Source organism: Pseudomonas marincola (genome assembly GCF_900116605.1).
Taxonomy (GTDB): Bacteria; Pseudomonadota; Gammaproteobacteria; order Pseudomonadales; family Pseudomonadaceae; genus Aquipseudomonas; species Aquipseudomonas marincola.
This window is the reverse complement of sequence record NZ_FPBC01000005.1, coordinates 16,450-74,120: the sequence shown is the minus strand read 5'-3', so window position 1 is coordinate 74,120 and position 57,671 is coordinate 16,450. Positions and strand designations below refer to the sequence as shown.

Genomic DNA, 57,671 nt, shown 5'->3' with positions numbered 1-57,671 from the left:
GCAATCGCTGAATTTCTTCCTGATACTTGCCCGCAATGATCCAGCCGATCCGCACACCGGGCGACAGGGTTTTCGAGAAGCTTGAGCAATACACTACGCGCCCCTCTTTATCGCTGGCTTTAAGCGCCTTGCTCGGGCCTTGCTCGAACATCAACTCGCCGTAGATATCGTCTTCAACAATCTGAATATCGAAGTTCTCGGCCATGCGCAGCAATTGCTTCTGGCGGTCTTCGGGAATGGTTCCGCCGAGCGGATTGCTCAGGCGCGCGGTCAGTACCAAGGCCTTGATCGACCACTGGCTGGCTGCCAGTTGCAGCGCTTCAAGGCTGATGCCGGTGGTTGGGTCGCTGGGAATCTCGATTACCTTGAGGCCCAGCAAGTCCGCCAATTGCAGCAGGCCGTAATACGTTGGCGACTCAGTGGCGATCAGGTCGCCGGGTTTGGTCAGCACGCGCAGCGACATTTGCAGCGCATCGACGCAGCCATGGGTGATAACCACCTCAGCCGGGCCGACCACCACACCCGCATCACGCATGCGGATCGCAACCTGACGGCGCAACGGCTCAAAGCCCGGGCTGAACATATAGCTAAAGGCGCGGGCACTTTGGAAACGGGTGACCTTGGACAACTGCTGATGCAGCGCTCGCGCCGGTAAATAATCAACATGGGGCACAGCCGCCCCCAGCGGGAAAACACCTTCGCGGCGCGACTCGGTGAGCACTTGATTGATAATGCTGCTGCGGGTAACCAGGCTGGGCCGCTCGACCCTCGCCAGATCAGGCGTTTGCGCAGTCAGAGCCGGGGTTTGGTGCACATAGAAGCCGGATTGCGGCCGCGCACGAATCAGCCCCTGATCCTCAAGATTGGCGTAGGCTTGCAGTACAGTTGCGTGGCTGACATTGAGCTGCGAGCTCATCTTGCGCACCGACGGCACCCGCTCACCCGGCTGATACACCCCGCGACGGATGTCCTCTGCCAGCTGTTGGGCAATACGTTGATAGAGCAAAAGATTGGTCATGGCCACTTCTCACCGAACTGAACCGTTACAGTAACCGGTCACACAGAAATTGCACCGGTACAGATTCAATAATTGTGGACGATACAGTGGCAAATTCAAGGGACTGTTACGGTTTAGTTTGCCTATAGAGCAACTGTTCCAGAGGACGAATAACGTACGGTGGATGGATTGGTGCATAGCGTGCGGAGGATGGATAGCGTGCGCAGCATCGCAATCCGTCAAGGCGATGCAATCGCCCAATCAACAGACCAATGCACAACCGCGCACCGCAAAAAACCCAAAGCCAAACCGCGCAACGCAGCCTCACCGTCATGACGGAAGCCGCGATGCGGATTCCATCCTCCACATTCAAACCGGAAGCCAAATCCGGAGAACCGGAGGATGGATAGCGTGCGCAGCATCGCAATCCGTCAAGGCGATGCAATAGCCCAATCATCAGACCAACGCAAAACCGCGCACCGCAAAAACCCAAAACCAAACCGCGCAACACAGTCCCGCCGCCATGACGGAAGCCGCGACGCGGATTCCATCCTCCACATTCAAATCGGAACCAAAAATCGGAAAACCGAAATACCGGAGGATGGATAGCGTGCGCAGCACCGCAATCCGTCAAGGCGATGCAATCGCCCAATCATCAGACCAGCGCAAAATCCCGCACAGACCAAAACCCAAAGCCAATCCGTGCAACACAGCCCCACCGACATGACAGAAGCCGCGATGCGGATTCCATCCTCCGCATTCAACAGAAAAACCGGAGGATCGGAGGATCGGAGGATCGGAGGATCGGAGGATCGGAGGATGGATAGCGTGCGCAGCACCGCAATCCGTCAAGGCGATGCAGTCGCCCAATCAACAGACCAACGCATATCCCGCATCGCAAAAACCCAAAAGCCAAACCGCGCAACATCGCCCCATCGCCATGACGGAAGCCGCGGTGCGGATTCCATCCTCCAGCGGGTTTATCGTGCGGCGCCCATGCGGCCTTGTTCGTCGGAGAAGACCACTTCGACGCGACGGTTTTGCGCCCGGCCTTTGGCCGATGCGTTTTCTGCCACCGGGAAGCTCTCTCCGAGGCCTTGTACGGAAATACGCTTGCTGTCGATACCAAGGTCAACCAACGCATCCGCCACGGTCTGTGCGCGTGCCTGCGACAATTCGATGTTCTGCTGGGTATCGCCGCTGCTGTCGGTATAGCCTTCGATACGTACAACCCGCAACGGATGCAATTGGAGGAACTGCACGAGCTTGAGCACGGTGCGATTGGCAGAGGCTTTGAGGTCCGCATGGCCGGCATCAAACAGCACATCGCCGATGGTAATGACCAGGCCGCGCTCGGTGTCGGTGGTGACCAGATTGACCATCTGCTCACCGAGCAAGCCGTTCTGCTCCTGCAACGTCAGCAGCTTGGCCTCGCGCAGGGTCAGCTGCAGGCGCTGACGCTCCAATTCGAGCTTGGCGGCACGTTCGTTATTGGCGGTGAGCAGGCTCTTCTGTTTGGCGATGTCGCTGTAGCGCTGGCTCAGGTAGGCGTAATGCATTACATCTTCGCTGCTGCCCAGATAACTGGAAAAACGTTCGGCACGGACCAACGTTTCGCCCGAGCGGATTACGTCTTTGGGTGCGCTGCGCAACACCTCGGTGTTGTCGCGAATACCTTCAAAGCTCGCCTGCGCATTCTGCAATTGCTGCGCGGCGTCCTGCGAGGTCGCACAACCACTCAACGCAGCCACCAGCAAGGCTCCACACATTCCCTGCAAACTGTTCATTGCTGCGCCCTCAACTGCGTACGCAGACGATTGATCTGCTTGTTCAACTCTTGCAGACGTACCTCGCTCTGGCCCACAAGATAGTCGGCCTCAGCTTCACGGGCATCCAGTTCAGCCTGTTCTGCAAGCATGCGCGCCTCTTTGAATTGCTGCTGCGCGACAGCCTGATCGGCACGCTGCAACTTGGCTTCGGCTTGCTTGAGCGATTCTATGTCGGTTGTGGCGCCGACAGCTTTCGCTTGCGCAATGCTCTGCGCGGTCAACTGCAACTGCTCGGTCGGTTGCGGGTCGCTGGCACAGCCGGCCATCGCCAATAGCAGCACTGCGCTGCATGACAGTTTATTGATCACAAAGGGTTCCTACTGATTCGAAGGGCTATCCGTGGTGCTGGCGGCTTGCAACACATGCTGCTGCCAGAGGATGTAGTTCTGTTCAAGCCAGGCTTGCGGAAGCTCGGTTGCTGCCAATTCTGTCATTTTTTTGGCCAGCTGTCCGCGCAGCCATGGCGTGTTGCACGCCGAGTTGTGCGAAATCGCCAAATGCAGGCCAGTGCTTTCAATCGGTGGCGACAGTGCCAGCAAATCCTTGGCCAAGCCTTTACTGTTCGCCAGCAACTGGCCCGGCTCGCGCTCAGCCAATACATAGTCCAACTCACCAGCCATGAGCTTGTCGAACAGCTGGGCCAGGTTGGCGCCCTGCTCAAGCGATAGATTTTCGCTGGCGTAGGCTTTGAACGCCGGGCTGAAATCCATGCCGACACTGGCGCCACGGCGCTCGCGTAAATCAGCCCACTCGATATAGGGGAAACTCAGGATGTTGCGCACCCACACCACGTCCGCTTGCTGGAACAAAGCCGGATAAACAATATCCAGATGCTCAAGATCCTGCGGGGTAATGCTCGCGCCCGCCAACAGATCAACCCGGCCACTGCTCACCTCGGACTCGGCCTTGGCTTTGGAGCTGCTGTAGACCACATCAATGCGAATGCCCAACTCCTTGCCCAGATGCGCAAGTAGATCGGCTTGCGCGCCAATCAAGCGCTTGGGGTTTTGCGGGTCGCGCCAGAGAAACGGCGGATAATCCGGCTGGCCCGTTGCAACCATGCGCTCGCACGCCATCTCGGCCATGGCCGCCGGCATGCTCAACACACAGATCAACGCGACGAGGGGTCTTGCGAGCAATCGATAAAGCATTAAAAAAATCAACCTTGGGTCAGGAGACTGGCAAGCAAATGAGGCCGCTTAAGCCTGCGCGCCACACACCGCTTGTGCTGCGCGAGGTGTTGCTAGGCTAAAGGCATTGCACTGGGGAAAACACTTAATAACGTCCCTAATCGCAACTTTTTGCCTACTTGCAGAACAGTGTCAGGATTTTTAACAGATCGCAAAGATGGCTTCATGCTAGCGTATGAGCCGCTAAAAAACCCAGCGACAAGGATTCGCAATGAAAAAACTAGTGGCCGCCCTCCTCCTTTTGGTCGCCGCAACGGCCGGTGTTCTCTACGCATTCCCCGCCACAATGCTGTGGAGTGTGCAGTGGGTCGGTGAACGCGTAGCCGGTGTTTCGAGCCGGCAAATCGAGGTCGCCGATCTTAGCATTCATTATTACGAAGGCGGGCCTGCGGGCGCTGAAACCTTGCTTCTGGTGCATGGTTTTGGCGGCGACAAGAGCAACTGGTTGAAATTCGTCGGCCACTTCACCGGCAAATACCACGTAATCGCCCTCGACCTGCCCGGTTTTGGTGACAGCAGCAAGCCGCAGCTCAGTTTCGATGTTGGCACACAAGCCGAACGCTTACTGACCTTTACCGACGCCCTGAACCTGCCGCCAGTCAATCTGGTTGGCAACTCGATGGGCGGCCACATCAGCGCACTCTATGCCGCACGCTATCCGCAGCGGGTCAAAAGCCTGGCATTGTTTGATAACGCCGGGATCACCGCGCCAGTCGACAGTGTGTTGTTCAAACGCCTGAAAAGCGGCCAGTCCAACCCTCTGCTGATTCAAAGCCGCAGCGACTTCAAGCAGATGCTCGATCTGGTGTTCGTCAACGTGCCGCCCATGCCTGAGCGTCTGAAGAACTATCTGGCAGATAAGGCAATCGCCAGTTATCCGCGCAACAGCAAAATCTTCGAGCAACTGCAAACCCGCTACATCGCCCTCGAACCCGAGCTTGGCAAGATCAAGGTGCCTACCTTGCTGCTCTGGGGCGATCAGGATCAGATACTCGACATTTCCAGCATGGCGGTCATGCAGCCGTTACTGGCAAAGCCCAGCACGGCCGTGATCAACAACTGCGGCCACGTGCCAATGCTTGAATGCCCGGACGAGACAGCCCAGCAATACCAGCAATTTCTCACCACCAACAGCAAAGGCTGAGCAAATCGCAGGCAACAAAAAACCCGCACAAGGCGGGTTTTTTTGTTGCCTGAAAAGACTGGAAGTTAAACCAGTTTTTCCAGCTCAGGTACCGCTTCAAACAGGTCAGCAACCAGACCGTAGTCTGCAACCTGGAAGATTGGCGCCTCTTCGTCTTTGTTGATCGCAACAATGACTTTCGAGTCTTTCATACCAGCCAGGTGCTGAATGGCACCCGAGATACCAACAGCGATGTACAGCTGCGGTGCAACGATCTTACCGGTCTGGCCGACCTGCATGTCGTTCGGTACGAAACCTGCGTCAACTGCAGCGCGCGAAGCGCCAACAGCAGCGCCCAGCTTGTCAGCCAGTGCGTACAGGTGCTTGAAGTTGTCACCGTTCTGCATGCCACGACCGCCAGATACGACAATTTTGGCAGCGGTCAGTTCAGGACGATCAGACTTCGCCAGCTCTTCGCCAACGAATGCCGAAGTGCCTGCGTCTGCACCAGCAGAAACTGCTTCAACAGCAGCGGAACCGCCTTCAGCAGCAACCGGATCGAAACCGGTAGCACGCACGGTGATCACTTTCACGGCAGCCGAAGACTGCACGGTCGCGATAGCGTTACCGGCATAGATTGGGCGTTTGAAGGTGTCTGCGCTTTCAACCGCAACGATCTCGGAGATCTGGTCAACGTCCAGCTGAGCGGCAACGCGCGGCAGGATGTTCTTACCATTGCTGGTGGCAGCAGCCAGGATGTGGCTGTAGCCAGCACCCAGTTCTGCGATCAGCGGAGCAACGTTTTCTGGCAGCTGATGAGCAAAGGCTGCGTTATCAGCAACCAGTACCTTGCTGACGCCAGCGATTTTGCCAGCCGCTTCAGCAGCAGCGCCGCAAGCAGCACCTGCAACCAGAACGTGGATATCGCCACCAATTGCCTGCGCAGCAGCAACGGTGTTCAGCGTGGCAGGAGCCAGAGCAGCGTTCGTGTGTTCTGCAACTACTAAGATAGCCATTTAGATTACCTTCGCTTCGTTCTTCAGTTTCTCGACCAGTTCAGCAACCGACTTGACCTTGATACCCGCGCTGCGTGCAGCAGGCGCTTCGACTTTCAGGGTCTTGACGGTGGAAGCAGTGGAGACACCGAGTGCGTCAGGAGTTACCACTTCAAGCGGCTTCTTCTTGGCTTTCATGATGTTCGGCAGCGACGCGTAACGCGGCTCATTGAGGCGCAGGTCGGTGGTCACGATAGCTGGCAGGTTCAATGCAACAGTCTGCAGGCCGCCATCGATTTCACGGGTTACGTTTACTTTGTCGCCAGCCACTTCAACCTTGGAGGCGAAGGTGCCTTGAGCGAAACCAGTCAGAGCGCCCAGCATTTGGCCAGTCTGATTGTTGTCGCTGTCGATCGCCTGCTTACCCAGGATAACCAGCTGTGGCTGCTCTTTCTCTACAACCGCTTTCAGCAGTTTGGCCACAGCCAGAGAATTCAGTTCGTCGCCGGACTCAACCAGAATCGCGCGATCAGCACCCAGTGCCAGTGCGGTACGCAGTTGTTCCTGCGCAGCAGTTGGGCCGATGGCAACGACGACGATTTCGCTCGCAACGCCTTTTTCTTTCAGGCGAACTGCTTCTTCAACAGCGATTTCGCAGAAAGGGTTCATCGACATCTTGACGTTGGCAAGATCAACGCCGCTGTTGTCCGCTTTGACACGAACCTTGACGTTGTAGTCAACCACTCGTTTGACAGCTACAAGAACCTTCATGGATTCCTCGTTACTCTCTTGTGAATAGGATTATCGCCGACACTCGATGGGCATGTGTGCAGATCGGCAGTACTAACCTGCGCCCCTGACGACGAATGTAAAACCGACCGTATCTTGACCGCACAGACCCGATGGGTCAATACAGCGAACTGCCCAGTCATCCGTGATGTAGTAAGATTCTACCAGTCCTACAGAAAATTCAAACAAACGTTTGTATTGGACCCAAGCGCGCCTGACGATATAATGCGCGCGCACTGTTCACGGACTGAACCTGCCTTTCCAATAAAATATCAAGTAAGAGCCTGACTAGGAGATAGCCTGTGGAACGCGAATTTATGGAGTTCGACGTCGTCATCGTCGGAGCTGGCCCTGCTGGCTTGTCCGCCGCCTGCCGCCTGAAGCAGAAAGCTGCTGACGCGGGTAAAGAATTGAGCGTCTGCGTGGTCGAAAAAGGCTCCGAAGTCGGCGCACATATTTTATCGGGCGCTGTATTTGAGCCACGCGCACTGAACGAGTTGTTCCCTAACTGGAAAGAACTCGAAGCACCGCTGAACACGCCGGTGAAGCGCGACGACATCTACATGCTGAAGAACGCACAAAGCGCCAGCAAGATTCCAGACTTCTTTGTGCCTAAAACCATGCACAACGAAGGCAACTACATTATTTCACTGGGCAACCTGTGCCGCTGGCTGGCTCAGCAAGCCGAGAATCTGGGTGTTGAGGTCTATCCGGGCTTTGCTGCTCAGGAAGCACTTATCGACGAGAACGGCGTAGTTACCGGCATTTTGACCGGCGATCTCGGCGTAGACCGCGAAGGCAATCCGAAAGAAGGCGTGTTCACGCCCGGTATCGAACTGCGCGCCAAGTACACCCTGTTTGCTGAAGGCTGCCGTGGCCACATCGGCAAGCAGCTGATCAAAAAGTACAACCTCGACTCCGAAGCCGATGCTCAGCATTACGGCATCGGCATCAAGGAAATCTGGGACGTCGATCCATCCAAGCACGAGCAAGGTCTGGTGGTTCACACTGCCGGCTGGCCGCTGGATGACGAAAACATGGGCGGCTCGTTCCTTTATCACCTGGAAAACAATCAGGTAGTCGTTGGCCTGATCGTTGATCTGTCCTACAGCAACCCGTACCTGTCTCCGTTCGATGAATTCCAGCGTTACAAGCATCACCCGGTGATTGCTCAGTACCTGGAAGGCGGCAAGCGCGTTGCTTACGGCGCACGTGCCATCTGCAAAGGCGGCTTGAACTCGCTGCCGAAAATGGTCTTCAAGGGCGGTGCGCTGATCGGTTGCGATCTCGGCACCCTCAACTTCGCCAAGATCAAGGGCAGCCACACGGCCATGAAGTCCGGCATGCTCGCAGCCGAAGCTGTAGCCGATGCACTGCTGGCTGGCGGCGAAGGTGGCGATGAACTGACCAGCTACGTGGATGGTTTCAAAGCCAGCTGGCTGTACGACGAACTGTTCCGCAGCCGTAACTTCGGCCCGGCCATGCACAAGTTCGGCGCTCTGGGCGGCGGTGCGTTCAACTTCATCGACCAGAACATTTTTGGCGGCAAGATTCCGTTCACCCTGCACGACACCAAGCCGGATTACGCCTGCTTGAAGCCGGCCGCAGAGTCGAAAAAAATCAGCTATCCGAAGCCGGACGGCAAGCTCAGCTTCGACAAGTTGTCGTCGGTGTTCCTGTCGAGCACCAACCACGAAGAAGAGCAGCCCTGCCACCTGAAACTGGCTGACGCGAGCATCCCACTGGACAAAAACCTGCCTATGTATGACGAGCCTGCGCAGCGTTATTGCCCGGCTGGCGTGTACGAGATCGTCACCCAGGAAAGCGGTGAGCAGAAGTTCCAGATCAACGCCCAGAACTGTGTTCACTGTAAGACCTGTGACATCAAGGACCCTGCACAGAACATCACCTGGGTTGCCCCAGAAGGCGCTGGCGGCCCGAATTACCCGAACATGTAATTTGGCTGCACACAAACAAAAGGCTCCCTCGGGAGCCTTTTGTTTTTTAGAGATTAATATCCGGCGACTTATTCTGGCTGCGGCGCTATCGGGAAAAACTCACCACTGCTCCAGACACCCAGCCATGCTTTGCCCTCGATCACCCGCTCTACGGCTAACTCAACCAACTGATAAAACACGTTGCGATGAATCAGCGCTTCGAGGTTGCTGCGCACCAGCACATAAGGCGCAGGCTCCTGGGTTTGCTCATCGAACGTCACCCGAATCGGGTGCTCTTTATCGGCAATAAACTGATCTTCAACGTTATTGGTAAAGCGCAGCACCTGCGCCTCACCTTCGCCTTCCACTGTCAGCAATGTCGCCACGAAAGGCGCATCATCAACGGTGATGCCGACCTTTTCGACTGGTGTAATCAGGAAGTAATCATCGCCATCGCGACGGATAATCGTCGAAAACAGCTTAACCATCGGCTTGCGTCCAATCGGCGTGCCCATATAAAACCAGGTGCCGTCGCGCGCGATGCGCATGTCGATATCGCCGCAGAAATCAGGATTCCACAGATGCACCGGCGGCAGTCCTTTTGCGCTGCTGGGGATCTGCGCAAGCAAATCACTGACATTGGCTGTATCCGTCATCTTGACCTCCGGTCCATTCAGTCGAGCTGTAAAAATAGCTGAGAACAGGCAACAAAAATAATCGCCAGCCTATTTCTCAGGGCAGTCTAGTCGCTCAAGCCTATCAAGCTGCGCGCATACTGTTCCAGGGGCGGGCCAATCAAATCCTCGGGTTTCGTGTCGTATGTTGTCAGCAAACCGCCGCGCAAGCGTATGCGTGCGGTATCAACCAAATAGCGGGTACTGGTTTCGATCACCATCAACTGGATCACCCCGCTGTCTGGCCCCAAGCGATCAAGCGCCTCCTGATCTTCCCACTCCTCAACCGTACCGATTCGGTCGTCCGCCGTGGCGAAACGGCAATACAGCAAGTAATGCGCGCCATCCGCCCGCGCCTGGCTCATCGCCTGCTCAAGCCCAAGCGGGGTGCGGGACTTGCGCACCAGCGGGAAGTATTCGATGAAACCTTTAAACGCCTCTTCGGCAACCACATTGGCGGTTGGATTAGCCTCGCCTCGCGGCTTGAAATAGCCTTGCGCGATATAAATGAAAGAATCTTGCTGTATGCGCCGCGAATTGGCGCGCTGCGTCTGCGCGTGATCCAGCACGCCAACGTCACGCAATTGGTACTCGGCGCCATCCGCCAAGTCACTGACCTTCATGCATCCGCTCGTCATCGAAAGCGCCAGCAAGGCCAGCAGTGAAATCAGGCTACGCATTTGAAATCTCCAATACCGGCGACAAAAATCCGGCGAATTTCCCTGCAATGCAGAATCCACGCCAGCCTGTGCGAAATTGCAGCCAACATGCAAGCCATCGCCCCAGAATTGCCGGTTGACGAGCTAAAACGGCCCACTGCTGCAGGCTTGAATATACGGCTCTCTATACCCCGAACGTCACTCTGCGCAGTCCTGCTCGGAGGAAATCGGGATGAACTTTCTGATCCGCCCTGCCCTCACATCTTCAGACGTCAGATGAATCATAAGCTGCATGCTTTCCTTTTTTATTTAGATCAGAGGACTAAATGACCGCCATGAGTAATCTACTAGCAGGCAAGAAAGTATTGTTCATCACCTCGAATACGGGGATCGAACGCGATGAGTTGGTTAAACCGCTGGAGTCGCTCAAGGCGCAGGGAGCTTTGGTCACTCATGCCTCAAGTGACGGCGGTACGACCCAGACATTCGTTAATGACACAGACAAAGACCGCACTGTTGAGTCGCAAACCTCGCTGGCCGGGCTCAAAGCCTCGGACTTCGATGCGCTGGTGATTCCGGGCGGTACAGTCAACGCGGATACGTTACGACTGGATGAAAACGCCCAGCGTTTGGCCAAGGAGTTTGCCGATGCCGGCAAAGTAATCGCAGCGATTTGCCACGGGCCATGGCTGCTGATTAACGCTGGCATTGTCGCTGGCAAAACCCTCACCTCATACACCAGCGTCAAGCTCGACCTGGAAAATGCCGGCGCTGCCGGTTGGGTCGACACAGAGGTTAAACAGTGCCCAGCCAATGGCTGGACGTTGATTACTTCGCGCACCCCCAAAGACATCCCTGCGTTCACCGAAACGATCATCGCCGCGCTTAAAGCGGAGTGATGTGTTGCTAGCTCAAGGGCGCAGCCGTTGGCGGCACTGCACCGATAGACGTCAGGGCTACGTTCATTGAGCTTGTTCTGGATGTTTTCACCGCAGCTCGCTCGGTATAAGCATCAGCGGCATGGCAGTAGATAACCTGCCGTGCTTGCTGCGCGAAGACACCCTTGGCCATCATGGCTACGCCTCTATGCTAGGAACTATTCCATAGGTACTTTGGTGATGGCGAATCCAGCTAAAACAGTGACGGAATAGACAGCTAGACCTGATTTTCGGCCAATGATGATGTCATTCCCAGCGAACCTGACCGGGTACTTTCGACCAAGCCCAGAATGAGTATTCTGGCCAGAAAGTACTGTTTCATTGCTTTTTGAATCTCGGTATCAGACGCAACTCTTTAACGACTTCCACCTTCAGCCTTAGTTTACGTTGCCTTTAAAATTCTAAAGTTCTTATGTGATATTCATGTTTAATTTAAGGTTTTAATTGTGTAATTGTCTATGAGCGAAATATATAAACCAGTAATCACATTGTGAACGGGATGTAATTATCTACTGAACCCCCAGGAGGTTATGACGCCTAAAAAACCGCTAGGAAAGTTGGGATTATTTTTGCAACAAAAAAGATCAAAACTGCACCAAGTCCGAATTATTATACTTTTTACATAGTTACACGGACAACTGTTTGATTAACAATTCTCCAGCTTATTATTTTCTTCCATGCTAACTAATTATTAGAGAAATTGTACTTACAGCGAGCTTGCATTAAAAACTGGCATTCATTTCATAAATATAGCCAAGCTGATAAGTATGAATAGTTAAATCTTCATTCACATTGGCAGAGTTATCTTTGGCTATTCGTTTTGGGCCATCAAACAGATGGCCAGTCGAAATACCAATGAATTGACTCACACAGACGTTGCCAACAAACATTTTGATAGAATTAAACTGACTCTAGATATAACACAGCTCTTTGATTCGTTGACCACATGGACAATTACTCCAATCTTCTTGAACCTCAAAACCAAAATTCTTCCATTCATCCTGCGCAGCATGGAAATCCTATGCTTTTGAAAGAGGTAATATATGATCTTTCAATTTTCATAATTATGCTCCATTGCTTCTCCTTTCCACGACATTACACGTAACGCCTTCAAGAACGGCTGCGCATAGTGACGTCCGAGTGTTTTGACCTGTTAAACTGCATGTACTTGCATATCCATTTTAATTGACTTGGCCAACCCACCTAAGTCTCCGTATATAGTTTTTGCACTTATGTTCATTTTTCTAAGAAGAGCATAAGTATTCTCGTAAATTTCATATGGAACAATGTATTTAACTGAAAATACGTTTTTATACATATCACTAGCGAGTAGCTCCTCTATTCGTTTCTCCTTATCCCCGGAAATTAAAAATGTCCCAGACTGCCTATCTATTCTTGCATTCAATTCTAATGGCTCTGTAATCCAAACAACCTCATAGGAAAAACGATCAACAACGTCATCAAATAATTCATCTTGCTTGCCAACAATTTCATGCCTTGTTCTCGAGAAGGTGGAGTCACGCCTCGAAATATATGCTAATGACTCGTCCATGATTGAACTGTAGTTTAGAGCATAAATAGCAAAATCATTTTTAAGAAGAGGATTGTATGCTTCCAGTGCGAAATACAAGGCAACATAAGGACTTTCGGTAAAGTCTATTAATCGCGTAGGTGCTCCGTAGTGTTGCATCATTGATAGCCAAGCCAGTTTGCTTTTTGGCTCATGCTCATCACCGTTATAAATATGATATTTTGATTTAAATAAATTAAGGTAGTGATCTTCAAACTTACTGGCTAGTGCACTAGTCCACTTATCTCCTACAGTACGCTCTAGTGTCGACTCAAGTTTCCAATTGGAATCTGCGTGCCCTCTATAGATAAAACTATTTGGAAGTTCATTCAGGGAGCGGATCAGATCTTCAGAATCTTTAATTTTTATTTCTGAAATCACCCCTTAACCCTCATATACTCTTCATGCATTTGTTCTAAAACCTGACTGTTTGTTGCTTCTTGGTCAACAGTCACTACAACAGCATCGCCTTTCATTTTTATATTTTTAGTTTTATTTCCTCTCGAAATGACAATTCTTGCAGAAGCCGTATTTCCAGTGGCTGCGGTAGATTTAGCTACAGATTCAGCAACTTCTTCATTTAATGCTTCTCCAATAACCTCAAGGATTCCTGATGATGCCCCTATACTTTGCGCATAAACTGATAAGGGCTTTTGAAAAATCTCATCAGCATCAACAGGATTTGGTCCTGTAAATGTTGCTCGAAACTTTCGTATTGAATAAGCTCCTCGAAGTTTATCCAGAAAATCCTCAGGATCGGGTATAACATCGACTCTGACATCAACCCCAGTATCTATTGCTGTTTTGGCTTTAGAAAGAAGGTCCCTTAATCTTCTTGCGATGGTGGCGGCATCGGGTGCCAACTTAGACTTCTTTGCTATTCCAATAAGCCCAACCATTGCATCAAAAATGACAACTGTATACGGTCCAGAATCATCTAACTCATCAACAAAATCACCTGACTCTTTGTCGAATTTCTCAACCGTTGTTTTTGTAGTTCTACCGACCGCAAACGAGCCGGAAGAATCATCAAATAGTTCTACATTACCAATATGCCACTCACTTCCACTTGACAAAGTATATTCCGGCTTATCTTGTATAGACTTGAGAAAAATACACATTGAGGATTGGTTCTCAGCTAGCAATGGTAGCTGAGAGGGCTTAATAAACTTCGCCCTGTATAAGTGATATTCACGAGTCCCCAATGCTCAATCTCCTTTTGATGTATGTTTGCAATTTAACGCCAAAAGCAGCGGCCGAGCGGAGCGAGGTCCTATCCCGCAGGGCGATGCTGCCTTTTCTTGTCAGGTTATTACCACTTCTTGGAGAAGCTAGACTTGACAGTCGTAGATATATACGAATTTAGGCCATGACCCTGCTGTGCTAGGGCCTGCATTCGTGCAACGACAGATGCGCCAGGTCGAACCGAGTCATACAGATAGTTACGATGCCTGCCAGACATAAAACGTACCGTAATTGATCCCTCGCCCAATTCGTATGCTTCTACATTCGAGTTTCCATTCATATTTTTATACGGCGTCATTTTGAACTCCCTTTCTAAATTTATAGTTGTGACTTTTTTCAAACCTTACAGTTGATTGGACAGACGGCTTTATAATTACTTACTAATGATTTCTTAATGACAACACCTCGCTCGGTCGACTAAATCTTTAAAATTTCTCTACAAAACATTTGTTATCTTCTTATTGCTGGGTGCGTTATGAATACCATACCCACCAAGCCACGCACGTCGACATGTGGCTGCTGCCACGCAGAACCAAGCACTCAACGCTCAGGGGTTTTTCTACGGCAACATACTTGATAGGTCGCTGGGCGATATCGGTAACACTGTGCGGGCGAAGCGCCCTGCCCGTATCCCGACAGTACTGACGCACAGTGAAGAAACCGAGATCATTGTGTTGCTGCCTGAGCCTCACAAACTGATTGCGTTGCTGATGTACATCACGGGGCTGCGCGCTGTCGAAGTCTGCCGGCTGCGAATCAATGACATCGACTTCGACACGGTGCGTAGCGGAAAGGGAGGTAGGGACGGTAGTGGCATTCGCAAAGCGCAGACCCTGTTTGGGCATGCCGATGTGCCTGGTACGCAGATTTATAACCATATCCTTGGTAATGCCTTTGCCGGTGTAGAAAGTCCGTTCGGCTGAGCTTCGGCTGCGCTGAGCTGTCCCTGTCGTGCTTCAAGACTATTCCAGGGCGCAATGCGCTGTCTATGCCCCTACATATAATAAGGCCATGCGAGATCGTTGTTTATGTCACTCTCGTTTGATCGATAGCGCCGCGGGTTAGCGTTATATCCTCATCCAAGTTAATGATCAGACCTGTGCACTTGCCCAGCACACACCTACCCGCTCAAACATCGCCTTTAAAACACGACGGCGGCACGCCTTCCCACCGTTTGAAGGCGCGTCTGAAATTGGCGACGTCGTTATAGCCGAGGGAATAGGCAATCTGTTCAACGCTAAGGCGCCCTGCCTTGAGTTGTTCCAGAGCCAGCGTGTGGCGTACTTCCTGAAGGATTTGCTTGTACGAGGTGCCTTCCTCGCGTAAATGCCGATGTAATGTGCGCGGGGTGAGCAAGAGCAATCGAGCGATGGCATTGAGGCTGGGAAAGTTCTGCTGCCGTTCGAGCAAGAGCCGACGGACACGTGAACTCACTGCCGCAGTTTCGCGGTGCTTGCTCAACTCACGCTGGCAAATCAGCTCTGCTTGCTTGAGCGCTTCGGGATCGGCCATGCGCAAGGGCTGATCCAGCTGAGCAGAGCTGAAGGTAAACCCGGCCCAAGGCTGAGCATAAGCCACAGGGCAGCCGAATATTTCAGCAGCCAGTGGCGCGTAGCGCGGTGCAGCGCAGGGAAAGCTGACTCGCTCTGCACGGACAGCGCCTTGAGTCGCCGCATCGAGCACGTTTTTGATCGACAGCATCACCGCCTCAAACACACTGGTCTGGATCGACCCCAACGGGTAACAAGGAACCAGCTGTATCTGCTCTTGCTGCAACGCCACATCGGTTATGTGCTCAAGCCGAACAAGGCTGGTGCGCAATCCAAGATAGCGCTCCAGCAACTCAATGGCCTGGCGCAACGTGGCGCTTTGCAGGGCGGCGAAACCGAGGATGCCATGACTGTTAACCAGCAGACGCTCGCCGAGCAGCAAGCCCAAGGCTGGTTCTGCAGACACCTGCAGGGCCTCTTCAACCAACCGGCAGAACAACTCATAACTCGGGTGAAAATCAGCCGCATCAAGCTGCTGCGCGTCTACTCCACAGCGCTGCAGCCAGACATCTGAGGGCTTGCCCATCGCGTCGAGTATTTCGCCGATCTGACGCAGGTAAAGCGCAGGAAGCATGAAGTCGGACATAGCATTTCACTGGCTGGCACGAAGCCACAATGTCAATTAATGACCCCATGAATGTCAATCCTTAACCTCACGCCAGTCACGCACACGGCCTAGCCTATCGACCATGGGCCTGCCTCTCGCGCTCGTGCGCGAACGCTACAAACGCCCATAAACAATACGTGCCCATAATGATAAAGAGACGACCATGAACGCTCTGCACTACCTCAAGTTCTTCCTGTTCCATTTGGTTGGTTTATTCGCCATTGTCGCTATCTTCGCGGGCGGCGCGTGGATAACGCTGGCGTTGATCACGATTGTCAGCGTTTATCTGGTTGGCGACGCCGTGGGCGGTGACGACACCAGCACACCAACGCTCAACCATCCGTGGATACTCACCACGCATTTATGGCTGGCATTACCGTTATTGGTGCTGTTGGTGTTTGCTGCGGTGTGGAGCGTCAGCACGACTGACTTTGCAGGCTTCGGCGCCGCCCTCAGCCAACTCAGCGGAGTTGACCTGTTGGCCGCCCGCGAAAGGACGTCCATTGGCCATCACTTTTCCGCCTGGATACTGACCGGCCTGATGATTGGCATGCTCGGCACCATCACCGCACATGAGCTGATTCACCGGACATGGGACCCGATCTCTCTGTTTATCGGTCGCTGCCTATTGGCCTTCAGTTTTGACACGGTGTTCTCAATCGAGCATGTCTACGGTCATCACCGTTACGTGGCCACGCCGAAGGACCCGGCCACTGCCCCGCGCGGGCGCAACGTGTACACGCACATCGTTAAATCAACGATTGATGGCAACCTCAGCGCTTGGGAAATTGAGAAGAAGCAACTCGCTCGAAAAGGAAAGCCTGTATTCAGCTGGCACAACCGGGTTATCCGCGGGCACCTGATGAGCGTGTTGCTGGTGATTCTGGCTTTTGCCATCGGCGGCATTGCGGGCATGTTGTTCTTCATCGCCTGCGCTTTGTGGGGTAAAGCGCTGTTGGAGATTGTGAACTACATGGAGCATTACGGCATCGTTCGTAACCCCGCCACGCAGGTGCAGCCGCGTCACTCATGGAACACCAATAAACGGCTCAGTTCCTGGACCATGTTTAACCTGACCCGCCACTCGCACCATCACGCCAAAGCCATCACCCCGTATCAGGATCTGCGGCCATTTCCGGATGCGCCGATGATGCTCGGTGGCTACCTGACCACCATTGTCATCGCCATGTGCCCACCGTTGTGGCACAAGCTGATGGCGCCAAAATTACTGGCCTGGGACCGCGACTATGCTAACGCCGAGGAGCGTGAATTGGCCCGTCAGGCGAACGCCAGCAGCTCACAGCCCGCGCTGCAGAAGGCGACGGCTTAAGCCCAAACTGCTTGGGTTGGCGTCCATGCCAACCCAAGCCACAAGTCGCTCTAACCATTGCAGCTTGCCTCTGCAACAATCAGATGCTCAAGCCTTCGCCTGCGCTTGGGCGCACCAGCGTTTGCTCTTCTCACGGCCAGAAATCACCTGAACTTTCAATTATCAAGGCCCTCAGAAACTTAAGGGAGGTTGGCATCTGGCCATTAATGGCACGCCGGTTCGGCCTCGTCATACAGCAATCGATTTTTTTCGATAAGCCATCTGACAGCGTGAGGAGATAACGTGAGTGACATTAAAAAACAGGCACGAATTTATCGCATGGTCATGCCCGAACACATCTGCCCGTTTGGTTTAAAAGCGCTCGATCTACTCAAGCGCGAAGGCTACAACGTGGTTGATAAGTGGCTGCGTACGCGCGAAGAAACCGATGAGTTCAAGCAACAACATGCGGTCGAAACAACCCCGCAAATCTTCATTGGCGGTGAACGGATCGGCGGGCTGGATGAGCTGAAAAGCTACTTGGGTAAACCGGCCAAAGACCCGGATGCAGTGACCTACCAGCCGGTTATCGCGGTATTTGCAACGGCAGCACTGATCGCGATGGCTTCAACGTGGGCGACCTTGGGCAGTATTTGGACGGTGCGCACAATTGAATGGTTTATCGCAATCAGCATGTGCATGTTGGCATCGCTGAAATTGCGCGATTTAGAGAGCTTCACCAACATGTTTTTAGGCTACGACTTGCTCGCGCAAAAAGTCGTGCGCTATGCCTATGCGTATCCTTTTGCCGAGTTGATTGCCGGGGTGCTGATGATTTCCGGAGCGCTGATCTGGTTTGCCGCGCCACTGGCCCTGTTCATCGGCAGCATAGGCGCCTACTCGGTTTACAAGGCTGTTTACATAGAAAAGCGTGACCTCAAGTGTGCCTGCGTAGGTGGCGACAGTAACGTGCCGCTAGGATTTATTTCCTTGACCGAGAACCTGATGATGGTCGGCATGGCAATTTGGATGTTGGTCGCATACTGAGCAATGATGGCCGATGCCTGATGATCGGCCGCTCAATGCAAACGGCTTAAACGCAGCGCGATGCAACAACGCTGCGCTTGGCTCATTCAAGCGATGAGCGTCAGTTCATCAAGCGTCCACGACTCGACAGCCCCTGCAACCGCATCGCCATAGGCAATCATGTGCGGTGCACTCATGTGGTTCTGCCACAACTCACGGGTTTGCCACGTTTCATGGAAAACGAAGTGGTTGGGGTTTTCATTATTCACGTGCAAGTCGTAATTAATGCAGCCCTCTTCCGCTCGGGTACTGTCAATCAGCTTCAACAGTTCGGCTTTAACCAGGTCTGCGTGGCCAGGGATGGCTTTGATGTTGGCAACAAGAGTGAGTACAGTCATTTTCAAATCCCTTTGAACATTGAGTGATGCGCTGCGGTTAAACAGCGCGTGTGATACAGCGACCCAGTCGGGGCGCTAGAAACCTTCCAATACAATCTTGCCAATCGAGCGGCCCGCTTCCAGTTCGGCATGGGCGGCGCGCAAGTTCGCGGCATTGATTGGCCCTAAATGCTTGCCGACCGTGGTGGCAATGCGTTCTTGATCAATCAAATCAGCCACCAGATCAAGCAGCCGACCCTGCTCGTGCATATCGTTGGCGTTATGCATGGAGCGGGCGAACATGAACTCGAAGTGCAGAGACAGGCTTTTCGGCTTAATTTTGGTTGCGTCCAATTCTTCAGGATCATCAATCAAAGCGATCCGGCCAAAAGGCTTGAGCATTTCGATGTAGCTGTCCAAGTACGCCGCCGAATCATTCAGGCTGGCAACATGGGTTACCTGACCAATACCCAGCGCCTCAACTTGCGGAGCCAGCGGCTGCGTGTGATTGACCACATGATGCGCGCCGAGCTTTTTAACCCAGGCTTGCGAGCTTTCCCGCGAGGCTGTGGCGATGATCGTTGCGCCGGTTAAGGTGCGTGCCAATTGCAGCAGGATTGAACCGACCCCGCCGGCTGCGCCGACCACCAGAATCACCTCATCCGACGGCGCGGCTACATTGTCAGATATTTGTTTGATTTGCAGGTGTTCGAACAACAACTCCCACGCGGTGATCGTCGTCAGCGGCAATGCCGCCGCCTCACTGTCACTCAGACGCTTGGGCTTATGGCCGACGATGCGCTCATCCACCAATTGATATTCAGCATTGCTGCCCGAACGCGTCAGGTCGCCGGCGTAGTACACCGCATCACCCGGCTTGAACAACGTGACCGCTTCGCCGACCGCCACGACTTCACCGACCGCATCCCAGCCCAACACTTTGTATTCGCCGTCCTTGGGCGCAGCTCGCAAGCGCACTTTAGTGTCCACCGGGTTTACCGCTATCGCCTTGATCTTCACCAGCAGATCGCGGCCGCTGGCCACAGGTTGCGGCAGTTCAATATCGATCAGTGCAGCAGAATCGGTAATAGGCAGTGACTTGCTGTAACCAATAGCTTTCATGGGTGACTCCAGTCATTCAGTTGATGGCACCTAGAATAGGCCTTGATTTACCTGAGATATACGGAGTAATAATTGATTAATTATCAATAGATTTTTGACTATATGCTCATTGAAGACCTGCACGTCATCCTCAAAGTCGCCGAGTTTCGCAATATCACCGCGGCCGCTGCACACTTGGATATGAGCACGGCCACCGCCAGTGTCGCGATAAAACGCGTTGAGGCCGCGCTGGGCACCGAGTTGTTTATCCGCACGACACGCAAGCTGAGGTTATCGAGCGCGGGGGAACGTTATATCCCGCAATGCGAACAAGCGCTGCTCATGCTTGAGCACGCCAAGCAGAACATGAAGAGCGATCTGGATGTGGTCGACGGTGAGTTGCGCATCGCTCTGCCTTCCGATCTGGGCCGTAATATTGTGGTGCCCTGGCTGGATGAGTTTATGCAGGCGCACCCCAACGTCAGTCTCAGCCTGAATATCAGTGATCGAAATCTGGATTTCTATCGCGACCCGATAGATCTGGCCCTGCGTTATGGCTCGCCTAAAGACGCCAATGTTTATGGCTTTAAGATCTGTAATGTGCCGCGCGTTGTCTGTGCCGCGCCTAGCTATCTGGAGCAACACGGCACACCCGAGCACCCGCATGATCTAGCGTCGCATCAAGGCCTGTTTTACCAACTGCAGGACACCCTGCATAACGTCTGGAATTTTTCCCAGGGCGCCGGCAGCTTCAAGGTCAAGATGAGCGGGCGCCATGCCTCGAATGACACCGACTTGGTCAGGCGCTGGTGCGTCGCGGGGAAAGGCATCGCCGCCAAATCAAGTCTGGACATGTCACGCGACTTGCTCGCCGGCAATGTCGTCAGTGTGCTGGATGAGTACCAATGCGCGCCCACTGAGCTGTGGCTGATTTTCCCCAGCCGTCAGTCCATAACGCCGGCCGCACGCCTGTTGCGCGACCTGCTCAAGGAGAAAACGGCTGAGGTATTGGGCCAGTTAGTCAACCGCGGCATCCTCGCGCCCAGCGCCCTCGACTGAGGTGGCAGCGGTCGATTAACTGGGCGCTGCGGACGATTGTCTGCACAAGCGCCCACCCGGCCAGCGCTTTGCGACAGCGGCAATTGCAATGTGGATTACAGTTGGTCGCGGCTGACGCCGCTGCGAACCCGAACAATATCGGCGAGTACCGCCAAGGCTATTTCAGCCGGCGTTCGGCTGCCGATATTCAGCCCGATCGGCGCATGAATACGGGCAAGCTCGGCGTCAGTCAAACCGCCCACACGGCTCAATCGTTCAAGGCGCTTTTGCGAGGTCTGCAGTGAGCCCATCACGCCGATATAAAATGCGTCGGTGCGTACGGCTTCGATCATCGCTAAATCATCAATGCGCGGATCATGAGTTAACGCCACAACGGCGGTATCACAATGACACCCTCCCTCGGCGATAAACTGCGAAGGCAGTTGCCGGCGTATCTCTACGTTTTCCAACACCACGTCCGCGATCACTTCCTCACGTGGGTCACACAAGATCACCTCGAATCCAAGGCCCACCGCAAACTCGGCGCACACCTGAGAAACACTGGAGTAACCCGCCAACAGCAAGCGTTGCGCCGCTCCCACCCGCACACGTACCCGGTCGATTTCACGCTCAATGCGCAAACCTTGTTCGCGGTCGGCAAACAGACTGCGCGCACCACTGCTCAGATCAACCTCACGAATGAGCCGCTGTTGCCCGCGCAAAGCAGACACCATCTGCTGCAAATGCGCCTGCACCTCGCAACCGGGTTGCATATGCTCGACCAGCACATCAAGCACGCCGCCACACGGCAGGCTTACCCGCGCCTGTGCATCGTCGCCTTCGCCATAACGGACGATGGTCACTGGCCGGGCAAACTCGCCCTGCGCCACTTGTTCAAGAAATGCCTCTTCAACACAGCCGCCCGACAAAGATCCCAACCATTGGCCTTGCGCGTTCACCACCAACAACGAGCCCGGCGCACGGGGCGCCGAACCGTATGTGGCGAGTACCGTACACAACCAGATTGGCTGGCCGGCCTGTGACCATTCCAGCGCTCGGCGTACAACTTGTAAGTCAAGATGCTGCACGTCAGTCAGCCTTGCTATGCGTATCAGACTTATCGGCTTGCAGCTTTTGCACATCGCTGACCGCAAGCTCGCCGGTCTGCCCGCCCCAGCGTTGGCGCAGGTAATTGAGCAGGTCGGTCAGCTGCGTCTGGTCGAGCTTATCGGCGAAGCCCGGCATCGGCTGCATACGCTCAAACCCGGAGAACTGCTGCTCATCAATACCGTCTTCAATCACCCGCAGTAAGTTGCGCGGATCATCCAGGCGCACGGTGGTGTTGCCGCGCATGGCGACCGCGATGTGCGGTTTGCCTTCACCCTCAGGCGCGTGACAACCGGCGCATACATTGAGGTATTGCTGATGGCCGCGTTTGGCACTGTCATTCAAATCATCCAGAGTCCGTGTTTCGACGACTTTAGCCGCTGGCGGTGTGTCGCCCAGCAGATAAGTCGCCATTGCCGCCAGGTCTTTATCGTCAAGGAACTGAGTGCTGTTGTGAAACACCGGATACATCTCATTGAACATCGTGCCCTGGGAGCTCATGCCGTGCTTGAGGAACGTGCTCAGATCCTGATGATTCCAGCCACGGTTCGCCAGATCATCAGCCAGCAAGCTGGGTGACAGATAACCATTGAGCAGGCCGCCGCTTAAGTGCTTATCGACTTCCATTGCGCCGGTTGCACTGCGCGGGGTATGGCATTCGCCGCAATGCCCCATCACCTCAACCATGTATTGCCCACGCTGCCAGGCCTCGCTTTTATCCTCGGCGGGCTTTAGCTGAAGATCGTCGGCGTACATCAGGTTCCAGGCGGTTAACCCCAAGCGCACATTAAACGGAAAGCTCAGGCTGGTTTCGGGAGCGTCACGCTCGATCGGCGCGACGGTTTTAAGGTAGGCGTGAATCGCGTCGGAGTCTTCACGCGGCATCAGGTGATACGAGGTGTACGGCATTGCCGGATAAAGATTGGCGCCGTCACGCCGCTTGCCTTCGGTGAGCGCGGCAAAGAACTCATCATCGGTATACAGCCCGATTCCATGTTCTTTGCTTTGGGTGATGTTGGTGCCATAAATAATGCCGAATGGCGACTCAATCGCCAGCCCACCCGCGAATGGTGCACCGCCCGGCGCGGTGTGACACGCCATGCAGTCAGCCGCCCGGGTCAGGTACTCACCGCGCTCGACCTGATCATCCGCCTGCGCCTGCAACAACGGCGCAGCCAAGCCAACCGCCAAGGTGATGCGGGTCAGTAAATGCTTCATGCTTAACCCTCCTTGACCAGGCCGAGATCGGACAACACATTGCGGGTGGCGCTGTAATAGCGCACGTAGCCGGTGCAACGGCAAATGTGATGGCCCAGGCTGTCTTCAATGACCTGTTCCAACTGACTTTTGGCAACGGGTTGGCGTTGAAGTTTTTCGACCAATACGGTTGCCGCGTTAACAAAGCCCGGCGCGCAGTAACTGCACTGGAACGCAAACTCATCAACAAAGCGTAGCTGGATGGGATTCAACTCGGTGACCACACCTTGTTCATCGCGCTTGGCGTGGCCCTCAATCGTGCGAATTTTTTTACCCGCGAAATAATGCGCGCCGGTAATACAGGTGCGCACTTCTTCGCTGGTACCGTCCGGATTATCAACGATCACCACGCAGGCATGGCAGATGCCCTGACCACAGCCGAGGCGTGAGCCGGTAAGGTTGTTGTATTCGTGAAGGTAATCAATCATCGGCAGGTCATCAGGGATGTCCACCGCGTCGACGGGCTTGCCGTTGATTGTCATTTGCAGCGGATGCTTAGCCATTGAGGGCCTCCTTGATGCGAGCTGGCGAGATTGGCAAATCGCGTACGCGCTTGCCGATTGCATGGGCAACAGCGTTACCGATTGCGCCGACCACCGGGATCATCACCACTTCGGCAATGCCCTTGGACGGATCGCTCGCCGACAACGGCGGCAGAATTTCGGCCGTCTGCTTCCACACCGCCACATGCTTGGCCAGCGGCAGGCGGTAACGGTTGAAATTCCAGTCGCCCTCACCCGGCCCGCCTTCATACAAGGGCATTTCCTCCAACAACGCATGGCCGATGCCCATGGCGATGCCGCCTTCAAGCTGCCCTCGGACCAACTCTTCTACCAATACCCGGCCGCACTCAACCCATGAGTGATGATTGAGCACCTGCACCTCGGCAGAGCCTTTGTTGACCTTCAATTCAACCAGCGTCGCGACCGGGCTGTAGTAAGTCACCGCCGCGTTGTTTAGCTGAACATCGGGGTAATGCACGTTCTGCCGGTCCAGCAAGTGGAAGCCAGCGCTGTTCATTTGGGCTTTTTTAACGCTGACAGCGCCATCACCGTATTTGACAGCCAGGCTATCGAGCGGCAAGCGTTCGCGCACGCCGTCGATGCTGAACTCAGCCTCAGCCCAACTCCAGCGGTTGAAGCCATGTACGGTGGCGCCCGTCACCAAACCCTGCTCGTGGGCACGCTTGGCCAGCGTCTCAAAACTCAACGGCTGCATGCCGTTGGCCGTCAGCTTACCGTCGACCCAATGCGCATCTTCGCGACGCACCACGTAGGGATTGGCCTGACCGCCATACGGGCCTTGTCGCCAAATCTGTAACGCCGCAGGCCAAAGACCGTGATTGAACAGGACCCGCGCGGCTTCGCGGGTGGCGTGGCTGAAGTAATACGCTGAGTTGGTCGCCGAGGATGCAGAAGCCAGCTTGCCGACCCAACGCGGGTTACGCAAAAACTCATTCTGCTCAGCTTGGCTCATGGTGTAAGGGTTACCGCCGGAGGTGAGCTGCAGCTCGTCCCATTCGGTTTCACCGGTTTTCACATGCGCTGCCGGAACGCCAAGGAAATCCGCGACCACCAGCGCTTGCGAAGTGGCCATGCCCGTACCAATTTCGATGCCGATGTGACGCAGGCTGACTTCGCCGTCTGCGGTGAACTCGATACTCGCCATGGGCGCTTCCGCACCGGTGCCGAAGTCCTTCTGGCAGATTGCAAAGCCGACTCCGTACCAGTTGTCCGGGTCGGCGGCCTCACGCTCCTGCTTGATCACATCACGGTTTTTCCAGACCGGATGGACTGCCGCCTTGTCGAGTATTTCATGCAAGCGCAACGCCCCGGCCGGCACAGCGCCCTGGGTATTCTTCATACCGGAAACCATGGCATTTTTCTGGCGCAACTTGATGGCATCAATATTCAGCCGGCCGGCAATTTCATCGACCATCATTTCAGTCGCCGCCATGCTCTGCAGCGTGCCGTAGCCACGCATCGAGCCGGCCTCAACGCCCCGCGAATGGAAGGCAGTGACCTGCAAATCGTTCTGCGGCATGTAATAAATCGACTGCGCTGCCGTGGCGCCAACCGCCGCCACCGACGAGCTGTAGTTCGCACGCCCGCCGCCATCGACGGTCATCTCGGAACGGAAAATCTTGAAACTGTGATCGTTCTTGTCCACGGCCAGTTGGTAATGGATATCGAACGGATGACGCTTGATTCCGCTTTGGAACTGCTCGTAACGGTCATTCGCCAGCCGCACCGGCACACCGTTGCCGTACAACGCCGCGAGCGCCGCGTAATAAACGAAAATATTGTGGTCTTTAGAGCCATAACCCACGGTGTAACCGGGGTGAACATTGAGTTGCGCCAGACTAAATCGCGACGGCGCGATCATCTTCGCGGTTTCGGTAGCCGCTTCATGCGGGCATTGCGTCGCCACCACAAAGTGCAAGGTTTTGCTGGCGGGGTCGTACCAGCCATTGCCGTTGTCTGGCTCCAGCGCCGCTGGTTCTATCGAGGGTGTCTTGTAGCGCTCATCAAAAACCAGCCAGTTATCCGGCGGGCTATCAATCTGCTGCTTCATGCGCTCGGCATAAAACAGCCCGCGCTCAGTCAGGTTGCCGTGCAGATCAGGTTGCGAGTTCCACACCGGACGCCGGTTGCGCAGCATTGGAAACAGAATCGAATCCTTGAGGCTGGCAAACTCATCTTCATCAGCAGACGTCTTACCACCTACGCGAACATAGCGAAAGCTGCCGTAGGGATCGGTGGTGTAAAGCGCTGCTTTTTCGCCATAGCGAATAGCCTTGTCATTGAACTTGAGCTTGGCTTTGGCCTGGCGGAATCGCTCGAAGTCATGCCAGATCAGAATCGCTACCGGATGACCAATAAACATCGGCACCTGGCCAACGGGAAGCAGCGGATCGGGCGCATGGTCTTCAGGAAAGACGATGCCATCCTTGCTCAAGTCTTCGGCGGTAACGGTGCGGTCAGGCTGCAATTCAGCGCCGAGGAATGTCAGGTCGATGCCCGCAAACAGATGGTCGGCTTTGGTGGTTTTCAGCAACATGGCATGACCCTGCTGTTCGGGCCAGCCGGGCATATCTTTGGCGCGAATGTCGCGCGCGAAAACTTTGCTGCCACAGACCTTCGACATCGCATCACTGCGCGCGCGGGCTTTGCCATTGTTGCCGAGCCATTGTTCGGGCGGCACGGTGACACTGTTTTCTCTCAAGGCAGCAAGGGCCGGATTGCTTAGCGGCATAAGCGTAACGCTCACGCCAGCCACCAACCCGCCCTGCAAAAACGAGCGTCGGGATATATCACGGTTGGACATTGATTATCCTCTGGGCGGTTATCTTTCCGCCGTTTTGAGTATGTACTTTTCAGCCTCGCAGTTTGCCTGGGCATGTGCGAGCAGGCCGGCAAGCCTATCGACTCAACAAAGCTGACTTAGGGGTTAAGTTATAGATTTCTGCATTAATCGCAAACATTTTGTTACATGTAGTCCCGCCTGAGCGGCAACAGACAGCCCGGTTTTGAGGGCTCACGGCGCGTGAAAACCGCGGCAGACGGGAGAGTGACGGGCGTGATGCGAGCGTTAGCCCTGAGGCAAATCGATATCTGCAAGAATTCCGTGATCATCCACCTCAACCCGTTGTACCGCCTGTGAATTCGTCTGGATTACCGCTTTGGCGCCGGTGTCTCCCGTTAGCCCCTGCATCTCTGCCCAGAATTTGCGGCCGAATAAAACCGGATGGCCGGGCTGGCCTCGGTAGGTCGGCACCACAATCTGATCTGCCGATGCCCGCTCAATCAGCGTGTGCAACGTCTCTGGATTAATCCACGGCATATCGCCAAGAAAAATTGCCACAGCAGCTGCGCTCGACTGTTCTTCGACTGTGCGCATCCCGCTGGCAATGCTGTGCCCCATCCCGTCACGAGTTCTTTCGCTGCGCACAACATGACTGGACTGAGGTATTTGCAACGGTTCAAGATCATCGTCCGGACGCACAACCACCCATACGTCCTGCAGCAGTGAACACGGCAGGCGCAAACTTGCTGACAGTAGCTTTTGGCCATTTTTCAATTCAGCGATGCGTTTATCCGCGCCAAAACGGCGCGAAAAACCAGCCGCGAGAACCAGCCCTGCTAACGTTCGGCTTTTTCCAACGTGTGAGTGCTGCACGTTGCTCACGCCTCCTATAGCGACACTTGATTTGCGTGAAATGGATGCTCAGGCTTGCAAGCAAACACCCGATATTTGCAGGCACAATTAAAGCTGCATGCGACTCTATACTAACGATGCGCCACGCCGCAGGCGTTAAAAAAGTATTAACACCGCCCGACCAACCTGTATTTGAGGAGCTTCGCTTTCGTGACCACAGCAGCAGAAAGCCCAACTAACACGCCGCGCATCATCGGCTTTCATGCCCACGTCTACTTCAATGCAGAGACACTGGAATTGGCCCAAAAGCTCTGCGAGCAGGCCGCGTCCCTGTTCCCCTTAAAGATGGGCCGCATTCATCAAAAACCAGTAGGGCCGCATCCCGACTGGAGCTGTCAGCTGGCATTCAAACCCGAGTTATTCGGTCAGGTCATTCCCTGGCTTGCCCTTAATCGTCAGGGTCTGGTGGTGTTCATTCACCCGATTACCGGCAACGACCTTGTCGATCACCGCGATCGCGCCATGTGGATGGGCGCTGTCCGCCCGCTCGATCTTTCGGTGCTGCCAGAAGAAACGTCGCATTACAGCTTCTGATGCAGGGTTCGCTCAGAGTCAGTCCTGCCGGGGTTTGTGAACGTCGAACAACTTCGACTGGGCGACCTCCAACGCGCGGGTGACGCCGCCACTCACACTGCGTTCAAAGCCATCAGCCAGCATTCCCTCGATGCCAGCGGCGCTGACACCACGATAATTCTTCAGTGTCTCCAGCAACTCTTCGAAGCTGCGCCCCTGATTGATCAGCTGGCTGGCATGCACTACGACGCCGTTAACCGCGCGCCGTGCAACGTGTTCAGGCACGCCATGGGCCAGCGCATCGTGATACAGCGCCTGGCCGAGTAGCGCCGGATACGCTGGCCCAGTCCCAGACAACGCGGTGAGGTAATCAAGCTGCGCCTCGTCGGCCACTTCATCTGCGGAGCCGCAGGTGGCGAACAGATGCTGGACATAGGATCGGCTCACGGCATCCACGTGCTCATTGGCCAACCACGGCGTGTAAGACTTGCCGATTTCCAGCGCCGCGTTGGGCATTGCACGCACCACACGTGCGCCGCCGGTGAGTAATTGGATGTCCGCAAGCGGTACACCGGCGACCAACGAGATAAGCAATTTGCCCTGCACTTTAACGTGTACAGAAGCCAAATCTTCTGGCCGGACCGACAGGATGACCACATCGCTGTGCGCGACCAGAAACCGGTTGTCATCAGTCATGCGCACATCGCCAAGGCCCTCAACCGGCTCTCTGAGTTTGCCGGAGCGGCTCGATAGAATCATCGACTGCGGCTGTACAAATCCACTGCCAACCAATGCCGCCGCAATCGAGCGGCCCAACCACCCCGCTCCGCCAATGATGCCTATTGTCTGTCCGGTCATTTAACACAGTCCTTTCGCAGCTGATGGGCTCAGGTCAAACCCTTGCCCGATTCAGGGTAACAGCACACGCGATGAACTGGCGCATCACGCTTCTGAGCATCCGCCTCACCGCCGTAACCGCGAATTAACTTATCAGGCGTAAACAATGCAAACCGTTGGCTAATCCGCTGACGATTGGCTACATTTCGGGTGCGCTGCGAGAATGGCTATTAGCCACCAAATAAATACCACCCGGAACTATAACCGGCACTTGGGGAGCAGCTCAGCTGCAAGGGATGCACACACAAAACCCGCATACACGAGACGCCCGCCCCGAGTTCTGGGCGCTTTGCATACGTTGCTGCCAGCTGGCCGGCAGTGTGGACGTGGCCTTCTTCTTTATTTTTCTGGCGCTGGGCTCGCCCATTCTGGCCTGGGTAAACGTCATCAGCGTGGCGATGTATGTCTACGCTTATCGCGCCTTCAAGCAACGCCGCAATCGCCTGGCGATCATGTTGATTCGCACCGAGGTGCTGGTTCATGCCTGCCTGGGCACTTTGCTGGTCGGCTGGGAAAGCGGCTTTCACTACTACTTGCTGATGTTCATTCCAGCGCTGTTCGTGTCGATGCGTGCACGTAGCGCCTGGATACTTGCAGCCTGCCTGTGGGCTTATTACGTCGCGCTGGACGTAATCATGTGGTACGTCGAGCCGCTGCAACCGATTTCCACCAACGCCCTGCTTGGCGTGCATGTGTTCAACCTCACCGTAGTGTTCTTAATGTTCAGCTATCTGGCGCTGTTTTACGTCATTACGGTGACCAACGCGCACAAGAATCTGGCGCGGATGGCGACGACTGACTCCCTGACGGGCCTGCTCAATCGCCGGCATGTTATTGCCCTGACCGAGAAAGAGCTGGCGCGCCAGCATCGCCGGCCGAGCAATCTGACCTTGATGCTGATGGATATCGATCACTTCAAGCAGGTCAACGATCAGCACGGGCACGACATGGGTGACCGCGTACTTGCAGCCGTCAGTGAGCGACTCAAATGCACGATTCGTGAGCAGGATTTCATTGGCCGCTGGGGCGGTGAGGAATTTCTGGTGGTGATGCCGGAAACCGATCTGGCCCAGGCAAATGCCAGCGCAGAGCGTATACGCCAGGCAATTCAGGAGCTGGTGATAGACAGTGATCAGCTGCAGGTGCGCGTGACACTCTCGATCGGCATTACCCAGTACCAGCCGGAGGAGATGCTCAGCGACGCCATAGCCCGCGCCGACCATGCCCTTTACGCGAGCAAGTCAGCCGGGCGTAATCGCGTCGATACGACGCTCGCCTGATTGGGCTGAATTACAAGCCGCGCTGCCACTCTTTGCGCAGATGCGCTTGCTGCGGTCGTTCGATGGCCTCACGAACCTGAGCCAGAAGGCGCTGCTTGTCGGCGCCTAAGTTGCCTTTCAGCACCAGGTAGTTCGAGGCATGGTCGCTGCGAAATACCGTATTGTTAAGCTCCAGCCCTTGCAGCAAGCGTTCGATTTCAACAAACAATTGCGCTTGATCCAATTGTTTGAAGTCTTCAAAGCCTCGACGTAGACGCGCATCGCCCTGCGGGAAACTGACCACCAAGGTCGAAAGAAACTCGGGTTGAGCGGCGTTCATCAAACGCGCTGAATTATCCGCGTGCTGCTCGCTGAGCACGCTGCCACCCAGGCCGTTGAGGATCATCACCGACCGGGTAATGCCCGCCTCGCCCAACTTCTCAAGCGCACTCAGGCTCGACTCATACGTCTCGCCCTTGTTGATGCGCGCCAGCACTTCATCGTCGCCAGACTCACAGCCGATATACGCCATGCCCAATCCGGCATCCGCCAATTCCTTGAGTTCGCTGACCGACTTCTTGCGCAGATTGCGCGGCAAACAATAACTCGACACCCGATTGACCTCGGGCATGTGCTCGCGAATGGCGTTAAGGATATTCAGCAATCGACGCGTCGGCAGTACCATCGCATCGCCGTCCGCGAGAAATACGCGCTGCACGATCAGTTGCTCGCCAGACTTGCGGATTTCGTCGAGAACTTGCGCCTCATCGCGGGCACGAAACTTCTTCTGCGGCTGCGTGTACATTTCGCAGAAGGTGCAGTTGTTCCAGGAACAGCCATTGGTGACCGGCAAGATCAGCGAGTGCGCCTCGCTGGGTGGGCGAAATACCGGTTCGATGTAGGAAATCGGGAATTCAGACATAAGCAATCCGATGGCCGTAGCGGTGATATTCAAGCTGCGCCCGGCAGTTGAATGGCCGGGCCAGCGGCTCAGTCGCGCAGGGCTGCGCGACTTGATTGCGACGGTTCAGGTCTGGCCGGTCAGACCGGGCCGCTGTCGCCGTCACGCTTGCGCTTGTTGCCCATGCGCACGCCGATGTCCATCAGGAACTGGAAGAACCCTTCCTGATCTTCCAGCACGTTGCTCCAGAATGGCGAGTGGTACAGCGCAACCGCGCCGTGTACCAGTGCCCAGGCAGCACAGTAATGGAAGTATGGCGGCACGTCTTCCAGCTTGCCTTCAGCGATACGGCCCTTGATCAGCAGCGTTAAGCGCTCGAAGTTGGACGCACGAATCTTGTGCAGCTGTTCGACCATTTCCGGTACCTGATTGCCCTTCACCACCTTCTCTTCGAGGCGGTCGAACAAACGGTAGCGCTGCGGATCGCGCATGCGGAATTCGAAATAGGCACGTGACAATGCCTCTTTGTCGCGGTCAACATCAGCCGAATGCAGCAACTCATTCAAATCACGCTCGTAGTCGAGCATCAGGCGCAGATAGATCTCCGCCTTGGATTTGAAGTGTTTGTAAATCGTGCCTTTACCGATACCAACAGCGTCGGCGATCATTTCGACAGTTACACTGTCTTCGCCTTGCTCAAGGAACAGCTTCAGCGAGGTATCGAGTATCTCTTGCTCACGGCGGCGAAACTCGCGGACCTTACGGGGTTCTTTCTGCATAAAAGGACTAAGTGGTCAAAAATCGAAGCCGGCTATTATGCCTAACTAACGCAAAAATGCACGGATCATCCGACCATGTACGCACTTCATGACGAATTTTCGCAACTTCTTGACCTTCGCTACCTCAATCACGCGGCAGTTGCACCCTGGCCAAAACGCGCTGTAAGCGCCGTTGCACGCTTCGCCGAGGAGAATGCGCAACGCGGCGCACGTGATTACCCAAGCTGGATACAGGTAGAAGATAAACTGCGCCAGCGCCTGAGCCGGTTGCTCAATGCTCCCTCGACCGACGACATCGCATTGGTGAAGAACACCTCCGAGGCGCTGTCTTTCGTCGCTTTCGGTCTCGACTGGAAGGCCGGCGACCAGATCATCATCAGCGATGAAGAATTCCCGTCCAATCGTATCGTCTGGGAAGCCCTGCGCCCGCGAGGCGTCGAAATAATTCAGGTCAACCTGCAACAAGGTGACCCTGAAACCAACCTGCTGGAGGCTTGCGGGCCGCGCACCCGTCTGATGTCGGTGAGTGCCGTGCAGTTTGCCAGCGGTTTGCGTCTGGATCTGCCGCGCCTCGGCCAGGGCTGCAAAGAGCGCGGCGTGCTGTTCTGCGTAGACGCGATTCAACAGATCGGCGCCCTGCCCTTTGATGTGCAGGCCTGCCAATGCGCCTTCGCCATGGCCGACGGCCACAAGTGGATGCTCGGCCCTGAAGGGCTCGGGGTGTTTTATTGCCGCAGTGATTTGCGCGACCAGCTCACGCTCCACGAGTTTGGCTGGCACATGCTCGAACACATGGGCGATTACCAGCGCACCGAATGGCAACCCGCTAACAGCGCACGGCGCTTTGAATGCGGCAGCCCGAACTTGCTCGGCACAATGGCGCTGGAAGCCAGTTTGTCGCTACTTGAAGAGGTGACGATGGCTGAGGTCGGCAACGCCCTTGAGCAGCGCGTGCATTGGCTTATCGACGGACTGAGCGAGATACCCGGCGTGCAGCTGCACAGCGCGCTGGCGCCTGAAAGACGCGCCGGGATCATCAACTTCACCGTTGATGGGCACGACAATCATGCCCTGCACAAGCAGCTCATGGCCGAGCAAGTGGTGTGTATCCCGCGTGGTAAAGGGATTCGCTTCTCCCCGCACTTCTACACCGAGGCAAAAGTTATCGAGGACACTTTGAGGATTTTGCGCAAGCTGAGCGGAATATGAGAACTCAAGCGCTGCACCGGTATTCCAAATCCGTTTAAAAACCGGGGTTATTGGGCTGGAATATTGCCCAACTTAGCCAATACTGATGAGTACTGACGGCGCATCTCCCCCCAAGTGTGCTGTCAGCCAAGGTGCCGTGGACCGCGCATCTTGATTTACTCCTAATGGTCTTAACCCGGATTCATCCCCCAGAACCCGGGTTTTTTTTGCCTGCGATTCAGCCGTGCAGGTTGACCCGGGCCAGCGGGAACAGGCGCTTGAAGTTCGCGCCCGTCTGCTCGGCCAGCGTCTCGTAGCTAACGCCGCGCAACACGGCCAGATACTCGGCTACATCACGCACGTATTCCGGCAGGTTGGGTTTGCCGCGATGCGGCACAGGCGCCAGATACGGTGAGTCGGTCTCGACCAACAAGCGATCGGCCGGCACCTGACGGGCCACTTCACGCAGCGCCTCGGCATTGCGGAAGGTGACAATGCCCGACAACGAGATATAGAAGCCCAGATCCAGCGCGGCCTTGGCCATGTCCCAGTCTTCGGTGAAGCAATGCAGCACGCCGGCTTGTGGCAAGGCCGCTTCACGCAACAGCGTCAGGGTGTCGGCACGCGCACCGCGGGTATGCACGATCACCGGCTTGCCCGTGGTTTGCGCCGCCTGCAGATGCAAACGGAAAGAGGCCTGCTGCAACTCAGCGGCTTCCGGCTCGTAGTGATAATCGAGGCCGGTTTCGCCAATCGCCACCACATTGGGATGCTCAAGCTCACTCAGCAGCCAGTCCATCGCCGGCGCTGCACCCGGCTCGAGGTCAAGCGGATGCACGCCTACCGAGCAATCGACGTCGCTGTAGCGCTCGGCCATTTGCTTGACCGCGCCGGCGTTATCAGCGCTGACGCCAATGCACAGGAAGTGGCCGACGCCACGTGCACGCGCCGCATCCAGAGCGGCGTCCAGCGAGCCGTTGTGGGCGCCAAGGTCCAGGCGGTCGAGATGGCAGTGCGAGTCAATCAACATAACAATTCTTAATCTTCAACAATTGGGTCAATGCAAAAGGCCGCAATCAATGCGGCCTGCGGTGGAGCGTAACGCTATCGGTCAAGGTTACATGGTGTGCGTTGGGCGGTCCGATTTCAATGCGCCAGCCAGATAGGTTTCTATCTTGTTGCGGGCGTTGTCGTCGCCGTCATTGAACTGCACACCTACGCCTGCGGCGCGATTACCTTGTGCGCCCTTGGGCGTGATCCATACCACCTTGCCGGCGACCGGGATTTTTTCCGGCTCGTCCATGAGGTTGAGCAACATAAACACTTCATCGCCAAGGCGGTAAGTCTTGTTGGTGGGGATAAACAACCCACCATTTTTGATGAACGGCATGTAAGCGGCATAGAGCACGGATTTGTCTTTGATGGTCAGTGACAAGATTCCGTTACGCGGACCCAGATTAGGTGGCAAGCTCATGCTGCATTCCTGATTTGCGATGTCTTAGTGGCCGATTCTAGCGCGGTACTGCCAAGCTTGCCCACTGCACAAGCAGCGCTTCGAGAAGCAAGGCACGGTTAAGGTTGGCTTTACTCATGACTTTTTGCCGTTGTTCGAGCAACCAGTCCTGAATATTCAGAATCCTCGATTGTGGCGTCTTGCCAGCCAGATACTGCACGACAGCGCGCATATCCTGCTGACCCAAGCCTTCTTCATCCTGAGTCATCTGGTAACGCAAAATCAACTGTGCCCAGTCACAAAACCAGTCAAAAAGCAGCGTTAATGCCACAGGGTTCAAGGTTTCAGTCAATTGGCTCGGGGCAACCTGCTGTTTGAGCAGCTTTTTCACACCCTCAACGACTAGCTCACGTTGCGCCGGCACACCCGCAGCGTGCATGTTTACCGCCAACAATGGCGAGCCAGCCGCGAGATACAGCAGTTGCTGACGCTGTTCAGCTGATGACTCGGGCAACGCTTTAGCCAGCCAGTCGAGGCTCATGGCTTCGCTGGGCAGCGGACAGGCCTGTTGCACACAGCGACTTTTGATGGTCGGCAACAAGCGACTCGGCTGATGGCTGATCAGCAGAATCACGGTATCGCCCGAAGGCTCTTCGAGACTCTTCAGCAGCGCATTGGCCGCGTTCAGGTTCATTGCCTCACCCGGCTCGACCAACACCACCTTGCGCCCGGCCAGCTGCGCGGTTTGCACCACAAAACTGACCAGATCGCGGACCTGATCGACCTTGATCGGCTTGTCGGCCTCTTCCGGCTCCAGCACGTAATTATCCGGATGCGTGCCGGCGGCCAGTAAATGACACGACTTGCATTCGCCGCAGGCCTCAAGCCCTTGCCGGTTCTGACACAACAGGCTGTGCATCAGACGCTCCGCCAGCGCGCGCTTACCGATGCCGGCAGGCCCGTGCAGCAGATAGGCGTGAGCGTGTTGCGCGCGTCCCGCCAGTTGCCTCCAGAGATCGTCCTGCCACGGGTAGGCTTCAGCCACGGCACAACTCCACAATCTGCGGCAGCAATGCGTCGATGGATGCCTGCACCTCTTCGAGACTTTGCGCAGCGTCGACAATCCGATAGCGCTCGGGCGCCTGCGCGGCATGGCGCAGGTACGTCTGGCGAACGGCATTGAAGAAGTCATGGCCTTCTTGCTCGAAGCGATCCAGACGACCGCGCTCGGCAGCACGCGCCAGACCGACCTCGATTGGCAAATCGAAAACCAGGGTCAGGTCCGGACGCAAATCGCCCTGTACGAAATTCTCCAGCACGCCAATACGCGCCTCGGACAAGCCGCGCCCACCGCCTTGATAGGCGTATGTCGCATCGGTAAAGCGATCACACAACACCACTGCGCCGCGTTCAAGCGCGGGGCGGATAACCTGCGACAGATGCTGGGCACGCGCGGCAAACACCAATAACAGTTCGGTGTCGGCGGCCATGGCCTCGTCGGTAGGTGACAGGAGGATTTCGCGGATCTTCTCGGCCAGCGGCGTGCCGCCCGGCTCGCGGGTCATCACGACGTCGATAGAATGTTCGCGCAAGCGCTCAGCCAGGTATTCCCGATTGGTGCTCTTGCCTGCGCCTTCCGGGCCTTCAAGGGTGATAAACAAACCGGTCACTGGCTGTCCTTTTGTGGTTCTGGCTCACTCGGTGCTGGGCTGGACCGGTAATCGGCCCGACGCTTGAGTTGATACTCGCGCACCGCTTTATTGTGGGCATTCAAAGAGTTGGAGAATACATGGCTGCCGTCGCCGCGTGCGACAAAGTACAGGCTTTTGCCTTCCGCCGGATGCAGGGCGGCGTGAATCGCTTCACGGCCAACCAGGGCAATCGGCGTCGGCGGCATGCCATCTATCTGGTAAGTATTGTACGGCGTCGGCTCGCGCAGATCGGCGCGGGTGATGCGGCCTTTGTAGCGCTCGCCCATGCCGTAGATCACAGTCGGGTCGGTTTGCAGGCGCATGCCAATGGCCAGACGGCGGATGAAAACCCCGGCGATCTGTTCACGCTCGTGCGGAACACCAGTTTCCTTCTCGATCATCGAGGCCATGATCAACGCCTCGTAAGGCGTCTTGTACGGCAGATCAGCGGCGCGTTGCTGCCACTCTTCATCAAGCACTTTCTGCAGACGCGTATGCGCTTGTTTGAGCAATTCGAAATCGCTCATGCCGCGCACAAACTGATAAGTATCGGGGAAGAAGCGCCCTTCCGGATTGACGCCGGGCTCACCCAAACGCTCCATCAACTCGGCGTCGCTGAGCTCGCCCAGCGTCGCCTTGAGTTCGGTTTGTTTGGCGAACGCGCTGCGCACCTGACGGAAGTTCCAGCCTTCTACCAGCGTCAGGCTGTATTGCACCACCTCGCCGTTACGCCACAACTGCAACATGTCGCGCACCGTCATTCCCGGTTGCAAGCGATACTCACCGGAATGCAGCGACTCGTTTTTGAGATTGAAGCGCCAGTAAAGCCGCAACCAAAAGGCCTTGTCGAGCACGCCTTCAGCCTCAAGCTGATTGAGCATACCGCCAGGCGTAGACCCCTTGGGCACATCTACCAGACGCTCGGCTGGCAGCGCCAGAGGTTGTTGCAACGCGCTGTGCTGCTGCCATGCGGCGAAGGCCACGAGCAAGCCAGCCACTAACACGGCGCATTCAAGCAACAGCAGAAATTTTCGTATCACGAATCAGTTGTCCAATAAATCACAGGCGATGGACTGTAGTTTACGGGTGAGCGGCCCCACGGGCCAGCTATGCTCGGCAATACGCGTGACGGGCCACACGCCATACAGGCTATTGCACAGAAAAACCTCATCGGTGCCGAGCAATTCGAGGCGGGGAATGTCGCGCACGAAGCAGTCGATACCCAACGCCTCTGCCTGCGCCAATAACTCACTGCGCATAACCCCGGCAACCCCGCAGCGGCTCAAGTCTGGCGTATGCAATTGGCCTTTTTGAATCAATATGAGGTTGCTGTAAACGCCCTCAATCAAGCGCCCGGAATAATCCAGCATCAAGCCTTCAGCATAAGCCGGGTCTTGCCACTCGCTGCGCGCCAAGACCTGTTCAAGGCGATTGAGGTGCTTCATGCCCGCCAACAACGGCTGCTCGGCCAGTCGCGTCTGGCACGCGAACAGGCTTACGCCATGCTGCGCATTAGCGGCTGGATAGTTTGGTCGTGGTGAACCCGTTAAAACCCTGCGCGGGGCGCACGGTTCAGGTAACGCATAACCGCGCATGCCTTGGCCGCGGGTGAGAATCAGCTTGGCGACGCCATCCCCCAGCAACGCGCTGAACGCGAGTATTTCACTGCGCACGATGAGGGCATCAAAAGGGATCAGCAAGCGCTCGCAACTCAGCGCCAGACGCGACATGTGTCGCTCTAAAAGAGAAGGCTTGCCATGAGATACGGAGATGGTCTCGAACAGACCATCTCCGTAAGCCAGACCACGATCACTTGCAGGCAGTGAATCCGCCGCAACACCGTCGATCCAGCTGAGCATCAACCGTTAAACCGACGGAATACCAGGGAACCGTTGGTGCCACCAAACCCGAACGAGTTGGACAGAACGGCATCAATCGCCATTGGTTTGGCATGATGCGGCACCAGATCCAGATCGCAGCCTTCATCAGGCTGATCGAGGTTGATGGTCGGCGGTGCAACCTGATCTTGCAGCGCCAGAACGCTGAAGATCGCCTCGACCGCTCCCGCCGCACCCAGCAGGTGACCGGTCATGGATTTGGTCGAGCTGACCGACAGATTGTAGGCGTGCTCACCGAATACCGACTTGATCGCAGCAATCTCGGCCTTGTCGCCAGCATTGGTCGACGTGCCGTGGGCATTGATGTACTGCACCTGATCCGGGTTCAAACCCGCATCTCGCAGCGCATTGGTCATGCAGCGAGCAGCACCGGCGCCATCTTCGGGTGGCGAGGTCATGTGGAACGCATCGCCGCTCATGCCAAAACCTGTGAGTTCGGCATAAATGGTCGCGCCCCGCGCCTTGGCATGTTCAAGTTCTTCGAGAACCATGGTGCCAGCGCCGTCAGACAAGACGAAGCCATCACGATCAACATCCCACGGACGACTGGCCCGCGCCGGGTCATCGTTGCGCGTAGACAACGCACGGGCAGCAGCGAAACCGCCAATACCCAGGCCACAGGCGGCCATCTCGGCGCCACCGGCAACCATCGCGTCGGCTTCACCGTAGGCAATGTTGCGCGCCGCCATACCGATGCAATGCGTGCCGGTAGTGCAGGCGGTGGCAATGGCGTAGTTCGGGCCTTGCAGACCCAGGTGAATCGACAGGAAACCGGAAATCATGTTGATGATCGAGCCCGGAACAAAGAACGGCGAAATGCGCCGTGGGCCCTGCTCGATCAACGCTTTGCAGCTGTTTTCAATATTGGTCAAACCGCCAATACCCGAACCCAGCGCAACACCGATACGCTCACGATTGGCGTCGGTGACTTCCAGCCCGGAGTTGGTCATCGCCTGAAAACTAGCGGCCATACCGTACTGGATAAACAAGTCGAGCTTGCGCGCCTCTTTTGCGGAGAGGTACTGCTCAACATCAAAATTCTTTACCGAACCACCAAAACGGGTGGAATAGGCAGAAAGGTCCATATGCTCGATCGAGCCTATGCCACTGCGCCCGGCCAAAATGCCCTGCCAGCTGCTCGGCACATCGTTACCCAGTGGTGAGACCATGCCCATACCGGTAACCACGACGCGTCTACGCGACACAGCAATCTCCTTTTAATTCTGATTACAACGCAAGGATTGCGTAAAGCCAGTTAACAACAGACATAACGCCCGAAAACCGCAGCGCTGCGTAACCTGACGATGAATTACAGCCTGATAAAGAAAAGCCGCACAGCCCTAAGACAGTGCGGCTTATCCATGTCAGGAACTGACGATCTACTTACGATGCGTGAGCAGTAACGTAGTCGATAGCTTCCTGAACGCTAGTGATCTTCTCAGCTTGCTCGTCCGGGATTTCGGTCTCGAACTCTTCTTCGAGGGCCATTACCAGCTCAACGGTGTCAAGAGAGTCAGCACCCAGGTCTTCGACGAAGGAAGCGCTGTTGGTTACTTCCTCTTCTTTTACGCCAAGCTGCTCGGCAACGATTTTCTTGACGCGTTCTTCGATGGTGCTCATACCGTGTTTTCACTCCTATTGGATAAATCTAGGCAGCTGTTTTAATTAAGACAGCTAAGTGTATAGAAAGGTTTTTTAGCATTTCAAGCTAAACGCTCAAACGCCCCAAAATCACATCAAATGCCCATCTATAAACCTGTTGCAGCTTTATAACGGATTTTAGATAGCAGCTATGACAGTTTTTTTAAGGCAATCGTCACATTTAGCTCATATACATACCGCCATTCACAGGAATAGTAGCCCCTGTGACATAAGCTGCGCCATCAGAAGCGAGGAATCCGACCACTTTCGCGATCTCTTCAGCCTGCCCCAAACGACCCAGCGGAATCTGTGTCAGCAATGCTTCACGCTGTGCTTCCGGCAATTCACGGGTCATATCGGTGTCGATAAAGCCCGGTGCCACTGCGTTTACCGTGATCGAGCGCGAACCCACTTCACGGGCCAATGCACGACCAAAGCCCTCAAGACCGGCCTTGGCAGCAGCATAGTTTACCTGACCGCCGTTGCCCATCGAGCCTACAACCGAGCCGATGTTGATGATACGACCAAAACGCGCCTTAGTCATACCACGCAATACACCTTTGCTCAGGCGATAGAGGCTGTTGAGGTTGGTATCAATGACGTCAAACCACTCGTCATCTTTCATCCGCATCATCAAATTGTCGCGCGTAATGCCGGCGTTATTGACCAGAATCAGCGGCTGACCGAATTGTTGCGAGATATTGGCAAGTACCGTGGCAACCGACTCGTCGTTGCTCACATCCAGCTCCATGCCAGCGCCTTCGACACCGTTGGCCTTGAGCGTTTCGCTGATGCGCTCAGCGCCTGCAGCCGATGTTGCAGTACCAATAACAGTCGCGCCCTGACGACCCAGTTCCAGCGCGATGGCCTGACCGATACCCCGACTCGCACCTGTTACCAGGGCAACTTTACCTTGCAAGCTCATATCACTCTCCTCAATCAGGCCAAGGCCGCACGCGTGGCGGCAAAGGCTTCTGGGGTCTCCAGATTGTGGGTATTGACGCCTTTGACGCAGCGTTTGTTCAATCCGGACAAAACTTTTCCAGGGCCGCACTCAACCAAGTCGGTTACGCCCTGATTCGCCAGGCACACCATGGATTCAACCCAGCGAACCGGGCTGTACAGCTGTGCCAGCAAATCGTTCTTCAAAACATTCAGGTCGGCGACCACAGCCGCACTAACGTTCTGCACCAGTGCGATCTTCGGCGCCTGCCAGTTGATCGCCTGCACGGCTTCGGCAAAACGCTCAGCAGCCGGGCGCATCAACTCGCAATGCGAAGGCACGCTGACTGGCAACGCCATGGCGCGCTTGGCGCCACGTGCCTTACACGCCTCGATCGCGCGGGCAACGGCCGCGGCACTGCCGGCGATAACCACCTGGCCAGGCGCGTTGAAGTTTACTGCGCTAACTACTTCACCCTGCGCCGCTTCAGCGCAAGCTGCCAGCACGTCCGCGTCTTCCAGACCCAGAATCGCCGCCATTCCGCCCTGGCCAGCAGGAACAGCCTGCTGCATCAGCTGACCGCGATGCTCGACCAACTTGACCGCATCAGCCAATTCCAGGCTGCCAGCGGCAACCAGCGCCGAGTATTCGCCAAGGCTATGGCCGGCAACGAAAGCCGGAGTTGCGCCGCCTTCAGCCAGCCACAAACGCCACAGTGCAACGGATGCCGTGAGGATTGCCGGTTGGGTTTTATCTGTTTGATTGAGTTGCTCTTCCGGGCCCTGCTGAGTCAATGCCCAGAGGTCGTAACCCAGCGCCGCGGAGGCCTCGGCGAACGTATCGAGTACCAGCGGCTGCTGGGCACCCTGCTCTGCCAGCATGGTCAGAGATTGCGAACCCTGACCTGGGAAAACGAATGCAAGGGATGCAGTCATGATAACGAGCCCCAAATAATCTTATTGGTAAAAAAGCGTGACCTGAATGGATCAGAGCACAGAAAACTCTCAGTTGGATGACAACCCAGCGCCTGCGGTCACATCTCAGAGCAATAGATCTTCGAGCTTACCACTCAAACGCTGTGGTAAATCCTCTTCGATCTCCTTTAAAGCTCGGCGAATTGCAGATTTGAAGCCGGCGCGACCGGCAGAACCATGGCTCTTTACCACGATACCCTGCAAGCCCAGCAGGCTCGCACCATTGTATTGCGCAGGTGCCAATTCATTTTTCACCCGCGCCAGCAGCGGCAACGCGACCAGACCGACCAGACGCCCCGCCCAGTGACGTTTGAAAATAGCCTCAATACGCAGGGCAATCATTTTGGCCAGCCCTTCGCTTGATTTGAGCACGATGTTGCCGACAAAACCGTCGCACACCACAACATCTGCCTCGCCGCGATACAGGCCGTCACCTTCAATGAAACCGGTGTAGTTGACGCTGCCCGCCTCTTGCAGCAACTGCGCAGCCAGTTTGACCTGCTGATTACCCTTGATCATCTCGGTGCCGACATTCAGCAGCGCAACCCTTGGCGCAGGCGTGCCGAGGACCTCGGCGGCCACCGAACCCATTACCGCAAACTGATAGAGCTGCTCGGGGCTGCAATCGACATTGGCGCCCAGATCGAGCAAATGGCAGAAACCGTTATTCGTCGGAATCGCACTGACAATGGCCGGACGGTCGATACCCGGCAGGGTTTTCAGAACAAACCGCGACAGCGCCATCAACGCGCCGGTATTGCCGGCACTGACGCAGGCATTCGCCCGGCCCTGCTGCACCATATCCAGCGCCACACGCATGGATGAGTCGGTCTTTCTGCGCAAGACCTGAGCAGGCGCATCGTCCATGGCAATCACTTCGCTGGCATGCTGAACATGCAGACGCGCGCGATCAACACCTGGGCGTTGGGCGATCAGTTCTTCAATAAGGGAGGCTTGGCCGACAAGGACCAGTTGTAACGAGGGGATTTCTTCCAGACAGTCGAGACTGGCTGGAACAATGCAGCGAGGACCGAAGTCCCCGCCCATTGCATCAATCGCGATGATTGAGGCGGACAAGTTATTACTCGTCAGCGCCCTTATCAATCACTTTGCGGCCCTTGTATACGCCTTCTGGCGATACGTGGTGACGCAGGTGAACTTCACCAGTGCTCTTCTCAACGGACAGAGCGTTACCAGTGAGGGCGTCGTGCGAACGGCGCATGTCACGGGCGGAACGGGATTTTTTGTTCTGCTGAACAGCCATACTAATAAACTCCTAAACGTTTGGGTCACGCTTTAACTGTGCCAATACACTGAACGGGTTGGACCGCGTTACCTCGTCCTCGCTCGACTCAGGCTCTATATGTCCGGCCGGCTGCTGGCAATCTTTCGGATCATGCATCGGCACGATCGGCAAGGCGAGCAAAAGCTCCTCCTCAACCAGTGCCAACAGATCCAATGGGTCTTCACCCAATTCAAGCACGTCATAGCCTTGCGGCACAGACTGGGTATTTGCGCCCTCCTTCACCACAGCGTAATCACACTCACTGTAGATCGGAAGAGTTACCTGCTCCAGACAACGCTGGCAAACCATTTTGACGTCAACCTCGAGCTCGCTGTGGAAAACCACAGCGTTACGCTCGTCGCGTTCAAACATGAACTTGACGTGCACAGTGCCTTGGTTATCGGCAAGCGCGCCGCAGAGCCTTTTCAAGTCTGCAAGAGGCACCACACCGTCGAGGGTGGTAGTGCGATCTGCAAGCTTGCGCGGATCAACGTGAGGTGGAATCGGGCCATTTAACATAGGCGCCGCATTCTAGGGATGCGACCCGCCTCTGTCAAAGGAAATTCAGCCTGTGCAGCATGTTAGGCGACGATTAGAATCACATACACCCAATTTGCCGCCCGAGAGTAACGCAATGCACCCCCTGGTACTGGCCTCAAGCTCACCCTACCGCCGCCAATTACTGGCCCGTTTGTGCGTGCCGTTCGACTGCAACTCGCCCGACATAGATGAGTCGCCGCACCCCAACGAGGACGCCACAAGCCTGGTCCGCCGCCTGTCTCTCGAAAAAGCTCAGGCCTTGCGCGACCACTATCCGCAGCACCTTATTATAGGCTCGGATCAAGTTGCCGTGCTGAACGGCCAGATACTCGGCAAACCGCACACCTTTGAGCGCGCCGCGCAACAATTGCGCGCCGCCAGCGGCAACAGCGTGAGCTTCCTTACCGGCCTGACGTTATTCAATAGCGCCAACAACACCTACCAAACCGACTGCGTGCCATTTACCGTGCATTTTCGCACACTCAGCGACGCCCAGATAAAGCGTTACCTCGAAGCCGAGCAACCGTTCGATTGCGCCGGCAGCTTCAAGGCCGAAGGCCTGGGCATTAGCTTGTTTAAAAGCACCGAAGGCAGCGACGTCAATAGCCTGATCGGTCTACCCCTGATTCGCCTGGTAGACATGCTCAATAATGAAGGGATTGAACTGCCCTGACGCAAAAGCCCTGCACAGCATGACTGTGCAGGGCTTTGATGAAGCCGAATGCAAACCTTAGCGCAGGCTTGGACCTTCAAAACCCATCCATACCGCAAGGTTCTGAGCGACACTGGCGCCAATCTTCTTGGCAAAGCGATCCAGCGGTGAATCCTGCACTGTGAAGTCAACTAGATTCTTCTCGCCAATCACCTCACGCGCCACATAACTGGTGCTGCCCAGCGCATCAACCAGCCCCAGCTGCAGGGCTTGCTCGCCAGACCAGACCAAACCGGAGAACAGCTCGGGATTCTCAGCCACCTTCAGGCGATCACCACGGCCTTTCTTGACGCTATTGATGAACTGCTGATGCGTTGTATCGAGCACGCCCTGCCAGAACTTGGCTTCTTCTTCCTTCGGCGGCTGGAACGGATCCAGGAATGCCTTGTGTTCGCCCGAGGTGTAAACACGACGATCAACACCGAGCTTATCCATCAGGCCGACAAAACCGAAACTTGCCGCCGTCACACCAATCGAGCCCACCAGACTGGCTTTGTCGGCATAGATCTCATCGGCAGCACTGGCGATGTAATAAGCGCCCGAGGCGCCCAGATCACTGATCACCGCGTAGACCTTGATTTTCGGATACTCAGCGCGCAGACGGCCGATTTCGTCATATATATAGCCAGACTGCACCGGACTACCGCCCGGGCTGTTAATACGCAGGATCACACCCTTGGTGTTTTCGTCCTCAAAAGCGGCGCGCAGGCTGCTGACGATATTGTCGGCGCTAGCAGCCTCTTTATCAGCAATCATGCCGTTAACATCAATTACCGCCGTATGACTGGCACTGCTGTCACCGCCCGACTTACCCAACTGCAACATGGGCGAGAACATGGCCAGCGCAACAAACAGATAGATGAAGGTCAGGGTCTTGAAGAAGATCCCCCAACGCCGGGAACGGCGCTGCTCAATGACACCGGCGAGCAGTGTTTTTTCCAGCAACTTCCAACTCTTACCATCAGAATCGCCTTCAACCGGCGCTTTCCACTCATCCGACATACACACCCACCTCAATCGATTATTGATCTGCGCCCGGCCCTGCGATCTTTTCAGCCGCGACCCAGCCAGTCATGTAACTCGCAGAACTGCTCCACCGCCAACACCGGCCCGAACTCACGCAGAGTTTCCAGCGGCTGCGCACCATAACCCACAGCTACCGAGTCTACGCCAGCGTTACGCGCCATTAACAAATCGAACGACGAGTCACCGACCATCAGCGCCTCACTCGGTTTGGCAGCGCAATGCGCAAGAATCTCTTCGATCATCAGCGGATGCGGCTTACTTGAACCTTCATCGCCGCAACGGGTGACATCGAAAAAGTTCTCCCAGCCATTGCCCTGCAAAACACGCTCAAGCCCAGCCCGCCCTTTACCGGTGGCAACTGCCAACTGGTAGCCCTGCGCGCGAAAACTTTCCAGCGATTCCGCCACACCTGCAAACAAAGGCGAAGGTGTGGCTTCAAGCTTTAGATAATGCTCGCTGTAGGCACTGCGAAAGCGCTGAACATGCAGCGGGTCCGTCATGTCCGGGTATAGGGATACAGCCGCCTCAGGCAAGCTCAGGCCAATAATACCCTTGACCCGCACATCATCTCTTTGCGGCAATCCGCATTCGCGGGAGGCCTGATGGATCGAGACAACGATTCGGTCGATTGAGTCTGCCAGCGTGCCATCCCAATCAAAAATCAGCACACGGTAATCAGACACTCAAGCGCTCCACGGTTTTTGCCCACATCTCATCGACCGGCGCTTCGAGCTTAAGTTGCGTGCCATCAAGCATTGGCACAACCAACTCGTACGCATGCAGAAACAAGCGCTTACCGCCAAGATCGCGAATTTCGCGGGTAAAGTCGTCATCGCCATATTTGCTGTCACCGGCAATGCAATGGCCGGCGAACTGCGTGTGCACACGAATCTGGTGGGTACGCCCGGTTACAGGCTTGGCCTCGACCAGGGTTGCGAACTCGCCAAAACGGCGCAGCACACGGAAACGCGTCAGCGCTTCTTTGCCTTCATCATTGACTTCGACCATGCGCTCACCCGAACGCAGGTTGCTCTTGAGCAGCGGCGCATTGACCATTTTCTTCGACGCCGCCCAATTACCGCGCACCAGCGCCATGTAACGCTTATCGACACCATCGCCGCGCAATGCTTCATGCAGATGACGCAGCATGCTGCGTTTTTTGGCGATCATCAGCAGGCCGGAGGTGTCGCGGTCGAGGCGGTGCACCAGCTCCAGCTCTTTGGCGTCGGGACGCAACTGACGGAAGGCCTCGATCACCCCGTAATTCAGGCCGCTGCCGCCGTGCACGGCGATCCCGGCAGGCTTGTTCAGTACAATAAGCGCTTTGTCTTCGTAGACAATCGCCGCTTCCAGACGCTTGAGCAGCCCTTGCGCCAGCGGCTCGACCTCATCACGCTCAGGCAGGCGAAGCGGCGGCACGCGCACAATATCGCCGACCTGCAGCTTGTACTCAGGTTTGATCCGACCTTTATTCACGCGCACTTCGCCTTTGCGCAAAATGCGGTAAATCAAAGTCTTGGGAACACCCTTCAGCTGGGTGCGAAGAAAGTTGTCGATACGCTGGCCGGCAAGTTCCGGCGCAACCTCAAGCAGCTGAACGCCGGAGGTTGGAGATTGAGATGTAGTCATCGCGCAATCATAACAATTTTTATGGATTTGAAGCACTTAATCATTACTGCTATAGTCCCGACGCCGCCAAAAGCGGACTGGTTTGGGAATGATCGCTAGAACTGCCATCCCAACCAAGGCAACCCATTTTGGACGAGAGGCCGTCCGACGGGTTCTTCAGAGGTTTTAAGCCAGAACGGCTCTCGAAGAATTCGGAAATAAAGCCTAAGGAAGCCTCAATAAAAGGCAGCCAGCGACGGGAATGCAAGGCAAGAAGTTGCGCAACAGCGGTTTACCCAGCGTAAACGTGCAATTGGGCCACTTCTAATGCAGCAAAAACCTAGCGCAACGCTGACTTGGAGGCATCTAAGACATCATGCGCACCCTTCCCCTTTGGAAGACTGCGATAAATGCTAACCCGCTACGGATTCTGCGAGCGGCACCCGATTTTCAGCGTTACGTGTAGGGTGGAGATGTACAACTGCAGGTCTGCGTAGCAATTAGCTTTACCAAGACGCCTTATCTCGTCCGCTACCTGCAATTGATTCCTCCTCCTTTAACAAATGCTTGTTGTTGATTCAGCGAGCAGGAGATGTCCGTCGCGACCCAGCCCTATTTGGCTGACTGTCGCTTGACAATGCAGCGGCTTATGACCGCTGCTGACGCGCCTGACACCGACCCTGAGAGTCGTGTGTGCCGAACGCCGTTTCCGAGAGCACCGGAAACCGACGGTACTACATGAAAAGAATGCTGATTAACGCAACTCAACCCGAAGAGTTGCGTGTTGCCCTAGTCGATGGCCAACGCCTATACGACCTGGACATTGAATCTGGCGCCCGTGAGCAAAAAAAGGCCAACATCTATAAAGGCCGCATCACCCGCGTCGAACCTAGCCTGGAAGCCGCTTTCGTAGATTTCGGCTCCGAGCGTCATGGTTTCCTCCCGCTGAAAGAAATCTCCCGCGAATACTTCAAGAAGGCTCCTGAAGGCCGCGTCAACATTAAAGAAGTGTTGAGCGAAGGTCAGGAAGTCATCGTTCAGGTCGAGAAAGAAGAACGCGGCAACAAGGGCGCAGCCCTGACCACGTTCATCAGCCTGGCCGGCCGTTACCTCGTGCTGATGCCGAACAACCCGCGTGCCGGTGGCATCTCGCGCCGTATTGAAGGCGAAGAGCGCAACGAACTGCGCGAAGCCCTGAATGGCCTCAACGCCCCTGCTGACATGGGCCTGATCGTGCGCACTGCGGGTCTGGGTCGTTCCAGCGAAGAAATGCAGTGGGACCTCGATTACCTGCTGCAACTGTGGAGCGCGATCAAAGAAGCCTCGCAGGATCGCCCGGCTCCGTTCCTGATCTATCAGGAAAGCAACGTCATTATCCGCGCTATCCGCGATTACCTGCGCCAGGACATCGGCGAAGTACTGGTCGACAGCGTTGAAGCACAGGAAGAAGCCCTGAGCTTCATCCGTCAGGTGATGCCGCAGTACGCCAGCAAGATCAAGCTGTACGAAGACAGCGTGCCGCTGTTCAATCGCTTCCAGATCGAAAGCCAGATCGAAACCGCTTTCCAGCGTGAAGTTAAATTGCCTTCCGGCGGCTCGATCTTCATCGACCCGACAGAAGCACTGGTGTCGATCGACATCAACTCGGCGCGCGCCACCAAAGGCAGCGACATCGAAGAAACTGCTCTGCAGACCAACCTTGAAGCCGCTGAAGAGATCGCGCGCCAACTGCGCCTGCGTGACATCGGCGGCCTGATCGTGATCGACTTCATCGACATGACGCCGGCCAAAAACCAGCGCGCAGTCGAAGAGAAGGTTCGCGAAGCGCTTGAAGCTGACCGCGCCCGCGTTCAGGTTGGCCGCATTTCGCGTTTCGGCCTGTTGGAAATGTCGCGTCAGCGTCTGCGTCCGTCACTGGGCGAAACCAGCGGCATCGTTTGCCCACGCTGCAACGGCCAGGGCATCATCCGTGACGTCGAGTCGCTGTCGCTGGCCATCCTGCGCCTGATCGAAGAAGAAGCCCTGAAAGACCGTACCGCCGAAGTACGCGCTCAGGTGCCAATCCCGGTTGCCGCCTTCCTGTTGAACGAAAAACGCAACTCGATCACCAAGATCGAACTGCGCACCCGTGCACGCATCGTCATTCTGCCGAACGATCACCTCGAAACGCCGCACTTCGAAGTGCAGCGCCTGCGTGATGACAGCCTCGAAGCTCAGACGACCCAGTCTAGCTACGAAATGGCCGTGACCGAAGTTGAAGAAGAGAAGCAAGCCAGCGGTACACGTACTCTGGTTCGCCAGGAAGCCGCCATCAAGGCCGCTCCTCCGCGCTCTGCGCCAACGCCGGCAGAAGCTCCTGCTGCAGCGCCAGCTGCTGCAACCGAGCCAAGCCTGTTCAAAGGTCTGGTGAAGTCGCTGGTGAGCCTGTTCGCCACCAAAGAAGAAGAGAAGCCTGCGGTAATCGATGCCAAGCCTGCCGAGCGTAAGCCACGCAGCAGCGAAGAGCGTCGCAATGGCCGTCAGCAGAACCGTAATCGCGGCAACCGTCGTGATGAAGAGCGCAAGCCACGCGAAGAACGCGCACCGCGTGAAGAGCGTGCTCCACGTGAGGAGCGCCAACCGCGCGCCGCCCGTGAAGAGCGCCAGCCGCGTGACAGCGTAGAAATCCGTGAGCCGCAGGAACAGCGCCAGTCGCGTCCGCCGCGTGACGGGGGCGAAGGCCGTCGTGAGCGCAAGCCGCGTGAAGAGCGTCAGCCACGTGAACTGCGTGACCCAATCGACAGCAACGACAGCAACAACGCCGAGCAGGCGCAAAACGAGCGCCCTGCACGTGAGCCGCGCCAGCCGCGTCCACCGCGTGAAGAGCGTCAGCCGCGCAAAGAAGCTGCGACTGCCGACACCGCTGAAGAAGCCCTGCCGGATACCGAGCAGCAAGCCTCTGACGAGCAAGACAGCAACGAAGGCGAGCGTCCTCGTCGCCGTTCACGCGGTCAGCGTCGTCGCAGCAACCGTCGTGAGCGTCAGCGTGATGCCAACGGCAACCTGATCGAAAACGCTGAAGAAAGCACCGAAGGCGCTGAAAAAGCCAAAACCGAAAACTCTACGCTGGCAGAAACCACTGCAGCAGCAACCGGCGCCGTAGCCGCCACAGCATTGGCAGCAACTGCAGCCGCTGTTGAAGCCGCTACTGCTGAATCGGCACCTGCCGAGCAGAAGCCTGCTGTTGAGCCGAAGCAGCCTGAAACTGAAGTTGCCGCACCTGCGGAAGTTGCAGCTGGCGCAGCAGAAGTTGAAGCACCTGCCAAGGCCGAGCCTACTGAAGCTGTAGAAGCTGTGGTTGAGGCGAATGCTGAAACTGCTACTGAAACAGCCCAGCCAGAAGCTGCTAGCGCTGCTCCGGTTGAAGCAGACGTTGCTGTTGAAGCACAGGCGCCGGTCGAGGCTGCACCTGCAGTCGAGCCTACTGCTGAGCCTAAGACTGAAGTTGTAGCCGAGCCCGTTGCTCAGCCTGCAACCGAAGCCCCAGCTGCCGCTGAAACGACTGAAAAGTCTGAATCAGTTGAAGTGCAGGCACCTGTTGCTGAGCCGGCCGTTGAAGCAGCCAGCGAAGTAGCTGCCGAGGTTGCTGAGCAACCCGCTGCTAAAGAGCCTGCTCAACTGCCAACACTGAACGGTCGCGCACCTAACGACCCACGTGAAGTTCGCCGCCGTCGCCTTGAGGCCGAGCGCATTGCTCGTGAAGCAGAAGCTGCAAAGGCTGATGTATCTGAAACTGCTGAGGCCACTGAGCCGCAAGCAGAGCAGGACGCAGACAAGCCGCAAGCCTGATTCTGATCAGGTCGCAATAAAAAAGGGGATGCTTCGGCATCCCCTTTTGCGTTTCTGCAGGCCAATAATCACATCGACTCCTCAAATCCGCCCTGCCCCTGCGCCGCACCAGCCCGCCCCCAACAGCGCCACCGTCGCACGCCTGTGTGGCCGGATATGCTCAACGCTGGCATTAACAGCGGCCACAACAGGCTCTGAATTGCACTGCTCTGCTCCCTACAGTTGTTGGCACGAAATGCGCTAGCAATCTGGCTATACGCGGCAAGTTAGGCTCATAACCCAAGTGAATTACAAGGATCTGACTCCGAGGTTAAATATTTGTTGACCCAGAAGTCAGAAAAATCTAAATTCGCACCATAGAAGGCCGATAAAGGGCATCACACGCCCCTGCGTAGCCGCTTCTTATCGCCCGATACGAGTGCACCGCTGCCTCGTGAAGAACAATAAAATGCCTGGAGGTCGCCTTGATCCAGTTTTTACTCAACCGAGAGCTGCGCACAGAGCAGCAACTCGATCCAAACGTCACCGTGCTCAATTACCTGCGTGAGCATCTCGCCAAACCCGGCACCAAAGAAGGTTGCGCCTCTGGCGACTGCGGCGCATGCACCGTGGTTGTCGGTGAGTTGGCCAACGTCGATGGCCGCGAGTGTGTGCGTTACCGCACCCTCAACTCCTGCCTGACCTTTGTTGCCAGCCTGCACGGCAAACAATTGATCACCGTGGAAGACCTCAAGCATCAGGGCAAACTACATAGCGTGCAGCAGGCTATGGTCGACTGCCACGGTTCACAGTGCGGTTTCTGCACACCTGGCTTTGTCATGTCGCTGTTTGCCCTGCAGAAGAATTCCAGCAGTTTCAGCAAGGCTGAAACCATGGAAGCACTGGCGGGCAACCTCTGCCGCTGCACCGGTTACCGGCCAATCATTGATGCCGCCGAGCAAGCGTGCTGTCAGAAGCAGCCGGACCAGTTCGATGTGTTTGAAGCGCAAACCATCGCTCAACTGAAAGCCATCGCCCCGGCCGAAACAGCCGAACTCAACAGTGGCGACAAGCGTTGCCTGCTGCCGCTGACCGTAGCGGATCTGGCCGATATCTATGCCGCCAATCCCGAGGCGCGCCTGCTCGCAGGTTGTACGGATCTGGCACTGGAAGTGACTCAATTCCACCGCGAGCTGCCGGTGATGATTTATGTCGGCCACATCGAGTCGATGAAGCGCATCGAGGTGACTGAACGCAGCATCGAAATTGGCGCGGCCACGGCGCTGTCTGACTGCTACGCCGTGCTGGCGCAGGATTACCCGGACTTCGGCGAGCTGCTGCACCGTTTCGCCTCGTTGCAAATCCGTAACCAGGGCACGCTGGGCGGGAATATCGGCAACGCCTCACCTATTGGCGACGCCCCGCCGCTGCTGATCGCATTGGGTGCACAGATTGTCCTGCGCAAAGGCGCCGAGTCGCGCACCTTGTCGCTGGAAGATTACTTTATCGATTACAAGGTCACTGCCCGCCAGGAAGCTGAGTTCATCGAGAAAATCATCGTACCGCGCCCGCAGGCAAACCAGGCATTTCGCGCCTATAAAGTCTCCAAACGTCTGGATGATGACATCTCGGCGGTGTGCGCCGCCTTCAACCTCAAAGTTGTGGACGGCACCGTACAAACCGCACGCATTGCCTTCGGCGGCATGGCTGCCATCCCCAAGCGGGCAAGCGCCTGTGAAGCTGTACTCAAGGGCGCAGCGTGGTATCCGGAGATTATCGAGCAAGCATGCGCTGCACTGGCGGAAGACTTCACGCCGCTCAGTGACTTCCGTGCCAGCAAAGAATATCGCCTGCTTACCGCGCAAAACCTGCTCCGCAAATGCTTCCTTGAGTTGCAAGCTCCTGAAGTCGAAACACGGGTGACCGCTTATGTCTAATCACAGCATTCAAAAAAGTCAGGCCGAACTGGCCGAACTGTTCCGCGCCGGCCTCACCACAGGCGTGGGCCGCAGCGTAAAACACGAAAGCGCAAACAAGCATGTGTCGGGCGAAGCTGTTTATGTGGATGACCGCCTTGAATTCCCCAACCAGCTGCACGTTTATGCGCGCACCAGTGACCGCGCCCATGCGCGTATCACCCGCATCGACACCACGCCGTGCTATGCAATACCGGGCGTAGCAATTGCCATCACCAGCAAAGATGTACCGGGCCAACTGGACATCGGCGCCGTCGCGCCGGGCGATCCATTACTGGCAGACGGGCTGGTTGAGTTTGTTGGCCAGCCGGTGATTGCGGTCGGTGCCGACACCCTTGAGAACGCCCGCAAAGCAGCAATGGCGGCGATTATCGAGTACGAAGACCTTGAGCCGGTACTGGATGTCGAGGATGCCCTGCGCAAGAAGCACTTTGTGCTGGAGAGCCATCAGCACCGAATTGGCGACTCACAGGCCAAGCTCGACACGGCGCCGCGTCGCCTGCAAGGCAAGCTGCACATTGGCGGTCAGGAGCATTTTTATCTGGAGACACAGATCTCCTCGGTCATGCCGACCGAAGATGGCGGCATGATCGTTTACACCTCGACTCAGAACGCCACTGAAGTGCAGAAACTGGTTGCCGAGGTTCTCGGTGTAGCCATGCATAAAGTGGTGATCGACATGCGTCGCATGGGCGGCGGTTTTGGCGGCAAGGAAACCCAGGCTGCCTCCCCTGCTTGCCTGTGTGCGGTAATTGCTCACCTGACGGGCCGCCCGACGAAAATGCGCCTGCCGCGCATGGAAGACATGAGCATGACCGGCAAGCGTCACCCGTTCTATGTTGAGTACGACGTCGGTTTCGATGACAACGGCTTGCTGCACGGCATCCAGATCGAACTGGCCGGTAACTGCGGCTATTCGCCGGACTTGTCTGGCTCGATTGTCGACCGTGCAATGTTCCACTCGGACAACGCCTACTTCCTCGGCAACGCCACCATCAATGGTCATCGCTGCAAGACCAACACCGCCTCGAACACCGCTTACCGTGGCTTTGGCGGCCCGCAAGGGATGGTTGCGATCGAGCAGATCATGGATCACATCGCCCGCAACCTCGGGAAAGATCCGCTCGAAGTGCGCAAGACCAACTACTACGGCAAGACCGACCGTAACATCACCCACTATTACCAAACCATTGAGCACAACCTGCTCGACGAGATGACCGCCGACCTCGAAACCAGCTGCGAATACAGCAAGCGTCGCGAAGAGATTCGCGCCTACAACGCCAAGAGCCCGGTGTTGAAGAAAGGCTTGTCGATGACGCCGGTAAAATTCGGCATCAGCTTCACTGCCAGCTTCCTCAATCAGGCTGGCGCCTTGGTGCATATCTACACCGACGGCAGCATTCATCTCAATCACGGCGGCACCGAGATGGGCCAGGGTTTGAACACCAAAGTGGCGCAGGTTGTCGCCGAAGTGTTCCAAGTGGATATCAGCCGTATCCAGATCACCGCAACCAACACCGACAAAGTGCCGAACACCTCGCCGACAGCAGCGTCCAGCGGCACCGACTTGAACGGTAAAGCGGCGCAGAACGCGGCGGAGACCATCAAGCAGCGTCTGGTTGATTTTCTGGTGCGCGAGCACAAGGTCACGCCGGAAGATATCGAATTCCGCAACGGCCAGGTGCGCATTCGCGATGAGTTCATGAGCTTCGATGCCGTGGTGCAGCAGGCCTATTTCGCGCAGGTGTCGTTGTCGAGCACCGGCTTCTACCGCACGCCGAAAATCTACTACGACCGCAGCAAGGCCGCTGGTCGCCCGTTCTATTACTTCGCCTACGGCATGGCATGTTCCGAGGTGATCGTCGACACACTCACCGGCGAATACAAGATGCTGCGTACCGACATGCTGCATGACGTGGGTGCGTCACTGAACCCGGCAATCGACATTGGCCAGGTAGAGGGCGCATTCGTTCAGGGCATGGGCTGGCTGACCACAGAGGAGCTGGTGTGGAACAACAAGGGCAAGCTGATGACCAGCGGCCCCGCCAGCTACAAGATTCCGGCCATTGCCGATATGCCGCTTGATCTGCGCGTTAAACTGGTCGAAAACCGCAAGAACCCGGAAGACACGGTGTTCCACTCCAAGGCTGTGGGTGAGCCGCCGTTCATGCTCGGAATCGCGGTGTGGTGCGCGATCAAGGATGCCGTGGCCAGCCTCGCTGATTACCGCGAGCAGCCCGATATCGATGCGCCTGCCACCCCTGAGCGCGTACTCTGGGGCGTCGAGCAGATGCGCAAACTGCGCAGCACGGCGAAAGCGGTTGCCAGCGAAGCTGTCGAGCCCGCCTGAGGCCATGGGCGCAACTTGCGGGTTGCGCCCAACCCTTTAACGAGTGGTTAAGTGTATGACTACAGCCGAACACATCAATCAAACCGCCGAGTTGGCCGCAGCGCAGCTGAGCGCTAAACGGCCGCACAAGAACGCATGGCGCCTGTCACGTTCGGGCAAGCCGCTGAGCAGCTGGAGACTAAGCAAATGAGTTGGATCAGTGCTCTCGCCGAGTTGCAGCAGAGCGGTACACCCTGCGTACTGGTGACGATTATCGAGGAACGCGGCTCAACCCCGCGCAATGCCGGCTCGAAAATGGTGGTCAGCGCCGAGCGCATCTACCAGACCATTGGCGGCGGCCATCTCGAATACAAGGCGATGCAGATCGCCCGTGAAATGCTCGAAAGCCGCACGCAGGACTCACGTCTTGAACGCTTTAGTCTGGGCGCCAGTCTCGGCCAATGCTGCGGTGGCGCCACCGTGCTGTTATTCGAGCCCATGGGCCAGCCGCAAGCGCATATCGCCGTGTTTGGTGCCGGCCATGTTGGCCGCGCCCTGATCCCGATTCTTGCCAGCCTGCCGTGCAAAGTTCGCTGGATCGATTCGCGCGAGAGCGAGTTTCCGGCGCAGATTGCCGACAACGTCGAAAAGGTTGTCAGCGAAGATGTTGTCGATGAAGTCGAGGCCATGCCGGCCGGCAGCTATTACATCGTCATGACCCACAATCATCAGCTCGATCTGGAATTGACGGCAGCCATTCTCAAGCGGGAAGACTTCGCCTATTACGGCTTGATCGGCTCGCAAACCAAGCGCGTCAAATTTGAACATCGCCTGCGCGATCGCGGCTTCAGCGCAGACGTCATGCAACGCATGCGCTGCCCGCTGGGCCTTGCCGAAGTCAAAGGCAAATTGCCGGTAGAGATCGCCGTGTCGATCGCCGGAGAAGTTATCGCCACGTACAACTCAACGTTCGGCGAACACAAGAACAGCAAAAGCGGCAAAGGCGAAAGCATCGCCAAACTCATGCCGACTTCACGCCGCAGTCAGGGCTGAACAGCCCGCCCGCGCCGCTTATTGAATATTGCAGCCTGCTAACGAGTAGACCATGAATCAATCTGTTAAAGCCTACCGCGCCGCCATCCTTCACAGCATCGCCGACCCGGCCGTGGTGGGAGTCGAGCAATCGTATGAGTACTTCGAAGATGGCGTACTGGTCATCGACAATGGTCAGGTGGCTAAAGTCGGCCCGGCCGAACAGGTGCTGGCCACACTGAATGGCGTCGAGGTAATCGAATACAGCAATGCGCTGATTACACCGGGCTTTATCGACACCCACATTCACTACCCGCAAACCGGCATGATCGCCTCTTACGGCGAACAGTTACTCGACTGGTTGAATACGTACACCTTCCCGACCGAGCAGCAGTTTTCCGACAAGGCCCATGCCAGCGATGTCGCCGGCATTTTCCTCAAGGAGTTGCTGCGTAACGGCACCACCACTGCACTGGTTTTTGGCAGCGTGCACAAGCAATCGGTAGACGCTTTTTTTGAGGCCTGCGAGTCGCTCAACCTGCGCATGATTGCCGGTAAAGTATTGATGGACCGCAACGCCCCGGATTACCTGACCGACACGCCTGAAACTGGCTATGCCGACAGCAAAGAGCTGATCCAGCGCTGGCACGGCAAAGGCCGCCTGCACTACGCCGTAACGCCACGTTTCGCCCCGACCAGCACCCCTGAGCAATTGGCGCTGGCGGGCAAGCTGTATCAGGAGTTCCCGGACCTGTACATGCACACCCACCTGAGTGAAAACCTCAAGGAGATCGAGTGGGTTAAAGCTCTGTTCCCTGAGCGCAGCGGCTACCTCGATGTGTACGATCACTACCAGTTGATTGGTCCACGCTCAGTGTTCGCGCACGGCGTGCATCTGTGTGACGACGAATGCCAGCGCCTGGCTGAAACCGGTTCAGCCGTAGCGTTCTGCCCAACCTCTAACCTGTTTCTCGGCAGCGGCTTGTTTGACCTGAACAAGATGGAACAGCACAAGGTACGCGTGGGTCTGGGCACCGATGTGGGCGCAGGCACCAGCTTCTCTCAGCTGCAATCGCTGAACGAGGCGTACAAGATCATGCAGTTGCAAGGTAAGAAACTCGACCCGTTCAAGTCGTTCTATCTGGCAACGCTGGGCGGCGCCAATGCGCTGTATCTGGATGACAAGATCGGTAACTTCGCAACCGGAAAAGATGCCGACTTCGTGGTCCTTGATTACAACTCCACGCCACTGATGAGCTATCGCATGCAGCAGGCCAAGAGCTTCGAAGAGAAGCTGTTTGCCCTGACCATGTTGGGCGACGATCGCAGCGTTAAAGAGACCTTTGCTGCCGGGGTATCGGTGCATCGTCGGGGGTGAGGGTTGAGCGGGGGATTGGATGGCGCGGGTCTTGGGGTTGATCTTGCGGTTGCCCGACGGATTGCGTTGCTTTGCGCCGCTATCCATCCTCCGGTTGGCGGTTCTGCTGCGGTATGTTTGTGGAGGTTGGAATCCGCTCGCGGCTTCCGACATGACGCTCTGACTGTCTGGCGCGGGTTGGGTGTTGATCTTGCGATCGCTCGACGGATTGCGTTGCTGCGCGCCGCTATCCATCCTCCGGTTTGGCGGTTCTACTGCGATATGTTTGTGGAGGTTGGAATCCGCTTGCGGCTTCCGACATGGCG

At 56.0% G+C, this 57,671-nt stretch carries 53 protein-coding genes (1 of these 53 running past the window's edge); 16 read left to right on the top strand and 37 right to left on the bottom strand.

The annotated features are described in order from the left end of the window. From BM395_RS09805 to BM395_RS09790, 4 genes are all read right to left on the bottom strand, one after another. A protein-coding gene (locus BM395_RS09805) for an aminotransferase-like domain-containing protein (RefSeq protein ID WP_069899877.1) crosses the window boundary here: on the bottom strand, positions 1-1,018 show its 5' portion. The gene continues 422 nt to the left of window position 1, outside the view; 1,018 of the gene's 1,440 nt are visible here — the first part of the coding sequence; it begins with the start codon at positions 1,016-1,018; the stop codon falls past the left edge of the window. 959 nt (positions 1,019-1,977) lie between these two features. Continuing rightward, positions 1,978-2,784, bottom strand: a complete 807-nt coding sequence (locus tag BM395_RS09800) for an OmpA family protein (protein WP_090511198.1) — start codon at positions 2,782-2,784, stop codon at positions 1,978-1,980. Then, entirely contained in the window at positions 2,781-3,092 is a 312-nt protein-coding gene (locus BM395_RS09795) for a DUF4398 domain-containing protein (protein ID WP_090511766.1), read from the bottom strand. The genes BM395_RS09800 and BM395_RS09795 overlap by 4 nt, the downstream gene beginning before the upstream one ends. 51 nt (positions 3,093-3,143) lie before the next feature. After that, positions 3,144-3,977, bottom strand: a complete 834-nt coding sequence (locus BM395_RS09790) for a substrate-binding periplasmic protein (RefSeq protein WP_090511197.1) — start codon at positions 3,975-3,977, stop codon at positions 3,144-3,146. Positions 3,978-4,227: 250 nt separating this feature from the next. Between BM395_RS09790 and BM395_RS09785 the strand changes: the two genes are divergently transcribed. Next, positions 4,228-5,160: an alpha/beta fold hydrolase gene (locus BM395_RS09785; protein WP_090511195.1), complete on the top strand. Its 933-nt coding sequence runs from the start codon at positions 4,228-4,230 to the stop codon at positions 5,158-5,160. Positions 5,161-5,225: 65 nt separating this feature from the next. Here BM395_RS09785 and BM395_RS09780 read toward each other — a convergent pair whose 3' ends face one another. Next, entirely contained in the window at positions 5,226-6,155 is a 930-nt protein-coding gene (locus BM395_RS09780) for an electron transfer flavoprotein subunit alpha/FixB family protein (RefSeq protein WP_069902205.1), read from the bottom strand. Further along, positions 6,156-6,905 (bottom strand): electron transfer flavoprotein subunit beta/FixA family protein, encoded by a 750-nt coding sequence (locus BM395_RS09775; protein WP_069902204.1) that lies wholly within the window; start codon positions 6,903-6,905, stop codon positions 6,156-6,158. It lies immediately after the preceding gene. Between the two features lie 320 nt (positions 6,906-7,225). Here BM395_RS09775 and BM395_RS09770 point away from each other — a divergent pair, with 320 nt between their 5' ends. Beyond that, positions 7,226-8,881: an electron transfer flavoprotein-ubiquinone oxidoreductase gene (locus BM395_RS09770; protein ID WP_090511193.1), complete on the top strand. Its 1,656-nt coding sequence runs from the start codon at positions 7,226-7,228 to the stop codon at positions 8,879-8,881. Between the two features lie 68 nt (positions 8,882-8,949). On the opposite strand, the gene BM395_RS09765 is transcribed toward BM395_RS09770, so the two are convergent. Both BM395_RS09765 and BM395_RS09760 read right to left on the bottom strand, forming a co-directional pair. Continuing rightward, positions 8,950-9,516, bottom strand: a complete 567-nt coding sequence (locus BM395_RS09765; RefSeq protein ID WP_090511190.1) for a DUF1285 domain-containing protein — start codon at positions 9,514-9,516, stop codon at positions 8,950-8,952. 86 nt (positions 9,517-9,602) lie between these two features. Next, positions 9,603-10,214, bottom strand: a complete 612-nt coding sequence (locus tag BM395_RS09760) for a DUF4823 domain-containing protein (protein WP_069902201.1) — start codon at positions 10,212-10,214, stop codon at positions 9,603-9,605. 314 nt (positions 10,215-10,528) lie between these two features. Between BM395_RS09760 and BM395_RS09755 the strand changes: the two genes are divergently transcribed. Then, positions 10,529-11,092 carry a type 1 glutamine amidotransferase domain-containing protein gene (locus BM395_RS09755; protein WP_090511763.1) on the top strand — a complete coding sequence of 188 codons (564 nt, stop codon included), beginning with the start codon at positions 10,529-10,531 and terminating at the stop codon, positions 11,090-11,092. A 1,192-nt stretch (positions 11,093-12,284) separates the two neighbouring features. Here the strand turns inward: BM395_RS09755 and BM395_RS09750 are convergent. Next, positions 12,285-13,082, bottom strand: coding sequence for an FRG domain-containing protein (locus BM395_RS09750; protein ID WP_090511187.1), 798 nt, complete (start codon positions 13,080-13,082; stop codon positions 12,285-12,287). Then, positions 13,079-13,906, bottom strand: coding sequence for a DUF4747 family protein (locus BM395_RS09745; protein WP_090511185.1), 828 nt, complete (start codon positions 13,904-13,906; stop codon positions 13,079-13,081). Before BM395_RS09745 ends, BM395_RS09750 begins: the two co-directional genes overlap by 4 nt. A gap of 552 nt (positions 13,907-14,458) precedes the next feature. Here BM395_RS09745 and BM395_RS09735 point away from each other — a divergent pair. After that, positions 14,459-14,869, top strand: coding sequence for a tyrosine-type recombinase/integrase (locus tag BM395_RS09735; RefSeq protein ID WP_244528967.1), 411 nt, complete (start codon positions 14,459-14,461; stop codon positions 14,867-14,869). Positions 14,870-15,074: 205 nt separating this feature from the next. On the opposite strand, the gene BM395_RS09730 is transcribed toward BM395_RS09735, so the two are convergent. Further along, on the bottom strand, positions 15,075-16,082 hold the full coding sequence (locus BM395_RS09730) for an AraC family transcriptional regulator (protein WP_090511174.1): 1,008 nt from the start codon (positions 16,080-16,082) through the stop codon (positions 15,075-15,077). Positions 16,083-16,266: 184 nt separating this feature from the next. Between BM395_RS09730 and BM395_RS09725 the strand changes: the two genes are divergently transcribed. Together BM395_RS09725 and BM395_RS09720 are read left to right on the top strand one after the other, a co-directional pair. After that, complete coding sequence (locus BM395_RS09725) at positions 16,267-17,433, top strand: alkane 1-monooxygenase (RefSeq protein ID WP_090511171.1); 1,167 nt, start codon at positions 16,267-16,269, stop codon at positions 17,431-17,433. 282 nt (positions 17,434-17,715) lie between these two features. Further along, complete coding sequence (locus BM395_RS09720; RefSeq protein ID WP_090511168.1) at positions 17,716-18,459, top strand: MauE/DoxX family redox-associated membrane protein; 744 nt, start codon at positions 17,716-17,718, stop codon at positions 18,457-18,459. An 86-nt stretch (positions 18,460-18,545) separates the two neighbouring features. Here the strand turns inward: BM395_RS09720 and BM395_RS09715 are convergent, their stop codons facing one another. Continuing rightward, on the bottom strand, positions 18,546-18,836 hold the full coding sequence (locus BM395_RS09715) for a putative quinol monooxygenase (protein WP_090511165.1): 291 nt from the start codon (positions 18,834-18,836) through the stop codon (positions 18,546-18,548). A 75-nt stretch (positions 18,837-18,911) separates the two neighbouring features. Next, positions 18,912-19,937, bottom strand: coding sequence for a zinc-binding alcohol dehydrogenase family protein (locus BM395_RS09710; RefSeq protein WP_090511162.1), 1,026 nt, complete (start codon positions 19,935-19,937; stop codon positions 18,912-18,914). Positions 19,938-20,039: 102 nt separating this feature from the next. Here BM395_RS09710 and BM395_RS09705 point away from each other — a divergent pair, with 102 nt between their 5' ends. Continuing rightward, a complete protein-coding gene (locus BM395_RS09705) occupies positions 20,040-20,975 on the top strand; it encodes a LysR family transcriptional regulator (RefSeq protein WP_090511159.1) in 936 nt (311 codons plus the stop codon). 95 nt (positions 20,976-21,070) lie between these two features. On the opposite strand, the gene BM395_RS09700 is transcribed toward BM395_RS09705, so the two are convergent. The 5 genes from BM395_RS09700 to BM395_RS09680 form a co-directional block, all read right to left on the bottom strand. Then, positions 21,071-22,042 (bottom strand): XdhC family protein, encoded by a 972-nt coding sequence (locus BM395_RS09700; RefSeq protein WP_090511156.1) that lies wholly within the window; start codon positions 22,040-22,042, stop codon positions 21,071-21,073. Between the two features lies 1 nt (position 22,043). Further along, positions 22,044-23,279, bottom strand: coding sequence for a c-type cytochrome (locus tag BM395_RS09695; RefSeq protein WP_090511153.1), 1,236 nt, complete (start codon positions 23,277-23,279; stop codon positions 22,044-22,046). 2 nt (positions 23,280-23,281) lie between these two features. Then, the gene (locus tag BM395_RS09690; protein WP_090511149.1) at positions 23,282-23,821 is read right to left on the bottom strand and encodes a (2Fe-2S)-binding protein; all 540 of its coding nucleotides are present in this window, start codon (positions 23,819-23,821) and stop codon (positions 23,282-23,284) included. Then, positions 23,814-26,645 (bottom strand): xanthine dehydrogenase family protein molybdopterin-binding subunit, encoded by a 2,832-nt coding sequence (locus tag BM395_RS09685; protein ID WP_090511146.1) that lies wholly within the window; start codon positions 26,643-26,645, stop codon positions 23,814-23,816. Before BM395_RS09685 ends, BM395_RS09690 begins: the two co-directional genes overlap by 8 nt. Before the next feature lie 264 nt (positions 26,646-26,909). Further along, on the bottom strand, positions 26,910-27,506 hold the full coding sequence (locus BM395_RS09680; protein WP_244528966.1) for a nucleotidyltransferase family protein: 597 nt from the start codon (positions 27,504-27,506) through the stop codon (positions 26,910-26,912). A 180-nt stretch (positions 27,507-27,686) separates the two neighbouring features. Between BM395_RS09680 and BM395_RS09675 the strand changes: the two genes are divergently transcribed. Continuing rightward, entirely contained in the window at positions 27,687-28,070 is a 384-nt protein-coding gene (locus BM395_RS09675; RefSeq protein ID WP_090511143.1) for a DOPA 4,5-dioxygenase family protein, read from the top strand. Positions 28,071-28,088: 18 nt separating this feature from the next. Here the strand turns inward: BM395_RS09675 and BM395_RS09670 are convergent, their stop codons facing one another. Beyond that, positions 28,089-28,907 carry a pyrroline-5-carboxylate reductase family protein gene (locus BM395_RS09670; RefSeq protein ID WP_090511140.1) on the bottom strand — a complete coding sequence of 273 codons (819 nt, stop codon included), beginning with the start codon at positions 28,905-28,907 and terminating at the stop codon, positions 28,089-28,091. 275 nt (positions 28,908-29,182) lie between these two features. Here BM395_RS09670 and BM395_RS09665 point away from each other — a divergent pair, with 275 nt between their 5' ends. Continuing rightward, positions 29,183-30,226: a GGDEF domain-containing protein gene (locus BM395_RS09665; protein ID WP_090511137.1), complete on the top strand. Its 1,044-nt coding sequence runs from the start codon at positions 29,183-29,185 to the stop codon at positions 30,224-30,226. 10 nt (positions 30,227-30,236) lie between these two features. Here BM395_RS09665 and BM395_RS09660 read toward each other — a convergent pair whose 3' ends face one another. Then, complete coding sequence (locus BM395_RS09660; protein WP_090511756.1) at positions 30,237-31,133, bottom strand: radical SAM protein; 897 nt, start codon at positions 31,131-31,133, stop codon at positions 30,237-30,239. Between the two features lie 113 nt (positions 31,134-31,246). Then, entirely contained in the window at positions 31,247-31,885 is a 639-nt protein-coding gene (locus tag BM395_RS09655) for a TetR/AcrR family transcriptional regulator (protein ID WP_069902184.1), read from the bottom strand. Between the two features lie 75 nt (positions 31,886-31,960). Here BM395_RS09655 and BM395_RS09650 point away from each other — a divergent pair, with 75 nt between their 5' ends. Next, a complete protein-coding gene (locus BM395_RS09650; RefSeq protein WP_090511135.1) occupies positions 31,961-33,094 on the top strand; it encodes an aminotransferase class V-fold PLP-dependent enzyme in 1,134 nt (377 codons plus the stop codon). 217 nt (positions 33,095-33,311) lie between these two features. Here the strand turns inward: BM395_RS09650 and BM395_RS09645 are convergent, their stop codons facing one another. The 13 genes from BM395_RS09645 to BM395_RS09585 all read right to left on the bottom strand — a co-directional run bounded on the left by BM395_RS09645 (position 33,312) and on the right by BM395_RS09585 (position 43,477). Next, positions 33,312-34,103: a TatD family hydrolase gene (locus BM395_RS09645; protein ID WP_090511132.1), complete on the bottom strand. Its 792-nt coding sequence runs from the start codon at positions 34,101-34,103 to the stop codon at positions 33,312-33,314. Between the two features lie 87 nt (positions 34,104-34,190). Beyond that, the gene (locus tag BM395_RS09640) at positions 34,191-34,547 is read right to left on the bottom strand and encodes a PilZ domain-containing protein (RefSeq protein ID WP_069902181.1); all 357 of its coding nucleotides are present in this window, start codon (positions 34,545-34,547) and stop codon (positions 34,191-34,193) included. A 37-nt stretch (positions 34,548-34,584) separates the two neighbouring features. Beyond that, complete coding sequence (locus BM395_RS09635) at positions 34,585-35,571, bottom strand: DNA polymerase III subunit delta' (protein ID WP_069902180.1); 987 nt, start codon at positions 35,569-35,571, stop codon at positions 34,585-34,587. Beyond that, a complete protein-coding gene (gene tmk, locus BM395_RS09630; protein WP_090511127.1) occupies positions 35,564-36,196 on the bottom strand; it encodes a dTMP kinase in 633 nt (210 codons plus the stop codon). The genes BM395_RS09635 and tmk overlap by 8 nt, the downstream gene beginning before the upstream one ends. Further along, complete coding sequence (gene mltG / locus BM395_RS09625; protein WP_090511124.1) at positions 36,193-37,257, bottom strand: endolytic transglycosylase MltG; 1,065 nt, start codon at positions 37,255-37,257, stop codon at positions 36,193-36,195. The genes tmk and mltG overlap by 4 nt, the downstream gene beginning before the upstream one ends. Before the next feature lie 3 nt (positions 37,258-37,260). Beyond that, on the bottom strand, positions 37,261-38,076 hold the full coding sequence (pabC, locus tag BM395_RS09620; protein ID WP_090511121.1) for an aminodeoxychorismate lyase: 816 nt from the start codon (positions 38,074-38,076) through the stop codon (positions 37,261-37,263). Then, on the bottom strand, positions 38,076-39,320 hold the full coding sequence (fabF, locus tag BM395_RS09615; protein ID WP_069902176.1) for a beta-ketoacyl-ACP synthase II: 1,245 nt from the start codon (positions 39,318-39,320) through the stop codon (positions 38,076-38,078). Before fabF ends, pabC begins: the two co-directional genes overlap by 1 nt. A 178-nt stretch (positions 39,321-39,498) precedes the next feature. Further along, positions 39,499-39,735, bottom strand: coding sequence for an acyl carrier protein (gene acpP / locus BM395_RS09610; protein WP_069902175.1), 237 nt, complete (start codon positions 39,733-39,735; stop codon positions 39,499-39,501). Positions 39,736-39,937: 202 nt separating this feature from the next. Then, entirely contained in the window at positions 39,938-40,681 is a 744-nt protein-coding gene (gene fabG, locus BM395_RS09605) for a 3-oxoacyl-ACP reductase FabG (protein ID WP_069902174.1), read from the bottom strand. Between the two features lie 14 nt (positions 40,682-40,695). Beyond that, on the bottom strand, positions 40,696-41,634 hold the full coding sequence (gene fabD / locus BM395_RS09600) for an ACP S-malonyltransferase (RefSeq protein WP_090511118.1): 939 nt from the start codon (positions 41,632-41,634) through the stop codon (positions 40,696-40,698). A gap of 105 nt (positions 41,635-41,739) precedes the next feature. Next, entirely contained in the window at positions 41,740-42,750 is a 1,011-nt protein-coding gene (gene plsX / locus BM395_RS09595) for a phosphate acyltransferase PlsX (RefSeq protein ID WP_090511115.1), read from the bottom strand. A gap of 4 nt (positions 42,751-42,754) precedes the next feature. Beyond that, positions 42,755-42,937 carry a 50S ribosomal protein L32 gene (rpmF, locus tag BM395_RS09590; protein WP_069902171.1) on the bottom strand — a complete coding sequence of 61 codons (183 nt, stop codon included), beginning with the start codon at positions 42,935-42,937 and terminating at the stop codon, positions 42,755-42,757. Positions 42,938-42,949: 12 nt separating this feature from the next. Next, complete coding sequence (locus BM395_RS09585) at positions 42,950-43,477, bottom strand: YceD family protein (RefSeq protein ID WP_069902170.1); 528 nt, start codon at positions 43,475-43,477, stop codon at positions 42,950-42,952. 115 nt (positions 43,478-43,592) lie between these two features. On the opposite strand from BM395_RS09585, the gene BM395_RS09580 reads away from it, so the two are divergent. Further along, a complete protein-coding gene (locus tag BM395_RS09580; RefSeq protein WP_069902169.1) occupies positions 43,593-44,171 on the top strand; it encodes a Maf family protein in 579 nt (192 codons plus the stop codon). Positions 44,172-44,228: 57 nt separating this feature from the next. Here BM395_RS09580 and sppA read toward each other — a convergent pair whose 3' ends face one another. Genes sppA through rluC form a run of 3 tightly spaced genes read right to left on the bottom strand, consistent with a single transcriptional unit; the run spans position 44,229 to position 46,865 of the window. Then, positions 44,229-45,212, bottom strand: coding sequence for a signal peptide peptidase SppA (gene sppA / locus BM395_RS09575; RefSeq protein ID WP_090511112.1), 984 nt, complete (start codon positions 45,210-45,212; stop codon positions 44,229-44,231). Between the two features lie 50 nt (positions 45,213-45,262). Beyond that, on the bottom strand, positions 45,263-45,919 hold the full coding sequence (locus BM395_RS09570) for an HAD-IA family hydrolase (protein ID WP_069902167.1): 657 nt from the start codon (positions 45,917-45,919) through the stop codon (positions 45,263-45,265). After that, positions 45,912-46,865 carry a 23S rRNA pseudouridine(955/2504/2580) synthase RluC gene (gene rluC / locus BM395_RS09565; RefSeq protein ID WP_090511109.1) on the bottom strand — a complete coding sequence of 318 codons (954 nt, stop codon included), beginning with the start codon at positions 46,863-46,865 and terminating at the stop codon, positions 45,912-45,914. The genes BM395_RS09570 and rluC overlap by 8 nt, the downstream gene beginning before the upstream one ends. A gap of 717 nt (positions 46,866-47,582) precedes the next feature. On the opposite strand from rluC, the gene rne reads away from it, so the two are divergent. From rne to guaD, 5 genes are all read left to right on the top strand, one after another. Further along, positions 47,583-50,672: a ribonuclease E gene (rne, locus tag BM395_RS09560; RefSeq protein WP_090511104.1), complete on the top strand. Its 3,090-nt coding sequence runs from the start codon at positions 47,583-47,585 to the stop codon at positions 50,670-50,672. 464 nt (positions 50,673-51,136) lie between these two features. Next, complete coding sequence (gene xdhA / locus BM395_RS09555) at positions 51,137-52,588, top strand: xanthine dehydrogenase small subunit (protein ID WP_090511101.1); 1,452 nt, start codon at positions 51,137-51,139, stop codon at positions 52,586-52,588. Beyond that, complete coding sequence (gene xdhB / locus BM395_RS09550; RefSeq protein ID WP_090511099.1) at positions 52,581-54,977, top strand: xanthine dehydrogenase molybdopterin binding subunit; 2,397 nt, start codon at positions 52,581-52,583, stop codon at positions 54,975-54,977. The genes xdhA and xdhB overlap by 8 nt, the downstream gene beginning before the upstream one ends. Positions 54,978-55,163: 186 nt before the next feature. Continuing rightward, positions 55,164-56,009: a xanthine dehydrogenase accessory protein XdhC gene (xdhC, locus tag BM395_RS09545; protein ID WP_069902162.1), complete on the top strand. Its 846-nt coding sequence runs from the start codon at positions 55,164-55,166 to the stop codon at positions 56,007-56,009. A 52-nt stretch (positions 56,010-56,061) separates the two neighbouring features. Beyond that, positions 56,062-57,366, top strand: coding sequence for a guanine deaminase (gene guaD / locus BM395_RS09540; protein WP_090511095.1), 1,305 nt, complete (start codon positions 56,062-56,064; stop codon positions 57,364-57,366). Positions 57,367-57,671: the final 305 nt, after the last annotated feature.

Excerpts from the sequence above, each read along its gene's own strand:
- BM395_RS09800 (WP_090511198.1), bottom strand. The coding sequence starts at position 2,784 with ATGAACAGTTTGCAGGGAATGTGTGGAGCCTTGCTGGTGGCTGCGTTG.
- BM395_RS09795 (WP_090511766.1), bottom strand. The coding sequence starts at position 3,092 with ATGGCCGGCTGTGCCAGCGACCCGCAACCGACCGAGCAGTTGCAGTTG.
- BM395_RS09790 (WP_090511197.1), bottom strand. The coding sequence starts at position 3,977 with ATGCTTTATCGATTGCTCGCAAGACCCCTCGTCGCGTTGATCTGTGTG.
- BM395_RS09785 (WP_090511195.1), top strand. The coding sequence starts at position 4,228 with ATGAAAAAACTAGTGGCCGCCCTCCTCCTTTTGGTCGCCGCAACGGCC.
- BM395_RS09780 (WP_069902205.1), bottom strand. The coding sequence starts at position 6,155 with ATGGCTATCTTAGTAGTTGCAGAACACACGAACGCTGCTCTGGCTCCT.
- BM395_RS09775 (WP_069902204.1), bottom strand. The coding sequence starts at position 6,905 with ATGAAGGTTCTTGTAGCTGTCAAACGAGTGGTTGACTACAACGTCAAG.
- BM395_RS09765 (WP_090511190.1), bottom strand. The coding sequence starts at position 9,516 with ATGACGGATACAGCCAATGTCAGTGATTTGCTTGCGCAGATCCCCAGC.
- BM395_RS09760 (WP_069902201.1), bottom strand. The coding sequence starts at position 10,214 with ATGCGTAGCCTGATTTCACTGCTGGCCTTGCTGGCGCTTTCGATGACG.
- BM395_RS09755 (WP_090511763.1), top strand. The coding sequence starts at position 10,529 with ATGAGTAATCTACTAGCAGGCAAGAAAGTATTGTTCATCACCTCGAAT.
- BM395_RS09730 (WP_090511174.1), bottom strand. The coding sequence starts at position 16,082 with ATGTCCGACTTCATGCTTCCTGCGCTTTACCTGCGTCAGATCGGCGAA.
- BM395_RS09725 (WP_090511171.1), top strand. The coding sequence starts at position 16,267 with ATGAACGCTCTGCACTACCTCAAGTTCTTCCTGTTCCATTTGGTTGGT.
- BM395_RS09715 (WP_090511165.1), bottom strand. The coding sequence starts at position 18,836 with ATGACTGTACTCACTCTTGTTGCCAACATCAAAGCCATCCCTGGCCAC.
- BM395_RS09710 (WP_090511162.1), bottom strand. The coding sequence starts at position 19,937 with ATGAAAGCTATTGGTTACAGCAAGTCACTGCCTATTACCGATTCTGCT.
- BM395_RS09705 (WP_090511159.1), top strand. The coding sequence starts at position 20,040 with ATGCTCATTGAAGACCTGCACGTCATCCTCAAAGTCGCCGAGTTTCGC.
- BM395_RS09695 (WP_090511153.1), bottom strand. The coding sequence starts at position 23,279 with ATGAAGCATTTACTGACCCGCATCACCTTGGCGGTTGGCTTGGCTGCG.
- BM395_RS09690 (WP_090511149.1), bottom strand. The coding sequence starts at position 23,821 with ATGGCTAAGCATCCGCTGCAAATGACAATCAACGGCAAGCCCGTCGAC.
- BM395_RS09685 (WP_090511146.1), bottom strand. The coding sequence starts at position 26,645 with ATGTCCAACCGTGATATATCCCGACGCTCGTTTTTGCAGGGCGGGTTG.
- BM395_RS09670 (WP_090511140.1), bottom strand. The coding sequence starts at position 28,907 with ATGACCGGACAGACAATAGGCATCATTGGCGGAGCGGGGTGGTTGGGC.
- BM395_RS09665 (WP_090511137.1), top strand. The coding sequence starts at position 29,183 with ATGCACACACAAAACCCGCATACACGAGACGCCCGCCCCGAGTTCTGG.
- BM395_RS09655 (WP_069902184.1), bottom strand. The coding sequence starts at position 31,885 with ATGCAGAAAGAACCCCGTAAGGTCCGCGAGTTTCGCCGCCGTGAGCAA.
- BM395_RS09650 (WP_090511135.1), top strand. The coding sequence starts at position 31,961 with ATGTACGCACTTCATGACGAATTTTCGCAACTTCTTGACCTTCGCTAC.
- BM395_RS09645 (WP_090511132.1), bottom strand. The coding sequence starts at position 34,103 with ATGTTGATTGACTCGCACTGCCATCTCGACCGCCTGGACCTTGGCGCC.
- BM395_RS09640 (WP_069902181.1), bottom strand. The coding sequence starts at position 34,547 with ATGAGCTTGCCACCTAATCTGGGTCCGCGTAACGGAATCTTGTCACTG.
- pabC (WP_090511121.1), bottom strand. The coding sequence starts at position 38,076 with ATGCTCAGCTGGATCGACGGTGTTGCGGCGGATTCACTGCCTGCAAGT.
- acpP (WP_069902175.1), bottom strand. The coding sequence starts at position 39,735 with ATGAGCACCATCGAAGAACGCGTCAAGAAAATCGTTGCCGAGCAGCTT.
- fabG (WP_069902174.1), bottom strand. The coding sequence starts at position 40,681 with ATGAGCTTGCAAGGTAAAGTTGCCCTGGTAACAGGTGCGAGTCGGGGT.
- fabD (WP_090511118.1), bottom strand. The coding sequence starts at position 41,634 with ATGACTGCATCCCTTGCATTCGTTTTCCCAGGTCAGGGTTCGCAATCT.
- rpmF (WP_069902171.1), bottom strand. The coding sequence starts at position 42,937 with ATGGCTGTTCAGCAGAACAAAAAATCCCGTTCCGCCCGTGACATGCGC.
- BM395_RS09585 (WP_069902170.1), bottom strand. The coding sequence starts at position 43,477 with ATGTTAAATGGCCCGATTCCACCTCACGTTGATCCGCGCAAGCTTGCA.
- BM395_RS09580 (WP_069902169.1), top strand. The coding sequence starts at position 43,593 with ATGCACCCCCTGGTACTGGCCTCAAGCTCACCCTACCGCCGCCAATTA.
- sppA (WP_090511112.1), bottom strand. The coding sequence starts at position 45,212 with ATGTCGGATGAGTGGAAAGCGCCGGTTGAAGGCGATTCTGATGGTAAG.
- rluC (WP_090511109.1), bottom strand. The coding sequence starts at position 46,865 with ATGACTACATCTCAATCTCCAACCTCCGGCGTTCAGCTGCTTGAGGTT.
- rne (WP_090511104.1), top strand. The coding sequence starts at position 47,583 with ATGAAAAGAATGCTGATTAACGCAACTCAACCCGAAGAGTTGCGTGTT.
- xdhB (WP_090511099.1), top strand. The coding sequence starts at position 52,581 with ATGTCTAATCACAGCATTCAAAAAAGTCAGGCCGAACTGGCCGAACTG.
- xdhC (WP_069902162.1), top strand. The coding sequence starts at position 55,164 with ATGAGTTGGATCAGTGCTCTCGCCGAGTTGCAGCAGAGCGGTACACCC.
- guaD (WP_090511095.1), top strand. The coding sequence starts at position 56,062 with ATGAATCAATCTGTTAAAGCCTACCGCGCCGCCATCCTTCACAGCATC.